The 40,561-nt window shown below is 62.7% G+C and carries 37 protein-coding genes; 19 read left to right on the forward strand and 18 right to left on the reverse strand.

Annotated features, from left to right (window positions below; genetic code table 11):
- From BLX42_RS20420 to BLX42_RS20435, 4 genes are all read left to right on the forward strand, one after another.
- Window positions 1–860: LysR family transcriptional regulator (locus BLX42_RS20420; RefSeq protein WP_161872495.1), on the forward strand; the 860-nt coding region annotated here is incomplete at its 5' end.
- Window positions 861–873: 13 nt separating this feature from the next.
- Complete coding sequence (locus tag BLX42_RS20425) at window positions 874–1,686, forward strand: alpha/beta fold hydrolase (protein WP_012315659.1); 813 nt, start codon at window positions 874–876, stop codon at window positions 1,684–1,686.
- Complete coding sequence (locus tag BLX42_RS20430; RefSeq protein WP_046788057.1) at window positions 1,680–2,237, forward strand: peptidylprolyl isomerase; 558 nt, start codon at window positions 1,680–1,682, stop codon at window positions 2,235–2,237. The genes BLX42_RS20425 and BLX42_RS20430 overlap by 7 nt, the downstream gene beginning before the upstream one ends.
- 63 nt (window positions 2,238–2,300) lie before the next feature.
- Window positions 2,301–4,133: an ABC transporter ATP-binding protein gene (locus BLX42_RS20435; protein ID WP_046788056.1), complete on the forward strand. Its 1,833-nt coding sequence runs from the start codon at window positions 2,301–2,303 to the stop codon at window positions 4,131–4,133.
- 13 nt (window positions 4,134–4,146) lie between these two features.
- Here the strand turns inward: BLX42_RS20435 and BLX42_RS20440 are convergent, their stop codons facing one another.
- Window positions 4,147–5,274, reverse strand: coding sequence for a GNAT family N-acetyltransferase (locus tag BLX42_RS20440; protein ID WP_046788090.1), 1,128 nt, complete (start codon window positions 5,272–5,274; stop codon window positions 4,147–4,149).
- A gap of 261 nt (window positions 5,275–5,535) precedes the next feature.
- Here BLX42_RS20440 and BLX42_RS20445 point away from each other — a divergent pair, with 261 nt between their 5' ends.
- Window positions 5,536–6,780, forward strand: a complete 1,245-nt coding sequence (locus tag BLX42_RS20445; protein WP_046788055.1) for a putative porin — start codon at window positions 5,536–5,538, stop codon at window positions 6,778–6,780.
- 122 nt (window positions 6,781–6,902) lie between these two features.
- Here the strand turns inward: BLX42_RS20445 and BLX42_RS20450 are convergent, their stop codons facing one another.
- Both BLX42_RS20450 and hrpA read right to left on the reverse strand, forming a co-directional pair.
- Window positions 6,903–8,024, reverse strand: a complete 1,122-nt coding sequence (locus BLX42_RS20450; protein WP_046788054.1) for a beta-ketoacyl-ACP synthase III — start codon at window positions 8,022–8,024, stop codon at window positions 6,903–6,905.
- Between the two features lie 145 nt (window positions 8,025–8,169).
- Complete coding sequence (hrpA, locus tag BLX42_RS20455; protein WP_046788053.1) at window positions 8,170–12,075, reverse strand: ATP-dependent RNA helicase HrpA; 3,906 nt, start codon at window positions 12,073–12,075, stop codon at window positions 8,170–8,172.
- Window positions 12,076–12,507: 432 nt separating this feature from the next.
- Between hrpA and BLX42_RS20460 the strand changes: the two genes are divergently transcribed.
- Window positions 12,508–13,872 carry a glutamine synthetase family protein gene (locus BLX42_RS20460; RefSeq protein WP_046788051.1) on the forward strand — a complete coding sequence of 455 codons (1,365 nt, stop codon included), beginning with the start codon at window positions 12,508–12,510 and terminating at the stop codon, window positions 13,870–13,872.
- 30 nt (window positions 13,873–13,902) lie between these two features.
- On the forward strand, window positions 13,903–15,210 hold the full coding sequence (locus BLX42_RS20465) for an FAD-binding oxidoreductase (protein WP_161872496.1): 1,308 nt from the start codon (window positions 13,903–13,905) through the stop codon (window positions 15,208–15,210).
- A 100-nt stretch (window positions 15,211–15,310) separates the two neighbouring features.
- Here BLX42_RS20465 and fadD1 read toward each other — a convergent pair whose 3' ends face one another.
- Both fadD1 and fadD2 read right to left on the reverse strand, forming a co-directional pair.
- Complete coding sequence (fadD1, locus tag BLX42_RS20470; protein ID WP_046788049.1) at window positions 15,311–17,008, reverse strand: long-chain-fatty-acid--CoA ligase FadD1; 1,698 nt, start codon at window positions 17,006–17,008, stop codon at window positions 15,311–15,313.
- 302 nt (window positions 17,009–17,310) lie between these two features.
- Complete coding sequence (gene fadD2, locus BLX42_RS20475; protein WP_046788048.1) at window positions 17,311–18,999, reverse strand: long-chain-fatty-acid--CoA ligase FadD2; 1,689 nt, start codon at window positions 18,997–18,999, stop codon at window positions 17,311–17,313.
- A gap of 209 nt (window positions 19,000–19,208) precedes the next feature.
- Here fadD2 and BLX42_RS20480 point away from each other — a divergent pair, with 209 nt between their 5' ends.
- Entirely contained in the window at window positions 19,209–20,153 is a 945-nt protein-coding gene (locus BLX42_RS20480) for an alpha/beta hydrolase (protein WP_115274125.1), read from the forward strand.
- Window positions 20,154–20,186: 33 nt separating this feature from the next.
- A complete protein-coding gene (locus tag BLX42_RS20485) occupies window positions 20,187–20,657 on the forward strand; it encodes a MaoC family dehydratase (RefSeq protein WP_012315672.1) in 471 nt (156 codons plus the stop codon).
- A gap of 41 nt (window positions 20,658–20,698) precedes the next feature.
- Here the strand turns inward: BLX42_RS20485 and BLX42_RS20490 are convergent, their stop codons facing one another.
- The 7 genes from BLX42_RS20490 to BLX42_RS20520 form a co-directional block, all read right to left on the reverse strand.
- Window positions 20,699–21,937 (reverse strand): RNA polymerase sigma factor, encoded by a 1,239-nt coding sequence (locus BLX42_RS20490; RefSeq protein ID WP_046788046.1) that lies wholly within the window; start codon window positions 21,935–21,937, stop codon window positions 20,699–20,701.
- The gene (locus tag BLX42_RS20495) at window positions 21,937–22,422 is read right to left on the reverse strand and encodes an SRPBCC family protein (RefSeq protein WP_115274123.1); all 486 of its coding nucleotides are present in this window, start codon (window positions 22,420–22,422) and stop codon (window positions 21,937–21,939) included. Before BLX42_RS20495 ends, BLX42_RS20490 begins: the two co-directional genes overlap by 1 nt.
- A gap of 21 nt (window positions 22,423–22,443) precedes the next feature.
- Window positions 22,444–22,788: a YciI family protein gene (locus BLX42_RS20500; RefSeq protein WP_039603659.1), complete on the reverse strand. Its 345-nt coding sequence runs from the start codon at window positions 22,786–22,788 to the stop codon at window positions 22,444–22,446.
- Window positions 22,789–22,832: 44 nt separating this feature from the next.
- On the reverse strand, window positions 22,833–23,258 hold the full coding sequence (locus BLX42_RS20505; RefSeq protein ID WP_039603658.1) for a nuclear transport factor 2 family protein: 426 nt from the start codon (window positions 23,256–23,258) through the stop codon (window positions 22,833–22,835).
- A gap of 125 nt (window positions 23,259–23,383) precedes the next feature.
- Window positions 23,384–24,028, reverse strand: coding sequence for a LysE family translocator (locus tag BLX42_RS20510; protein ID WP_046788043.1), 645 nt, complete (start codon window positions 24,026–24,028; stop codon window positions 23,384–23,386).
- 78 nt (window positions 24,029–24,106) lie between these two features.
- Complete coding sequence (locus tag BLX42_RS20515) at window positions 24,107–24,439, reverse strand: type II toxin-antitoxin system HicB family antitoxin (protein WP_039603657.1); 333 nt, start codon at window positions 24,437–24,439, stop codon at window positions 24,107–24,109.
- Between the two features lie 298 nt (window positions 24,440–24,737).
- The gene (locus BLX42_RS20520; RefSeq protein WP_161872497.1) at window positions 24,738–25,703 is read right to left on the reverse strand and encodes a threonine dehydratase; all 966 of its coding nucleotides are present in this window, start codon (window positions 25,701–25,703) and stop codon (window positions 24,738–24,740) included.
- A 75-nt stretch (window positions 25,704–25,778) separates the two neighbouring features.
- Between BLX42_RS20520 and BLX42_RS20525 the strand changes: the two genes are divergently transcribed.
- On the forward strand, window positions 25,779–27,140 hold the full coding sequence (locus tag BLX42_RS20525) for a PLP-dependent aminotransferase family protein (RefSeq protein WP_161872504.1): 1,362 nt from the start codon (window positions 25,779–25,781) through the stop codon (window positions 27,138–27,140).
- A 66-nt stretch (window positions 27,141–27,206) separates the two neighbouring features.
- On the opposite strand, the gene BLX42_RS20530 is transcribed toward BLX42_RS20525, so the two are convergent.
- Window positions 27,207–27,464: a DUF2790 domain-containing protein gene (locus tag BLX42_RS20530; protein WP_046788041.1), complete on the reverse strand. Its 258-nt coding sequence runs from the start codon at window positions 27,462–27,464 to the stop codon at window positions 27,207–27,209.
- Window positions 27,465–27,740: 276 nt separating this feature from the next.
- Here BLX42_RS20530 and BLX42_RS20535 point away from each other — a divergent pair, with 276 nt between their 5' ends.
- Window positions 27,741–28,190, forward strand: a complete 450-nt coding sequence (locus BLX42_RS20535; RefSeq protein WP_125924540.1) for a GNAT family N-acetyltransferase — start codon at window positions 27,741–27,743, stop codon at window positions 28,188–28,190.
- Here the strand turns inward: BLX42_RS20535 and def are convergent.
- The 3 genes from def to BLX42_RS20550 all read right to left on the reverse strand — a co-directional run bounded on the left by def (window position 28,145) and on the right by BLX42_RS20550 (window position 29,966).
- The gene (gene def, locus BLX42_RS20540; protein ID WP_012315683.1) at window positions 28,145–28,681 is read right to left on the reverse strand and encodes a peptide deformylase; all 537 of its coding nucleotides are present in this window, start codon (window positions 28,679–28,681) and stop codon (window positions 28,145–28,147) included. The two genes, BLX42_RS20535 and def, sit on opposite strands and share 46 nt — an antisense overlap.
- Entirely contained in the window at window positions 28,678–29,631 is a 954-nt protein-coding gene (locus tag BLX42_RS20545; RefSeq protein ID WP_161872498.1) for a YihY/virulence factor BrkB family protein, read from the reverse strand. Before BLX42_RS20545 ends, def begins: the two co-directional genes overlap by 4 nt.
- Before the next feature lie 155 nt (window positions 29,632–29,786).
- A complete protein-coding gene (locus BLX42_RS20550) occupies window positions 29,787–29,966 on the reverse strand; it encodes a CsbD family protein (RefSeq protein WP_046788039.1) in 180 nt (59 codons plus the stop codon).
- A gap of 245 nt (window positions 29,967–30,211) precedes the next feature.
- On the opposite strand from BLX42_RS20550, the gene BLX42_RS20555 reads away from it, so the two are divergent.
- Window positions 30,212–31,681, forward strand: coding sequence for a nitrous oxide reductase family maturation protein NosD (locus BLX42_RS20555; RefSeq protein ID WP_161872499.1), 1,470 nt, complete (start codon window positions 30,212–30,214; stop codon window positions 31,679–31,681).
- A 111-nt stretch (window positions 31,682–31,792) separates the two neighbouring features.
- The gene (locus tag BLX42_RS20560; protein ID WP_012315687.1) at window positions 31,793–32,173 is read left to right on the forward strand and encodes a hypothetical protein; all 381 of its coding nucleotides are present in this window, start codon (window positions 31,793–31,795) and stop codon (window positions 32,171–32,173) included.
- Window positions 32,174–32,175: 2 nt separating this feature from the next.
- Here the strand turns inward: BLX42_RS20560 and BLX42_RS20565 are convergent, their stop codons facing one another.
- Window positions 32,176–33,012 carry a S1 RNA-binding domain-containing protein gene (locus tag BLX42_RS20565; protein WP_012315688.1) on the reverse strand — a complete coding sequence of 279 codons (837 nt, stop codon included), beginning with the start codon at window positions 33,010–33,012 and terminating at the stop codon, window positions 32,176–32,178.
- Between the two features lie 132 nt (window positions 33,013–33,144).
- On the opposite strand from BLX42_RS20565, the gene BLX42_RS20570 reads away from it, so the two are divergent.
- Entirely contained in the window at window positions 33,145–34,005 is an 861-nt protein-coding gene (locus tag BLX42_RS20570; protein ID WP_161872500.1) for a DUF6279 family lipoprotein, read from the forward strand.
- Window positions 34,006–34,038: 33 nt separating this feature from the next.
- Here the strand turns inward: BLX42_RS20570 and aceK are convergent, their stop codons facing one another.
- On the reverse strand, window positions 34,039–35,748 hold the full coding sequence (gene aceK, locus BLX42_RS20575) for a bifunctional isocitrate dehydrogenase kinase/phosphatase (protein WP_161872501.1): 1,710 nt from the start codon (window positions 35,746–35,748) through the stop codon (window positions 34,039–34,041).
- Between the two features lie 149 nt (window positions 35,749–35,897).
- On the opposite strand from aceK, the gene BLX42_RS20580 reads away from it, so the two are divergent.
- From BLX42_RS20580 to BLX42_RS20600, 5 genes are all read left to right on the forward strand, one after another.
- Window positions 35,898–36,782, forward strand: a complete 885-nt coding sequence (locus BLX42_RS20580; protein WP_161872505.1) for a DMT family transporter — start codon at window positions 35,898–35,900, stop codon at window positions 36,780–36,782.
- A gap of 324 nt (window positions 36,783–37,106) precedes the next feature.
- Window positions 37,107–37,943: an ABC transporter ATP-binding protein gene (locus BLX42_RS20585; RefSeq protein WP_168216566.1), complete on the forward strand. Its 837-nt coding sequence runs from the start codon at window positions 37,107–37,109 to the stop codon at window positions 37,941–37,943.
- A 55-nt stretch (window positions 37,944–37,998) separates the two neighbouring features.
- The gene (locus BLX42_RS20590; RefSeq protein ID WP_256345795.1) at window positions 37,999–38,976 is read left to right on the forward strand and encodes an ABC transporter substrate-binding protein; all 978 of its coding nucleotides are present in this window, start codon (window positions 37,999–38,001) and stop codon (window positions 38,974–38,976) included.
- Between the two features lie 29 nt (window positions 38,977–39,005).
- Window positions 39,006–39,782 (forward strand): ABC transporter permease, encoded by a 777-nt coding sequence (locus BLX42_RS20595; RefSeq protein WP_115274114.1) that lies wholly within the window; start codon window positions 39,006–39,008, stop codon window positions 39,780–39,782.
- A complete protein-coding gene (locus BLX42_RS20600) occupies window positions 39,782–40,546 on the forward strand; it encodes an SDR family oxidoreductase (RefSeq protein ID WP_371316844.1) in 765 nt (254 codons plus the stop codon). The genes BLX42_RS20595 and BLX42_RS20600 overlap by 1 nt, the downstream gene beginning before the upstream one ends.
- Window positions 40,547–40,561 lie beyond the last annotated feature (15 nt).

Raw genomic sequence — 40,561 nt, forward strand, 5'->3', positions numbered from 1 at the left:
GGTTTGCCCAGGCAGCCGAAGCTCTGCACCGCTCGCAGTCATCGGTCAGTTACACGGTGGCGCGCATGCAAGAGCAGCTAGGCGTGCCACTGCTGCGCATCGATGGCCGCAAAGCCGTGCTGACCGAGGCGGGCAACGTGCTGCTGCGCCGCTCCCGGCACTTGGTCAAGCAGGCCAGCCAGCTTGAAGACCTGGCTCACCACATGGAGCAAGGCTGGGAAGCCGAGGTACGTGTAGTGGTCGATGCCGCCTACCCCAGTGCCCGCCTGGTACGTGCCCTGGCCGCGTTCATGCCGCAGAGCCGCGGTTGCCGGGTGCGCCTGCGCGAGGAAGTGCTGTCCGGCGTCGAGGAGGTGATGCATGAAGGTATCGCCGACCTTGCCATCAGCAGCTACAGCATTGGCGGCTATCTGGGCACCGAGCTAAGTGCCGTGGAGTTCGTGGCCGTCGCCCACCCCGAGCACAGCCTGCACCGCCTGGGCCGGGAGATCACGTTCCAGGACCTGGAAAGCCAGTTGCAAGTGGTGATCCGCGACTCCGGCCGCGCCCAACCCCGCGATGTCGGCTGGCTCGGCGCCGAACAGCGCTGGACCGTCGGCAGCCTGGGTACCGCCACGACCTTCGTCAGCAGCGGGCTGGGCTTTGCCTGGCTGCCGCGGCACATGATCGATCGCGAACTGCGCGAAGGCGTGCTCAAGCCGCTGCCACTGGACCAGGGTGGCAGCCGTCATCCACTGTTCTACCTTTATTCGAGCAAAGAGAAGACCTTGGGCCCGGCCACGCAGATTCTCATCGACCTGCTGCGCAATTTCGACACCGCGCCACTGGACGTGCCCTTCGCAGCCCCCCCGCAAGCCTGAGAGAACCGCGCCCATGGCCTATTTCGAACATGAAGGATGCTCGCTGCATTATCAGGAATACGGCCAGGGTGAACCCCTGGTACTGCTGCATGGCCTGGGCTCGAGCAGCCAGGATTGGGAGCTGCAGGTACCCGCTCTCAGCCGCCATTACCGGGTGATCCTCATGGACATCCGGGGCCACGGCCGCTCCGACAAGCCCAATGATGGCTACCAGATCGCCACATTCAGCGAAGACCTGCTGGCCCTGCTCGAACACCTGCAGACCGGCCCGGTGCACTTCGTGGGGCTGTCGATGGGCGGCATGGTCGGGTTTCAATTCGCCGTCGACCATCCGCAGTGGCTGCGCAGCCTGTGCATCGTCAACAGCGCCCCCGAGGTCAAGCGCCGCACGCGCAACGACTGGGTCTGGTGGGCCAAGCGCTGGGGCCTTGCGCGCATCCTCAGTGTCGAGACGGTCGGCAAGGGCCTGGCCCAGCGCCTGTTCCCCAAACCGGAGCAAGCCGACTTGCGCCAGAAGATGGCGCAACGCTGGGCGCGCAACGACAAACGCGCCTACCTCAAGAGTTTTGACGCCATCGTGGACTGGGGCGTGCAGGAACGCATCGGCCAGATACACTGTCCCACGCTGGTGGTCGCTGCCGACCACGATTACACCCCGGTACAACTCAAAGAGCGCTACGTTGCCCTGATGCCGCAGGCAAGGCTGGTAGTCATCGATGATTCCCGGCACGCTACACCCCTCGATCAACCCGAAGTCTTCAACCAGACTTTGCTGCAGTTCCTCGCAGCCGCTTCCACCTCTCAAGGATCTTTGAGCCCATGCTGAAAAAACTTCTGCTCACCGCCTGCTCGGTCGCCTTTGCCACCACCGTCATGGCCTCCGACAAGACCCCTCACGTAGTGCTCGACACCAGCTTCGGCCAGGTCGAAATCGAGCTCGATGCCGAGAAGGCGCCGGTCAGTACCAAGAACTTCCTCGAATACGTCGACAGCGGTTTCTACAACAACACCATTTTTCACCGTGTGATCCCAGGCTTCATGGTCCAGGGCGGTGGGTTCACCGAGCAGATGGTGCAAAAGCCGACGCGTGACCCGATCCGCAACGAAGCCGGCAACGGTCTGCAGAACACCCGCGGCACCCTGTCGATGGCACGCACCTCCGACCCGAACTCGGCCACCAGCCAGTTCTTCATCAACGTGGCCGACAACGACTTCCTGAACCCGGGCCGTGACCGTGGCTATGCAGTGTTCGGCAAAGTGACCAAGGGCATGGAGGTGGTCGACCAGATCGTCAACTCGCGCACTACCGTCAAGAAAGGCATGCGCGATGTGCCGGCCGATCCGGTGTTCATCAAGTCCGCCAAACGCATCGACTGACTGCAGGCTTCACAAGGACGTGAAACCGCCTGAGGGTCGGGTTGAACAGGAGTGTTGTCACCCATGCTGTACCGCCGTTTCGAGCAACTGATCGACATCTTCCGCGACGCGCCCAGCGAGTCGCCGCCCACCCAGGTGTGGCCCTTCTACCTCTATTACCTGCGCCAGGTGTGGCCGAGTTTTCTCGCCCTGCTGGTGGTCGGCCTGGTTGCCTCGCTGATCGAGGTGGCGATGTTCAGCTACCTGAGCCGCATCATCGACCTGGCCCAGGGCACGCCCAATGCCAATTTCTTCAGCGAGCACAGCAGCGAACTGATCTGGATGCTGGTGGTGGTCCTGCTGCTGCGGCCGATCTTCTTTGGCCTGCATGACCTGCTGGTGCACCAGACCATCAACCCGGGCATGACCAGCCTGATCCGCTGGCAGAACCACACCTATGTGCTCAAGCAGAGCCTCAACTTCTTCCAGAGCGATTTTGCCGGGCGTATCGCCCAGCGCATCATGCAGACTGGCAACTCGCTGCGCGACTCGGCCGTGCAGGCGGTGGACGCGTTGTGGCACGTGCTGATCTATGCGATCACCTCGCTGGTGCTGTTCGCCGAGGCCGACTGGCGCCTGATGCTGCCGTTACTGGTCTGGATTGCCAGCTATGTCGCCGCACTGTTTTATTTCGTGCCACGGGTCAAAGAGCGCTCGGTGATCTCCTCCGACGCCCGCTCCAGGCTGATGGGGCGCATCGTCGACGGCTACACCAACATCGCCACCCTCAAGCTGTTCGCCCACACCGACCACGAGCAGCAGTACGCCCGCGAAGCGATCCGCGAACAGACCGAAAAGACCCAGCTGGCGTCGCGGGTGATCACCAGCATGGACGTGGTCATCACCAGCCTCAACGGCTTGCTGGTAGTCGCCACCACCGGCCTGGCCCTGTGGCTGTGGAGCCAGTCGCTGATCACCGTCGGCGCCATCGCCCTGGCCACCGGGCTGGTGATCCGTATCGTCAACATGTCGGGCTGGATCATGTGGGTGGTCAACGGCATCTTCGAGAACATCGGCATGGTGCAGGACGGCCTGCAGACCATCGCCCAGCCGGTCACCGTCACCGACAAGCCCAAGGCAGCGCCGCTGAAAGTGACCCGTGGCGCGGTGCGTTTCGATAACGTCGACTTCCACTATGGCAAGGCCCGCAACGTCATCGACGGGCTGAACCTGGACATCCGCCCGGGCGAAAAGATCGGCCTGATCGGCCCCTCCGGCGCTGGTAAGTCGACCCTGGTCAACCTGCTGCTGCGCCTTTACGACGTGCAGGGCGGGCGTATCCTGATCGACGGGCAGGACATCGCCGAGGTGAGCCAGGCCAGCCTGCGGGCGCAGATCGGCATGATCACCCAGGACACCTCACTGCTGCATCGTTCGATCCGCGACAACCTGTTGTACGGCCGCCCGGATGCCAGCGAGCAAGCGCTGCACGAGGCGGTGCGCCGGGCCCGTGCCGACGAATTCATTCCTCAGTTGTCGGATGCCCAGGGCCGCACGGGCTTCGACGCGCATGTGGGCGAGCGCGGGGTCAAGCTGTCCGGTGGACAGCGCCAGCGCATCGCTATAGCCCGGGTGCTGCTCAAGAACGCGCCCATCCTGATCATGGACGAGGCCACGTCAGCACTGGACTCGGAGGTCGAAGCGGCGATCCAGGAAAGCCTGGAAACCCTCATGCAAGGCAAGACGGTGATCGCCATCGCCCACCGCCTCTCGACCATTGCGCGGATGGACCGCCTGGTGGTGCTGGACAAGGGGCATATAGTCGAAAGTGGCAGCCACAGTGAACTGCTGGCGCAACAAGGCTTGTATGCCAGGCTGTGGCATCACCAGACGGGCGGGTTCGTCGGGGTGGATTGAGGCCTGTCGGGTTTCAATCCCGGCGGTAAGGCAACATCCCCCGTGCCTCTTCGGCATAGCCCATAACCCCTGCCCGCTCCTGCTGCAGGAAATCGTCCACCGCCCGGCGCAGGCCTGGGTGAAGCAGATAATGCCAGGAGCGGGTCAGCACCGGCTCGAAGCCACGAATCAGCTTGTGCTCGCCCTGCGCCCCGGCATCGAAGCGCTGCAAGCCTTCGGCAATCGCAAAGTCCATGCCCTGGTAGAAACAGGTCTCGAAGTGCAGCCGGTCGAACTCATCCAGGCAGCCCCAGTACCTCCCAAACAGGCTGTCGCCACCCACAAGGCTCAGGGCCATGGCGACATCGCGACCGCCTTGACGCGCCATCACGACCCTTAGGGCCTCGGGCATGCGCTGCGCCAGCAAGCTGAAGAATTCGCGGGTCAGATAGGGCGTACGCCTGCGCACTGCGTAGGTATTGGCGTAGCAGAGGTAGACGAAATCCCACTGAGCCTCCTCAAGTTCATCGCCACGGTACCAACGAAAGTCGATGCCCTGCCCTGCGACCTGCTCACGTTCCTTGCGCATCTGTTTGCGCTTGCGCGAACTCAAGCTGTCGAGAAAGTCCTGAAAGTCGCGGTAGCCATGGTTGCGCCAGTGGAACTGACATCCCAGGCGCTCCATCCAGCCCGGCAGGCCGGCCATCTGTGCATCCAGGCCAGGGTCGGTGAAGTTGATGTGAGCCCCGGATAGCCCGCCTTTGCCCAGATACTCAGGCAATGCCTGGAGCATGAGCAGGCCATCGGCCGGGTCAACGCTGAGCAGGCGCGGCCCGCTGACCGGGCTGAACGGCACGGCGCCGAGCAGTTTGGGGTAATAGGCAATACCAGCACGCTCGCAGGCGTCGGCCCAGCCATGATCGAACACGTACTCGCCGTACGAATGCCACTTGCGGTACGCCGGCAACAGCGCACGCACTTGCCCGTCACGCTCCAGCACCAGGTGTTCCGCCGCCCAGCCGGTGGCTGGCGCGACACTGCCGCTGTCCTCCAGGGCGCTCAGGAACGCATGGCGCAGGAAGGGTTGGCCGGCAGGTACCAGGGCGTCCCAGGTCGCGGCAGGCAGGTCACGCAGATGGGCAAGGCTGTAGAGGCTGGTCACGATGTCGACTCGCGGAGTGAGGGCATCAGTATCAGGGAATACCGGCCTCTCACTCAAATGCCGAATGCCGGCCCGATCCTTTCATTCTCAATTACTTAACGGCAGTGCCACCAAATAGACATTATTCTGTCATTCGCCCCCGCAATACTTGCGCCTGTTTTCCGGAACCCTAGAACCTGTCTATTCAGGCCCTTTCCGAAGACATGCCAACATGGGGGTGGACGCTGAGCCTCCCCAATATTTTTCAGTAGGGAGAACCTTATGCGTCTTGTTTCTACACTTACCGGAGTGAGCCTCACCGGCATGATGCTGGCTCTGAGTACTCCGGCCAGTGCGGCTGTCGACGCCAAGCTGCTCGAAATGCTCCGCGCCAACGGCTCGATCAACCAGGCGCAGTACAACGAACTGCAAGGTGACCTGGCAAAAGAAACCAAGGAAAAGGCCGACCAGAAAGCTCAGTCAGAACGCATGAGCTCCTTCGAACAGAAAGTGGCTTGGGCCGCCAAGACCCAGGTCAAAGGCGATATCCGCCTGCGCTACGAGGACGTCAACGTCGACGACCCGAACAGCAGCAGCGGCAACCAGGACCGCCAGCGCGTTCGCGCCCGCGTCGGTTTCTACAGCGAGATCAACCCGCAAGTCGACGCAGGCATCCGCATCGCCACCGGCAGCAGCGCAGACCGCCGTTCGACCAACCAGAGTTTCGATAACTACTTCGACAAGAAATCGCTGTGGGTCGACCAGGCCTACCTCGACTGGCACCCGAGCGCAGTACCGAACCTGCACCTGATCGGCGGCAAGATGGCACAGCCTTGGGTGAGCATGGGTGACATCATCTGGGACGGCGACATCAACCCGGAAGGCGTTGCCGCCACCTACAAGACCGACCTCGGCGGCGCCGAAGTCTTCGCCAGCGCGGGCCAGTACACGCTCAAGGACAACGTGGACGGCGACGGCGTGCAGTACAAGCACGACGCCCAGGTCTACCACGGCCAGTTGGGCGCCAAGTTCGCCCCGGCCGATGTGCTCAAGCTCACCGTCGGCGCGAGCATCTATGGCTACGACAACGACAAGGAAGCGACCATCCTGCAGTCGTTCGGCAATACCACCAACGAGTTCAACCTGGTGGAAGGCTTCGGCCAGGTGGACTTCACCGGCCTCGCCATCCCGTTGTCGGCGTATGGCCAGTACGTGAAGAACACCGAAAGCACCGATGGCGAAGACCAGGCCTGGCTGGCTGGCCTGAAGACCAAAGTCGGCGCCTGGAGCCTGGATTACAACTACCGCGATGTTCAGCGCAACGCCGTGGTCAGCCTGTTCACCGACTCCGACTTCGGCAACGGTTACACCGGCTCGCGCGGCCACAAGTTCAAGGTCGGTTATGAAATCGACAAGAACTTCTCGCTGGGCGCCGCTTACTTGATGGCCAAGACCGACCTGTCGCAGTTGCCGAACAGCGATGCCGATGTCGACACGCTGCAGGTGGACCTGGAAGCCAAGTTCTAAGCTGCAACGCCTGAGCTTCACTCAAGGCGGGAAATGCCGACCCCATCCGGCATTTCCTGCCTTTTTTTGCCTTCGAGAAACGCACTGGCCCTGCCGCCGGCAAGCCGGCGCAGGGCTGACTGTCAGCGTTTACGCAGAATCACACTACCAATCGAGTAGCCCGCACCAAACGAGCTCAGCACGCCCAGCGAACCCTTGGCCAGGTCATCCTGGTACAGGTGGAAGGCAATCACCGACCCCGCCGAGCTGGTGTTGGCATAACGGTCGAGAATGACTGGTGCATCTTCCTCGGCCACTTCACGGCCCAACAGCTTCTTGACGATCAGCTGGTTCATGCTCAGGTTGGCCTGGTGCAGCCAGAAGCGCTTGACGTCGGAGGGCTGCAGATCGTTCTCGCCCAGGTGCTTGCCGATCAGCTCGGCGACCATCGGGCAGACTTCCTTGAATACCTTGCGGCCTTCCTGCACGAACAACTTGTCCCGCGTACCGACGCCCTCTTCCGCAGCACGGTTGAGGAAGCCGAAATTGTTGCGGATATTGTTGGAGAACGAGGTCTGCAACTTGGTACCGAGGATATCGAACTGGTGTGCCGAGGTGGCCTGGTCGGCACGCTCGACCAGCACGGCAGTGGCAGCGTCACCAAAAATGAAATGGCTGTCGCGGTCACGGAAGTTCAGGTGCCCGGTGCAGATTTCCGGGCTGACCACCAACAACGCACGGGCCTGGCCCAGTTGCACGCTGTTGGCTGCGGTCTGGATGCCGAAGGTGGCCGAGGAGCAAGCCACGTTCATGTCGAAGGCGAAGCCCTGGATGCCCAGCGCCTGTTGCACTTCGATGGCGATGGCCGGGTACGGGCGCTGCAGGTTGGAGCAGGCGACGATCACCCCGTCGACATCGGCAGGGGTGCGGCCTGCGCGCTCGAGTGCCTGACGGGCAGCGGCCACGCCCATCTCGCAAAGGATCGACTGCTCGTCGTTGGAACGCTCCGGCAGGCGCGGCTTCATGCGCTGCGGGTCGAGAATGCCGGCCTTGTCCATGACGAAGCGGCTCTTGATGCCCGAGGCCTTCTCGATGAAGGCGGCGTCGGAAAGCGGCGCAGCTTCGACCTCGCCGCGCTCGATGGCGGCAGCGTTGTCGCGGTTGAACTGTTGCGACCAGGTGTTGAAGGATTCCACCAGTTCTTCGTTGGAAATGCTCTGGGCCGGGGTATACAGGCCGGTGCCGCTGATCACGACGTTATGCACGATCGTTCCTCTGGTCAAAGGCCATCGCCACAGGGCGCTGGCTGGAGTAATAGCACTTTAGTACCAAGTTCAAGGCGCAGGCTGAACCCGCAAGGGGCCGCAATGCGGCCCCAAATTGCCTCAATATTGCCACAACTTGCGGGGTTTAGGCTTCCACCTGAGACCACTGTTTGCTGAGACGTTTGTCAGAAATCGGTACTTTCGTGCCCAATTGCTGGGCAAACAGCGACACCCGATATTCTTCCAGCAACCAGCGGTACAAGGTCAGCTGCTCGTCGCGCTTGCCTTCCTGGGCATGCTTGTCGGCACGGGCCTTGTACTGGGCCCAGAGGTTGGCCAGCTCGCCACTCCACACCCTGTCCTTCTGTACCTGGCTGCCAAGCTTCTCCAGGCGCAACTCCACCGCCCTGAGGTAGCGCGGCAGCTCCTTGAACCAGGCCGAAGGCGTCTCGCGCACGAAGCCCGGATACACCAGGTTGGCCAACTGCTGCTTGATGTCGTTCAGCGCCACCGCCTGGCTCAGGTCGATCTTGCCTTTGAAACGCTTCTGCAGGCCGTGCCACAGCTTGAGCACTTCCAGCGTCTGGCGGGCCAGGCGCTCGGCATGCTCGGCCCAGCTGCCGCGCTTGCGCTCGGCAAGCCCGGCCAATGCTGCGCCATCGCGCGGTAGCGTGGCCTCCCCTTCGAGGATGCAACTGTCGAGGCTGGCCAGCAGGATATCCTCCACCAGCGCCTCGACACGGCCCAGTTCGCGGTACAGCAAGCCCAGTTCGGTCAGCCCCGGGAGCTTGCCGCGCAGGAACTTGGCAGGCTCTGCCAACTGCTGCAGCAACAGGCGCTGCAAGGCACGGCGATGCTGGAACTCGGCTTCGGCCTGGGTCGAGAAACGCCCCTCGCGCACGCTGCCGCTCTCTTCCACCAATGCCGGGTACACCGTCATCGACAGCCCGGCGATCTTCTGCTGGGCGGTCTGTTTCACTTCACTGAAGGCCTTGGCCTGCACCGGCTGCGCGCCCTTGTCGTCGCGCGGCACCGCCAGCGCTGCCTGGCTGGCGGCGGCAAAGCGTGCGGTCAACTCGGCCAGGTCGCGGCCCTCGCCGAGGAACTTGCCTTGGCCATCGACCACCTCGATATTCATACGCAGATGCCCTTCGACCAGGCCTACCGACTCTGCCCAGGCCTCATCGGACACACGGGCACCGGTCATGCGCAACAGCTCCTGGCCCAAAGCCTGAGGCAAGGCACCCTGGCCGAACGTCATGCGTGCCAGCGACGCCTTGACGAAGTCCGGTACCGGCACGAAGTTCTTGCGCAGGGCCTTGGGCAGGTTGCGCACCAGCGCCACGCACTTGGCTTCGAGCAAGCCCGGCACCAGCCACTCCAGGCGCTCGCCCGGCAGGCTTGGCAACAGCGGCGCGGGCACCCTTACCGTCACGCCGTCACGTGGGTGGCCCGGTTCGAAGTGGTAGCTCAGCGGCAGGCGCAGCTCGCCGACCTGCAGGCTGTCCGGGTATTGCGCCGCAGTGACTTCGCTGGCCTCACGGGCCAACACGTCTTCCTCACGCATGATCAGCAGGCTGGCATCCTTCTGGCTGCCCATGCGGTACCAGCTGTCGAAGGTCGCGGTCTGGTGGATCTCCGCTGGCAGGCGCGCTTCATAGAAGGCGTAGAGGGTTTCTTCATCGGCAAGAATGTCGCGCCGGCGCGCCTTGGCTTCCAGCTCGTCGAGCTCTTCAAGCAGGCGCTTGTTGGCGGCCAGGCACTTGGCCCGCGACTGGATTTCGCCTCCAACCAGCCCTTCGCGTATGAACAGCTCACGCGAGGTAACCGGGTCGATCGGACCGTAATGCACTGGGCGGCGGCCGACCAGGATCAGCCCGTAGAGGGTGATCTGCTCGTAGGCCACCACCTGCCCGCGCTTCTTCTCCCAGTGCGGTTCGAAGTGGTTTTTCTTGACCAGGTGAGTCGCCAGCGGCTCGATCCAGTCGGGCTCGATCTTGGCCACCATGCGCGCATACAGCTTGGTGGTCTCCACCAGCTCGGCGGCCATGACCCACTGCGGGCGCTTGCGGCCAATGCCCGAGGACGGGTGCACCCAGAAGCGCCGCTGACGCGCGCCCTGGTAGTCGCCGTCTTCGGTCTTGTGGCCGATCTGGCTGAGCAGCCCGCTGAGGATGGCTTTGTGCATCTTCTGGTAGTCGGACGGGTCCTTGTTCACCGTCAGTTGCAGGTCACGGCAGATCAGCGCCAACTGACGATGGGCGTCACGCCATTCGCGAAGGCGCAAATAGTTGAGAAAATTCTTGCGACACCAGTTGCGTAGCGGGTTGGCCGTCAGCGCCTGGCGCTGCTCCTCAAAGCCTCGCCACAGGTTGACCAGTGCGGCAAAATCGGAATCCACATCCTTCCACTGCGCATGCGCCTGGTCAGCTGCCTGCTGACGCTCCGGCGGGCGCTCGCGCGGGTCCTGCACCGACAATGCACTGGTGACGATCAGCACTTCCTGCAGGCTGCCCTGACGGGCGCCTTCGAGCAGCATCCGGCCCAGCCGGGGATCGATCGGCAAGCGCGCCAGCTGACGGCCCAGGGGCGTCAGCTGGTTCTCGCGGTTGACCGCCGACAGCTCCTGCAGCAGGTTGAAACCGTCGCTGATGGCCTTGCCATCCGGCGGCTCGATGAACGGGAAGGCATCGATGGCGCCCAGACGCAGGTGCAGCATCTGCAGGATCACCGCCGCCAGGTTGGTGCGCAGGATCTCGGGGTCGGTGAAGGCTGGCCGGCCGTTGAAGTCTTCTTCGCTGTAAAGGCGTATGCAAATGCCCGGCTCGACACGGCCGCAACGGCCTTTACGCTGGTTGGCGCTGGCCTGGGATACCGCTTCGATCGGCAAGCGCTGGACCTTGGCCCGGTAGCTGTAGCGGCTGATGCGCGCGGTACCGGTGTCGATCACATAGCGGATGCCTGGCACGGTCAGCGAGGTTTCCGCCACGTTGGTGGCCAGCACCACTCGCCGGCCAGTGTGCGACTGGAAGATACGCTGCTGCTCGGCCGGAGACAGGCGCGCATACAGCGGCAGGATCTCGGTATGACGCAACTGGGCCTTGCGCAGGATCTCGGCGGCATCGCGAATCTCGCGCTCGCCCGGCAGGAACACCAGCACGTCGCCGGGGCCCTTGCCCTCGCTGCGCTCGTGGTGGGCGATCTCATCGAGGGTGGCGAGGATCGCCTGGTCGACGGTGAGGTCGTCCTCGACCTGGTTGCCTTCTTCGTCCTGTTCACTGGTCAGCGGGCGATACCAGGTGTCCACCGGGTAGGTACGGCCGGATACCTCGATGATCGGCGCACCATCGAAATGCTTGGAGAAGCGCTCCAGGTCGATGGTCGCCGAAGTGATGATCAGCTTCAGGTCCGGGCGGCGATGCAGCAGGGTCTTGAGGTAGCCGAGCAGGAAATCGATGTTAAGGCTGCGCTCGTGCGCCTCGTCGACGATGATCGTGTCGTAGCGCTCGAGGAAGCGGTCATGCTGGGTTTCGGCCAGCAAGATGCCGTCGGTCATCAGCTTGACCAAGGTGTTGGCGTCGCTCTGGTCCTCGAACCGCACCTGGTAACCGACCAGGGCGCCCAGCGGTGTACCCAGCTCTTCAGCCACACGGGCAGCAACGCTGCGCGCGGCAATCCGCCGGGGCTGGGTGTGGGCGATCAGGCCGTGGCTGCCGCGGCCCAGCTCCAGGCAGATCTTGGGTAGCTGGGTGGTCTTGCCCGAACCGGTCTCACCAGCAATCACCAGGACCTGGTTTTCGGCCAATGCCTTTTTGATCTCGTCGCGCTTGGCGGCAATCGGCAAGCTGTCGTCGTAGCGGATGCGCGGCACACTGTGCTGACGCGCGGTCACCTGGGCGCAAGACGCCTGGACCTTCTCCACCCACTGCGCGAGCTTGGCCTCGTCGGGGCGCTTGCGCAGCTCATGCAGTTGCCGGCGCAGGCGATGGCGGTCGGCGATCATGGCGTGGTCGAGGTTTTGCAGCAGTTTGTCGATGGCGTGGTCAGTCATGGGGCTTTTTAGTGATGCAGGTGAGCCTGCTTTTGCATGATCGGCATTCGAAGGATGCGCGATTGTCGCAGATTTACCGGCTTTTTGCTGTCTGTACCGGCCCCCGCCAATGTTTAGCCGTTACCAGAGTGAAGGTTGCCATTCACTGCTTTAATCAACGTGACGTCGCATGTGAGTATCCAATGCATGATCCCCGTCCAGCCCATCGCCCCGCCGCTTTCGCGCCCTTCGCTACCGAAGGCCCGCACCTGCGCCGGTGAAAATCCGCTGGTCCATGTGATCCTGGCCTTCTGGGCCCTCTGGCATTGCCGCCACGCCCGCCCACCGGACACTTCACTCGCGCATCTGACAAAGCCCGGCCACCTTTCGGCCGATTGACTCAGCCGGACCGCCGCCAAGCGGCGGTCCTGTATGCACACGAGCGAATCCCTCATGCACTTTGCCCCCGTTGAACACGCCCGACGTTTCCTTGCCGAAAACCCCGATATCGAGCTGTTCGAACTGTTCATCCTCGACGCCAACGGCGTGCCGCGCGGCAAGCTGCTGCACCGCGACGAGCTGCTGGCGGTTTACCAGAGCGGCCGCCCGCTGCCCAGTACCATCCTGGGCCTGACCCTCAATGGCGATGACGTGGAAAACTCCGGGCTGGTCTGGGACGTCGGCGACATCGACTGCCGCGCCTACCCCTTGGAGGGCAGCCTGGTACGCCTGCCATGGCGCCGCGTGCCGACCGCCGCCGTGCAAGTCAGCATGCACCCCAGCGAAGGCCTACCGGCCAGCGTCGCCGACCCGCGCCATGTGCTGTTGCGCACCATCGAAGCGCTCAAGGCCGACGGCTACCACCCGGTGATGGCGTGCGAACTGGAGTTTTTCTTGCTCGACCAGCAGCGTGATGCCCAGGGCCGGCCGCAACCGGCCCTGGACAACGATGGCGGCCGCCCGCGCAGCACCCAGGTCTATGGCCTGCGTGAACTGGAGCAGATAGAGCCGTTTCTCGCCGACCTTTACGCGGCCTGCAAAGCCCAGGGCATCCCGGCCCGCACGGCGATTTCGGAGTACGCCCCAGGCCAGGTGGAAATCACCCTGGAGCATGGCGATGCCTTGGAGGCGATGGACCAGGCCGTGCGCTACAAGCGCCTGGTCAAAGGCGTGGCGCACGCCCACGGCATGCAGGCGTGCTTCATGGCCAAACCCTTCGCGCAACTGGCCGGCACCGGCATGCACATGCACCTGAGCCTGGCCGACAGCGCCGGCAACAACCTGTTCGCCAGCGAAGACAAGGCCGGCACTCCCCTTCTGCGCCAAGCGGTTGCCGGCATGCTGCGCCACCTGCGCGACTCGCTGCTGCTGTTCTGCCCCAACGCCAACTCGTTCCGTCGCTTCCAGGCCAACAGCTATGCACCGCTGGCGCCAACCTGGGGTGTCGACAACCGCACGGTCAGCTTGCGCGTGCCCGGCGGGCCGGCCAACAGCCGCCATGTCGAACACCGCATCTGTGGCGCCGACGCCAACCCGTACCTGGCCGCTGCGGCGATTCTCGCTGCCAGCCACCGCGGCATCCGCGAACAACTCGACCCGGGCGCACCGGTCGAAGGCAACGGCTACGCCCAGGCCACCGAACACCTGCCCACCGACTGGCTGACCGCCCTCGACGCACTGGAGCGTTCGGCGTGGGCACGCGAAGCACTCGGCGCGGACTTCCTCGGGGTGTACCTGAAGGTCAAACGCGCCGAGTATCGCCAGTTCATGGCCGAAGTCAGCGAACAGGACTGGCGCTGGTACCTGCACCAGGCCTGAGCCTCACCCTATTCAGAATAAGGAACACCCATGAACGCAGCAGTGAACAACGGCCCGGCCCAGCGCGCGCCGTCCTACTACAGTGCCTCCCTCAACGACCACACGCAGTACCCGCAGCTCAAGGGCACCGTGCAGGTCGACGTAGCCATTATCGGCGGCGGTTTCACCGGCGTAGCCACCGCCGTGGAGCTGGCCGAGCGCGGCCTGAAAGTGGCGGTGGTGGAAACCAACCGCATCGGCTGGGGCGCCAGCGGCCGCAACGGCGGCCAGGTCACCGGCAGCCTCTCGGGCGACGAAGCCATGCGCACGCAGATGCGCGACCGCCTGGGCAGTGAAGTGGATGACTTCATCTGGCACCTGCGCTGGCGCGGGCACCAGATCATCGAGCAGCGGGTCGAGCGCTATGGCATCGACTGTGACCTCAAGCGCGGCCACCTGCATGCAGCGATGAAACCGTCACACCTCAACGAGCTGCGCGCCTTCGAGGCCGAAGCGCAGAGCCGCGGCATGGGTGATCAGGTGCACATGCTCGACCGCAACTCGGTTGCCGAACACCTGCAAAGCCCGTTGTACCTGGGCGCGCTGAAAAACCTGCGCAACCTGCACCTGCACCCGCTCAACCTGTGCCTGGGCGAGGCGCGTGCCGCCCATGCACTGGGCGCGCTGATCTTCGAGAACTCCGAGGTACTGGACATCGTGCACGGCCCGCGCCCTGCAGTGGTCACTGCCCAAGGCCGAATCGAAGCACGCCAGGTGATGCTGGCCGGCGACGTTTACCACAAACTGGAAAAGCGCCAGCTAAAGGGCAAGATCTTCCCCGCCATGGGTGGCATCGTCACCACCGCGCCGCTGGGCGAACTGGCCGAACAGATCAACCCCCAGGACCTGGCGGTGTACGACTGCCGTTTCGTGCTCGACTACTACCGCCTCACTGCCGACAAACGCCTGCTGTTCGGCGGCGGCGCCAACTATTCGGGCAAGGATTCCCGTGATATCGCAGGTGAACTGCGCCCGTGCATCGAGCGCACCTTCCCGGCCCTCAAAGGGGTGCCGATCGAGTTCCAGTGGAGCTGCGCGATGGGTATCGTGGTCAATCGCATACCGCAGCTGGGCAAGCTTTCGGACAACGTCTGGTATTGCCAGGGCTATTCGGGGCACGGCATCGCCACCAGCCACATCATGGGCGAAATCATGGCCGAGGCGCTGACTGGAACGCTGGAGAAGTTCGATACCTTTGCCGGGTGCAAGCACATCAAGGTGCCGATGGGGGACCTGCTGGGCAATCCGCTGTTGGCGGCAGGGATGTGGTACTACCAGATGCTGGAAAAACTGCGTTGATTGCGCTCCCCCTGTAGGAGCGGCCTCGTGTCGCGAAAGGGCCGCAAAGCGGCCCCAGATTTTCAGCGTGATGCGGATATTGCGGGGCAATGGGCAGCGATCAGGCGATCTTCTTCAAACCCTGCTTCTTCAGCTCTTCATCACGCAACTCGCGGCGCAGGATCTTGCCCACGTTGGTCGTTGGCAGCGCGTCGCGGAACTCGATGTAACGCGGCACCTTGTAGCCGGTGACGTTGGCACGCATGTGCTCCATCACCTGCTCCTTGGTGACGGTCATGCCCGGCTTGACCACGATGAACACCTTGATCAGTTCGCCCGACTTTTCATCCGGCACGCCGATCGCAGCGCACTGCAGCACACCCGGCAGGGCTGCCAGTACGTCCTCCAGCTCGTTGGGATACACGTTGAAGCCCGAGACCAGGATCATGTCCTTCTTGCGGTCAACGATGCGCATGTAGCCATCCGGCTGGATCAGGGCAATGTCCCCGGTCTTCAGCCAACCGTCACTGTCGAGGATCTCGGCGGTGGCATCTTCACGCTGCCAGTAGCCCTTCATCACCTGCGGCCCCTTGACGCACAGCTCGCCCACCTCGCCCAGCGGCAGTTCGGTGCCACTGTCATCGATGACCTTGCACAGGGTCGAGGGCACCGGGATACCGATGGTGCCGACCTGGTTGGCTTCGGCCGGATTGACCGCCGCAACCGGGCTGGTCTCGGTCATGCCATAGCCTTCGCAAATGGCGCAACCGGTGACGGCTTTCCAGCGCTCGGCCACGCTCAGTTGCAGCGCCATACCACCGGACAAGGTGATCTTCAACGCCGAGAAGTCCAGCGCACGGAACGCCTCGTTGTTGCACAGGGCAACGAACAGGGTGTTGAGGCCGACGAAGCCGCTGAATTTCCACTTGCCCAGCTCCTTGACCATTGCCGGCAAGTCACGCGGGTTGCTGATCAGCACGTTATGGTTGCCGATCAGCATCATCGCCATGCAATGGAAGGTAAAGGCATAGATGTGGTACAGCGGCAGCGGCGTGATGAGGATCTCGCAACCTTCATGCAGGTTCGAACCCATCAGCGCCCGACACTGCAGCATGTTGGCCACCAGGTTGCGGTGCGTCAGCATTGCGCCCTTGGCCACACCTGTGGTGCCGCCGGTGTACTGCAGCACGGCAACATCATTGGCTTGCGGGTTGGCCTCGGCCACCGGCTGGCCCTTGCCCAGCGCCAGGGTATCGTTGAAGCGCACGGCGTTCGGCAGGTTATAGGCCGGCACCATCTTCTTCACGTACTTGATCACGCTGTTGATCAGCAGGCGCTTGAGCGGTGGCAACAGGTCGGCCACTTCGGTGACGATAACGTGCCTGACCTGGGTCTTGGGCACCACTTTCTCGGCCAGGTGAGCCATGTTGGCCAGGCACACCAGCGCCTTGGCACCGGAGTCGTTGAACTGATGTTCCATCTCCCGTGCGGTATACAGCGGGTTGGTGTTGACCACGATCAGGCCGGCGCGCATGGCACCGAACACCGCTACCGGGTACTGCAGGACATTCGGCAGCTGTACGGCAATGCGATCACCCGGCTTGAGGTCGGTGTGCTGCTGCAGCCAGGCCGCAAAAGCGCCCGACAGGGCATACAACTCGCCGTAGGTGATGGTCTTGCCCAGGTTGCTAAAGGCCGGTTTGTCGGCAAAGCGTTGGCAGGATTGCTTGAGTACCGCCTGGATATTGGGGAATTCGTCAGGATTGATTTCCGCCGTAATCCCGGCTGGGTATTTATCCTTCCAAAAATGGTCGATCATGGAAGCCCACTCCTTCAGCAACAGCGAAGTTCGATTTACGCGTCGATGCGTTTATTATTGATATGAGATGGCGGTTCGTTGCAAACCGAATCATCTGAAAGCGGGCCGAGAGTAACAGCTTTGCAAAGGGTCGCCTAGAGGCCAAAACGGGCCTTACGGTCACAAAAATGACTCAATGAAGGATACAAGTCATTTTTAGAGTATTTGACTTAGAGCGCCAAGTTTCAAGCGGCAAGCTGCAAGCTAGAGCGGCGCACGCCCCCTCTTGCAGCTTGAAACTTGAAGTTTGAAGCTCGCCCCCCTTACGCGATGTCGCGCAGCTCGCGACGCAGGATCTTGCCCACCGGTGTCATCGGCAACGACTCGCGCAGCACGATGTGCTTGGGCACTTTGTAACCTGTGAAGTTGGCCTTGCAGTAGGCCTTGAGTTCATCAACGCTGAGCCCGCCCTCACGGGCCACCACGAACAGTTTGACGGCCTCGCCCGAACGCTCGTCAGGCACGCCGATGGCGGCGCAGTTGGCCACCTTCGGGTGGCCCATGATCACGTCTTCGATTTCGTTGGGGTACACGTTGAAGCCCGAGACGATGATCATGTCCTTCTTGCGGTCGACAATACGCGTGAAGCCGTCCGGGTCGATCACTGCAATGTCGCCGGTTTTCAGCCAGCCATCAGCATCCAGGGTCTGCGCCGTAGCCTCGGGTTGCTGCCAGTACCCCTTCATCACCTGCGGGCCCTTGATGCACAACTCGCCCCGCTCACCGAGCGGCAGTTCATTGCCCTCATCATCGATGACCTTGAACGCGGTGTCTGCCACCGGTATGCCCACGGTACCCAGGCGTGCCAGCTCGCCATAAGGGTTGGTGCTGGCCACTGGCGAAGTCTCTGTCAGGCCGTAGCCCTCGACAATGCGGCAGCCGGTCAGGCTCTCCCAACGTTCGGCGGTGGCCTTGACCAGTGCCGTACCGCCAGAGTTGGTCACCTTGAGCGCCGAGAAATCCAGCTGCCGGAAGCCCGGGTGATCCATCAGCGCCACGAACAGGGTGTTCAACCCCAACAGTGCGGTGAACCGCCACTTGCCCAGTTCCTTGATGAAGCCAGGGATATCGCGCGGGTTGGTGATCAACACGTTATGGTTGCCGGTGACCATCATGCACATGCAGTTCGCGGTAAAGGCATAGATGTGGTACAGCGGCAGCGGCGCGATCATCACCTCCTGGCCTTCCTTGATCAGCTTCTGCCCGTCCGGGCCATGCTGCGAAAAGCACGCCAGCACCTGCAGCATGTTGGCCACCAGGTTGCCGTGGGTGAGCATGGCGCCCTTGGCCAGGCCCGTGGTGCCGCCGGTGTACTGCAGCACGGCGATGTCGTCCAGGCTCAGCGTTACCGGCTTGTGGCTCAGCGCCGCGCCCTCGCGCAGTGCCTGCTTGAACGAGATAGCCTGGGGCAGATGATAGGCCGGGACCATTTTCTTGACCTTGTCGACCACGGTGTTGATCAACCACCCCTTGGCCATGGGCAACAGGTCGCCCATCTTCGCCTCGATCAGGTATTCGATGCCGGTATCGGGCAGCACCTCCTGGACCCGCTTGCCGAACATGTTCAGGTACACCAGGGCGCGGGCACCGGCGTCTTTGAACTGGTGGCGCATTTCACGCTCGGTGTACAGCGGGTTGGTGTTGACCACGATCAGCCCGGCGCGCAGGGCACCGAACACCGCAATGGGATACTGCAGCACGTTGGGCATCTGTACGGCGATGCGGTCACCCGGCACCAGGTCGGTATGCTGCTGCAGCCAGGCAGCAAAGGCCGCCGAAAGGCGGTCGAGTTCGCCATAGGTCAGGGTCTTGCCCAGGTTGCTGAACGCCGGGCGGTCGGCGAAGCGCTTGCAGGATCGCTCGAAAACTTCGACGACCGAGGTGTACGCATGGATATCGATGGTGGAAGGCACGCCCGCCGGGCGCTTGTCATTCCAGAAGTCGGCTTGCATTTATTATTGTTCCTCTGCCTGAACCCGCTCTTAGCCTGTAATCCCTTTGCCTGATGGCAAAAAGGCGTTCAACCGACGTTAGCAGGTAAGCCTGAGGTGGCATATATGCCAAGTGCCGCCATTAACATTGTGAATCTTATTTGTGCCCATCCTGCAATCCGGCCGCTTGCGCATACACTGTGCTCGTACCCCAGCGCAAAGGATCCGCCATGCCTTACGACGCCTTCTGGCTGCCGGCCAGCGAGCATTGCAGCCTGTACGTGCACCAATGGCTGCCGGCCACGCCGGTCAAGGCCGTGGTGCTGCTGGCGCACGGCATGGCCGAACATGCCGGGCGCTACCAGCGCCTGGGCCAGGCGCTGAGCGCTGCCGGCTATGCGCTGCTGGCTGCGGACCTGCGCGGCCACGGCCGTACCGCCGAACGGGGTAGCCTCGGCCTGTTCGCCCGGCAACATGGCTGGAATGCCGTGGTCAACGACCTGGCCCTGCTCACACAGCACATCGGCCAGCAGTTCCCCTGCACACCGCTGTTCCTGTTCGGCCACAGCATGGGCAGCTACATCGCCCAGGCTTACCTGATGCACCACAGTGGCAGCGTGCACGGGGCGATCCTCAGTGGCTCCAATTTCCAGCCGCCGGCGCTATACCGCATGGCGCGCCTGATCGCCCGGCTGGAGGCGTTGCGCCAAGGCCCGCAAGGCAAGAGTGCGCTGATCGAGTGGCTGTCGTTCGGCTCGTTCAACAAAGCCTTTAAACCCACCCGTACCGCCTTCGACTGGCTCAGCCGCGACCCTGAAGAGGTAAACAGGTACGTCAGCGACCCGCTGTGCGGTTTTCGCTGCAGCAACCAGTTGTGGCTAGACTTGCTGCATGGCCTGGCGCAGATCAGCCAGGCGAAGAACCTCGCGCAGATCGATCCGAACCTGCCGTTGCTGGTGATTGGCGGTGAATGTGATCCGGTGAGTGCCGGCAAGCGTCTCACCCATCTGGCCGACGCCCTGCGCGCGACCGGCAATCGACATGTACAACTGCGCGTCTACCCCAAGGCGCGGCACGAAGTGCTCAATGAACTCAATCGGGACGAGGTCACCGCCGATATCCTCGCGTGGCTGGAGCAGGCGCTGGCCCTTGGCCGCCCTGCCCGCAGTGAATGATAACGGCCTTGTCCGCCCATCAAGGAAGCGCCAATGACCCAGGTCACCAACACGCCTTACGAAGCTCTAGAAGTCGGCCAGAAGGCCAGTTACGAAAAGTCTGTGGAAGAACGCGACATCCAGCTGTTCGCCGCGATGTCCGGTGACCACAACCCGGTGCACCTGGATGCCGAATTCGCCGCCAAGAGCATGTTCCGTGAGCGCATTGCCCATGGCATGTTCAGCGGCGCGCTGATCAGCGCGGCAGTAGCCTGCACCCTGCCCGGCCCGGGCACCATCTACCTGGGCCAGAAGATGAGCTTCCAGAAGCCGGTAAAAATCGGCGACACCCTGACTGTGCGCCTGGAAATCCTCGAGAAGCTGCCCAAGTTCAAAGTGCGCATCGCCACCAACGTGTACAACCAGAACGATGAGCTGGTTGTAGAGGGCGAGGCAGAGATCCTGGCGCCGCGCAAGCAGCAGACGGTAGAGCTGGTATCGCCGCCCAATTTTGTCGCCAGCTGATGGCTTCAGGCAGTACCGGCGACAGGGCCGGTGCTGCCGGGTCATTCCAACGCCTGCAGCTTTCCCTCGATATGCCGCCGTTCCGGCGCCTGATGCGTCAACTCCAGCGCCTGCCGCCAGGCCGCACGAGCCTGTTCTGCCTGACCCAACTGGTAATGCAGCTCCGCCCTTGCCGCATGCGCCAGGTGATAGTCGCGCAACTCGCCAGTCGCCAGAATTGTTTCAATCTCCGCCAACCCCACCCGCGGCCCATCCCGCTTGGCCAATGCCACCGCTCGGTTGAGCGCCACCACTGCGGACGGCCAATGCCGCTGCAGCACATCGTAAAGGCCGACAATCTGCGCCCAGTCCGTTTCACTGGCGCTCGCAGCCTCCGCATGCACCGCTGCAATCGCCGCCTGCACCGTGTAGGCACCGAACGCCCGGCTGCGCAGCGCCAGCTGCACCAGCTCACAACCTTCGCTGATTTGCGCACCGTCCCACAGGCTGCGATCCTGCTGCTCGAGCAGCACCAGATTGCCTTGGGCATCGCTACGCGCGTGCTGGCGTGACGCCTGCAGCAACATCAGCGCCAGCAAACCGACCGCCTCCGGGTCCGGTAACAACTGCACCAGCAAGCGACCGAGGCGTATCGCTTCGTCACTCAACGCCTGTTGCACCAACGCCTCACCCGAAGACGCCGAATAGCCTTCGTTGAACACCAGGTAAATCACCCGCAACACGCTTTCCAGGCGCTCAGGCAATTCGTGCAGCTGCGGCACCTGGTAAGGAATGCGTGCGTCGCGGATCTTGGCCTTGGCGCGCACGATGCGTTGGGCAATGGTCGCCGGGCTCTGCAGGAAGGCACGGGCGATCTGCTCAGTGGTCAGGTCACAGACTTCGCGCAACGTCAAAGGCACCTGCGCATCGGCAGCCAGAGCCGGGTGGCAGCACGTGAAGATCAGCCGCAGGCGATCGTCGGCGAGCAACGCCTCATCACTGGGGTCTTGCCCCTGGCCCTCGATGAGCATGATCAGGTCAGCCTGCGAACGGTCGAAACGCGCACGCCGCCGCACCGCGTCAATGGCCTTGAAACGGCCGGTCGACACCAGCCATGCACGTGGGTTTTGGGGGATACCGTCACGCTGCCAGCGCTCGACGGCAATGAAGAAGGCATCATGCATGGCCTCCTCTGCCAGGTCGAAATCCCCCAGCAGGCGGATCAGCGTCGCCAGGATACGCCGCGAGTCCCGGCGGTAAACCCCCTCGATCTCGGCGCGTACCTGCACCAGCGTTGCCATCAGTCCGGCATCCGCTGGGTCACCACCTCCACCAGGCGGTCCAGGCTTTCTCCCCACCCCTGGTGAAAACCCATTTCTTCATGGGCCGTGCAGTCGGCAGCGCTCCAGTGCCAGGCGCGGGCGGTATAACGGGTCTTGCCGTGTTCCTCGTCAAAGGTCACCACTGCGGTCATGAAGGCCTTGGCCGACGGCACCCAGCCTGGCCCGAACGCATCGGTGAACACCAGCCGACGTGGCGCGGCGATCTCCAGGAACACACCCTGGGTGGGGTAATCGGTACCGTCGGGGGCGCGCATCAAGGTGCGAAACAGGCCACCGACCCAGAGCTGCATTTCACATTCCGGCGTGGTCATGCCATGCGGCCCCCACCACTGCATCAGCCACTGGGGTTCGGTCCAGGCACGGAACACCTTGGCGGGCGGGGCGTCGATCAGACGGCTGATGGCCAACTCGTGTTGCGCTTGCGCAGGTTGGGCAAGGCTCATTCTTGTTGTTCTCCGTTGCGGTCAGGGTTGCAGTTCGCGCACGGGCCTTACTTCAACGCTGCCGACCCGTGCGGCCGGGATGCCTTTGGCAATGTTCAATGCCTCGTTGAGATCGCGGGCATCGACCAGGTAAAAACCCGCAAGCTGCTCTTTGGTCTCGGCGAACGGGCCATCGGTCAGGCTCATGTGGCCACCGCGCATGCGTACCGTGGTGGCGGTCTGCACCGGTTTCAGCGCCTCGGCCGCGAGCATGCGCCCACAGCGCTGCAGCGACTCGGCGTAAGCCATGCATTCGGCATCTTCGGGGCTGTCGGGCAGGCTGTGCAGCAGCCCCTCGTCACAATAGACCAGGCACAGGTATTTCATGGTGATCTCCACGGCATTGGCAAAGTGCGTTTGGCGATAGCTGATCAGGGTTTGAGATCAAACAGCGCTTTCTGGGTTTCCACATCGAAAGGCGCCGACCAGTGCTCGTGGATGACCCGCCACTGGCCGGCGGTCTTGCGATAGCCCACGGTGACGCGCATGAAACCGCACTGGCTTTCGTCATCCGACGGGCCGCAGCGGTTGAGCCAATGGGCCAGGCCCAGCTCGCCATCGGCGTACACCGTGAGTTCGGCCAACTCGAACGTCATCGGGCCGGTGCAAAAACCCATGCACATTTCCCAATGTGCCTGGTACACGGCCTTGCCCTTGAACTGCAGTTCCTTGATCGCGTCGAAGGCGACGATGTCGTCGGCATAGGGGGCGGTGATACCTGGGATGTCACGATCGCGCACCGCTTGCATCCAGCGTTCGATCAGTTCACGGATTTCGCTTTCGGCCTGGGTATTCATGAGGGGCTCTCCGAAGTGCGGGTGGCGCCGGTACTCGGCGCCTTCAACACTGGTCGAACGAGAGAGCGGGAAATCGACAACAGGGAGGAAAAAGGCTGACAGGCGCGGCGGCACCCTGTAACTGCCTACACGCCCGGGCTGGCCAGTATGAATTCGCGATAGCCCGAAACGATCACGTACACCGCGAAATAGCAGAAAATCGCTGCCGAGAGCAGGTATGACCACGTCAGCAGACGGTCACCGAGCAAACGCCCACCATGGCTGGCGATGCCGCACAGGCTCAGGCACCAGACCAGCCCTGCAGCGAAAAAGCCGCCGAGAAACAACCCGGCCTCCAGCAGGCTACCGCCACCGGAACGGGAAATCAGCACGCCACCGACAGCGGCGAACCACAAAATGGCGGTGGGCGACGACATGGCCAGGAAGATACCGCGCATGAATTCGCGCCAGGCCGATTCCGCCACCACCTCGCTGCGCGCTTCCATATGCCCGCCGCGCCAGGCCGCCAGCAGCATCTTCAGCGCGAACCACACCAGCAGCGCCGAACCACCCAGCCACAAGGCCCAGCGCACGCTCTCGAACTGCAGCAACACGGTCATGCCGGCCAGCGCTGCGATCGCATACACCAGGTCACCGACACACGTGCCCAGGCCGAGCCAGAACCCTTGCAGGAAACCGCGCTGCATGGCCAGAGTGATCATAGCGATATTGGCCACACCGATATCAAGACACAGGGACAGGCTGAGGAGAAAACCGTTGGAGAAAGGCATTGAATACTCGATGACGGGTAAATGAGCGCCGTAGAGCCTGCCATGAGTGATTGCGGGATTGGAAGAACAAGTGTTCGATCAGGCCAGCGCCGCCTGTTCAAACACCTCGTCGGCCCACTGGTTCAGGCTTTTGCCTGCCGCACGGGCAGCAACGCTGGCAGCGGCATGGATTTCGGGCCGAATACGCAGCATGACCTTCCCCGATGCCGGCTTTTCGGGAGTGATGCCCTGTTCCGCGCAATCGGCCAGGTAGTCCTCCAACGCATGACGGAAGGCCTCATGCAGTTCCGGGACAGAACTTGCGTGGAAACTGATGATGTCGCGAATCCCCAGCACGCGGCCGACGAAAATATCATCACGCTCATCATATTCAATACGGGCGGCATAGCCCTTGTAGCGCATGCAACTCATCATTTCACTCCTGCCCGCAGCAAGAATTCGCGGGCCTCTTCAATCTGATACCGCCTGGCCTCCTTGCCTGGATGGGGACGATGGCACCTCCAGCACTGGCCGCCAAGCACCAGTTTGACCCGGGAGCCTTGCCGCTCCAGCACCTGCCCCCCGAGGTGCAGCACCAGCGTTTCAATCTCGGAAAAGGCTAGTGACGACGTGGTTGGCGTCCTCAGGATAGCGTCGAGAATTTTTCGGTATCGAGTATTCATGGAAAAATGCTATCAAAATAAGATAGCACTTATTCCAAGATATTCATTCAGGATCTTTCATTGCCCCCGAGAATCCGCGCATACCGCGCCCGGTCCACGTTCGCTCCGCTCAACACCACAGCCACGCGCTTGCCGGCCTGCTGTTCGCGCTCTTGCATCAACGCCGCCAGCGCTGCGGCACCTGCACCTTCGGCAGTGTTGTGCGTGGCCTCGTGGTAAACCCGCATGGCTTCGGCGACTTCACTGTCGGTGACCCGCACGATCCGCGCAGCATGCTCGCGCACCAGGGCAAAGGCTTGCGGATGGGGTACCCGGCAAGCCATGCCATCGGCGAAGGTTTCGGCAGTGGCAGTGGTGACGATATGGCCCTGCTCGAAGCTCTGGGCATAGGCATCGGCGGCGCTGGACACCACACCGACGATCTGGGTTTTCAAACCCAGCAGGTTACGCGCCTGGATCAGCCCGCAAATGCCTGACCCCATGCCGATCGGCACGTAAACGCAGTCCAGGTCACATACTGCCTCAAACAGCTCAAGGGCATAAGTGGCCACGCCCCGCACCAATTCCGGGTGGAACGAAGGCACCATGGCATACCCCAGCACCTCGGCCAGCCGCGCGGCTTCTTCACGGGCCACATCGAAATCCACACCGTGCTCGACCAACTCGGCCCCCAGTGCGCGCATGGCGGCGTTCTTCTCTGTGGAATTGCCCTCAGGGACTACGATGACCAACGCAATGCCTGCCTGCCGTGCCGCCAGGGCCATGCTTTGGCCGTGGTTGCCACGGGTTGCGGTGACCAGCCCGCGGGGTGGATTGCCGCCCGCCAGCAGCGAGCGCACATAGACCAGACCGCCCCGGACTTTGAAAGCCCCGGTGGGTGCGTGATTTTCGTGCTTCACCCACACCTCGCAGCCCAGCCGCTCAGCCAGCAACGGCCAGGCGTGCTGGGGCGTGGCAGGTACATGTTGGTGAACGAAATCGGCGGCTTCGCGCAGGGCGGCAAGGTCGAACATGGCGATCATCCCTTTCGGTAGGTGGTTGATCCGATCCTAAGCGCGGGGCATTGTATGGGTACAACCTTATATTGCATGGGTAGCAATTTCGTGTGGATCCCGCAGCTCGTCGAGGATGACCAACCCCGGTATCTGGCACTGGTCGACGCTATAGGCAACGCCATCGAGAGCGGCGTGCTCAAGGTCGGTGACCGCCTGCCGCCGCAACGGCGCCTGGCCTGGAAACTGGGCCTGAACCCCAGCACCACCCAACAGGCCTACCGTGAAGCCGCCGCTCGCCACCTGGTGGCGGGTGAAGTGGGCCGCGGTACCTATGTGCTGGCGGGGAGCAAGGAAGCGACCTTGTTTCGCCTCAAACACTGCGAAGGGCAAACGCCGCTGATCGACCTGTCGACCAATGTACCGGTTGCCGATCCGCACAATCATGATCTGCACGACAGCTTGCGCAGGCTGCTGGAAGGTCACGACCACGGCTTGCTCGACCATTACCTGGGCCCCGAACAGTTGCTGCTGGGGCGCATCCGCGGCGCCCACTGGCTGGGCAATCGCGGCCTGGCCCTGTCGGCTGACCAACTGTTGCTGTGCGGCGGAGCCCAGCAGGCGCTGGCCCTGGTGCTGCAGTCATTCTGCCAGGCGGGTGAGCCCGTCATGCTTGAAGCCCTGACCGCTCCGGGTATCAAGGCCGCCTGCCGGCAACTGCGTCTGCCCGTGCATGGCGTCGCACTGGACAACCAAGGCCTGCGGCCCGATGACCTGGACCGGGTAGCGCGCGCCAGCGGTGCCCGCGTGCTGGTGACCACACCCACCCTGCACAACCCCACGGGCGCCTGCATGGATGATGCTCGCCGCGAGGCAATCGCTGGGGTAGTCAAACGCCTGGGGCTGTTGGTGATCGAGGATGATGTGTATGGCGCACTCAGCGACCGGCCGCCGCTCTACCCGCTATTGGGCGATCAAGGGATCTACATCAGCAGCCTGTCCAAGACGGTGGCTGCAGGCTTGAGGTTGGGGTGGATCGTGGGCAGCGCGAAGTTGCTGTCACAGGTCGACCCGCATGCCCAGGCCAGCCACTGGCCGGTGTCGCCATTGGGCTTGCATGTCGCTTGCCAATGGATCGATGACGGTACCGCCGCCCGGCGGCTGGCCTGGCAGAAAGCAGAAATTTGCGAACGCTGGCGCCTGGCACGCAGGCTGCTGGCTGGTGGGCTGCACAACACAGGCCAGCCTTCACCGCACGCGTGGCTGGGCACGCCGCAGGGGGCTGAGGCGGTGGTAACGCAATGTCGGGAGCAAGGTGTGGAAGTCGTCCCGGCGAGTGTCTTCGCCATTGGCGCAAGTGAGGTGCAGGCCGTGCGCATCAGCCTGTCGGCGGCAGGCAGCCGGGCTGAACTGAAACGCGGCCTGGAGGTAATACGGCAGGTACTGTCTGCTCAATGAACCCAGGGTGACGAAAGCAGCCTCTTCGCTACTGCCCGGTGCGAAAAGGCCGCTAACGCAGGACCATCAACCCTGCTGGCAACCTTCGCCCATGGCGCGGTACTGAATGGTGTGCACCTGGCCCTGATGGTCTTCATAGGTCATGGTCGCAGGCACCACTTCGCAGACATTGGGGATGGTCGACAGGTTGATCACCCGTTTGATGTCAAGGTTCATGGAGTAGTCGTACTGCTGGGCCACAGGCTCGGTGGAGACGGCTTTGGCCTCATCGGCAAGGGCGAACGAGGACATACCGACCAATGCAAGAATCAGTAATGGTTTCATGGATGTTTGGCCTTTAAATCAATCAAGCTGATCGATTGACTTCATATGCCGTCAATGGCGCGGAGAAGTTGTCATCAACTGCGAAGATGACACGAAGTACCGATCCCGCTTTGTCGTACTGCCAGGGGGGATACGTGAAATTCTACTCCCGGCCTGGAATAGTTGAACCCCGAACTCGGACATTCACCCTTGCAGCTTTTGCAACAATCTGCGACAAAGCGAAACGGATTGATGGCCCGAAATCATTGGGCTAGAGCTGTTTGCCAGCGGAATACCATGACGCCACTCCTCTGCACCCCACTGACCGACCTTGAGCGGCGGCTGCTAGACCACTTCTATCGCCAGCAGGGCTCGCGCATGCGTGCAGCCAGCGAGGGTGAGTTGTGGGTGGCGCGCAGCGGCGAAATCGTTGCGGGCTTGAGCTTGAGCGCTGTTGCCGGTGGCCGGTGGCTCACCGGCCTGCTGGTAGCCCCAGAGTGGCGAAACCAGGGTGTGGCCGCGCGCCTGGTCAACGCAGCACTGGCCGAAGGTCGCGGCCCAACGTGGCTGTTCTGCCACCCGGACCTCGAAGCCTTTTACCAACGTCTGGGTTTCTCCCCGGCGAGCAGGTTGCCTGAAGCGCTGGGGTCACGCCTGGCCCGCTATCAACGCAGCAAACGCCTGATGGCGATGGTGCATGGTCAGTCGTCGCTGGCGTCCAGGCCAGGGAACAGTACCTCGGTGTAACCGAACTTGGCGAAATCCTGAATCCGCGAAGGATACAGCCGCCCGATCAGGTGGTCGCATTCATGCTGTACCACGCGTGCATGAAACCCGTCGGCAACCCGGTTGACCGGATTGCCCTGCGGGTCGATGCCCTCATAGCTGATGTGCTTGTAGCGAGGCACCACCCCGCGCAGGCCAGGCACAGACAAGCAGCCTTCCCACCCCTCCTCGATCTCGGTGGACAGCGGAGTGATCACCGGGTTGAGGAGAATGGTCTGTGGCACCGCCTCGGCATCGGGGTAACGCTCACTGCGCTCGAAACCGAAAATGACCAGTTGCAGGTCGATGCCGACCTGCGGTGCGGCCAGCCCCACGCCGCCGACATGGCGCATGGTTTCGAACATGTCGTCGATCAACTGCTGCAGTTCGGCGCTGCCGATCAGGTGTTCTGGCACCGGGGCTGCGACGCGCAGCAAGCGCTCGTCGCCCATCTTCAGGATGTCACGGATCATCGCGGGTTCGGCTCGGTAGGCTGGGGCTCGACGGGATGTTCATGGCCGAGCACGGTCAGGGTTTCCTTGGCTTTATCGCCCTCGAAATCCTTTTCGCCAGGGTCTTTGCCCTCAGCGGACATATGTTCGATCACAGCGTTCATCTCCGCGCCCAGCAACAATACGGCGGCAGAAATGTAGAAATACAACAGCAATACAATGATCGCACCGATACTGCCATACATGGCGTTGTAGTCGGCGAAAGTCTTCACATAGTAAGCGAATGCCAGCGAAGCGATGATCCAGACCACCACCGCCAGCACTGAGCCTGGAGTGATGAAGCGAAACTTCTGTTTCACGTCGGGCATCACGTAGTAGATCACCGCCACCGCCACCATCATCAGGATGATGATCGCCGGCCACCGCAAGATCGTCCACACCGTGACGATCACTTCCTGCATGCCGATCTGAGCCGCGATCCACTCCATCACCTGAGGCCCCAGCACCATCAACGCTGCCGCCGCCAGCAGCATACCGGCAATGCCGACGGTATAGACAATCGACAATGGTATGCGCTTCCACACCGGGCGCCCTTCGGGCACGTCATAGGCGGCATTCATGGCACTCATCATCAGCCGTACGCCTGCAGAGGCGGTCCACAACGCGATGACGATACCCACCGACAGCAGGCCACCTTTGGACTGCTGCAACTGATCGATGACGGGGTTGACCTGTTCCAACGCCTGGGGCGGCAATACCAGCTCCGATTGCATGCGCAGCCACGAGAAGAAATCCGGCAGGTGCAGAAAACCGATCAGTGCGATCAGGAACAGCAGGAACGGGAACAACGAAAACAGCATCTGGTAAGCAAGCGCAGAGGCGTAGGTGGACATCTCGTCGTCAAGGAATTCCTTGACGGTGCGCACCAGGATGCGGTGAAGGGGCAGGCCACCCAGGTCGGGAAAAATCATAGCGTCTCCTTTCGCCGCTTGATCAGTACATCAGGGAAGTCTAATAGACCACGCGACTGGTGTGCTGCTCCCTGCTGGACTTGAAGAAAAATTCGCCGTCTTGATCAACAGCCCCATCCCCGTCTGCTGGCGACGGGGCTGTAGTCATACCGTGATCAAGGCTTTTTCACAGCATCCTTGACGTCGCCCTTGACCTGCTGCCCTTCGCCCTTGATTTCCTGGGCCTTGCCTTCTGCGCGCAGCTTGTCATTGTCGGTGACTTTGCCAACACCTTGCTTGATGTTGCCCACTGCTTCGTTGGCCATACCTTTGACTTTGTCTTTAGTGCCGCTCATGGCAAATCTCCTGCAAATGGAGACACGTGATCCGTGTCGACAAAAGGTGGACCCAGCGGCCAGTTCAGGAGTTTCAAACATTTTTGCAATCTCAAGCCGAGCGGTAAATCTGCGGGCGAATACCGCACTGAATCGGCTACCTATGTCTGCGCAATGCCGGCCTGCTGCCCTAGAATCGCGGGCAAACGGCAGCCCTATAGAGGTTGCATGCTTATAAAAACAACAGCTTACGGAACCCTGCACCCATGCGTTTGATGCCCCTGCTGGCAGCCTTGCTGCCGCTGCTGCCCCTGCCCGCGATCGCTGGCGCACCGGCCACCGAAACCCTGCGGGTCGACCGCTACACCGACGACGGCCAGCCAGGCACCCTGCGCTGGGCGATCGAAACCAGCAACCAGAAGCCCGGCCACTACCGCATCGACATCGCCGCAGTCGGCCAAGCGCCATTTGTCATCCGGCCGACCCGCGCCCTGCCTGAAATCAAAGGCCCGGTGCAGATCACCGGCCTGCCTTGGGCGCGCGACGGCCAATACGTCGCCATCGACGGCGCCGGCTATATCAAGGACCAGGGAGTACGCACCTGCCCCGGCGCCCTGCCCGGCCAGTTCGGCACCAACGTGCGCACCACGACCAACCCCGGGCTGGTGCTGCGCGACACCCAGGGCGTGCACCTCAGTGGCCTGGAAGTACGCAACTTCTGCATCGGCATCCTGGTCAACCGCGCTAGCCACAACGTCATCGAAGACAACCGCATCGTCGCCAACAAGGGCGGTGCCGGTATCATGCTGACCGGCGATGACGGTGCCGGTAACCCCACGGCCACCACCACGGTCAACAACAAGGTGCTGCGCAACCAGCTGATCGACAATGGCGATGGCCTGGAGCTGACCCGCGGCGCGGCGTTCAACCTGGTGGCCGACAACCTGTTCCGTTCGACTGCAGCCAACCCGGAGCCGTCCCAGGGCATCGAGATTCTGCTGGGCAACGACAACAGCGTGGTACGCAACCGCTTCGAGAACTACTCCGACGGCCTGCAGATCAACTGGGGCAAGCGCAACTACCTGGGCGCCAATACCTTCAGCGGCAACTCGATCGGCGTCAGCGTCACCGGCCAAGGCAATATCCTCGACGGCAACCTGATCCACGGCAACCGCATCGGCGTGGCGCTGCGCCCGGAGCCGGAGGTCACCACCACGCGCCTGACCGGTAACCGGATCTGGGGCAACAGCCTGGATATCCGCCGCTGCGAAGCTGGCGGCTCTTGCGTACCGGATCAGCGCACGGGCGCCATCGTTTTTGGCGTGCCAGCCCAGGCCCATGCACTGTACGTAGGCTCTCGCGGGGTCGGTGCCGACCTGCCGAAAAAGGACCAGGCCGTGATCTGCGATGCCAAGGGCCAGCCCAAGCCCTGCCAGCCGCTGCCCAACCATAACCAGCAGGCACCACGGCTGTTGGCCCTGAACGACAATGTGCTGCGCGGCGAAGTGCAGGGGCCGGCATCGAGCCTGCTGCGGGTCGAGCTGTTCGGCAATGCCCAGGCACAAAGCACTGAGGCTGAGCAGTACCTGGGGGACGTGCTGGTAAACAGCGATGCCAAGGGGCAGGCGCAGTTTGCCCAGCGGCTGGAGAATGCCGATGGGCTGCGCAGCTTTACCGCCACCGTGACCACGGCCGATGGCGCGACCTCCGAGTTGAGCCAGCCACTTCGCCGCTAGGGTAGCTGGCCCCATCGCCGGCACGCCGACGACGGGGCCATCAAACCTTGCTCCGCTACCCGCCACCCCTCACAATGCAGCCCTTCATAGCGTCACACCGCAGGAACCTGCATGAAACTCGACAAACCCGCCGCCATCGCCCGGCGCAACGAAGCATTGGCCAAGCCGGTGCTCACCAGTGCCAACACGCTGTTCGCCATCCTCGACCCCAAACGCAACCTGTGGTGGTTCGAAGTACCGGTGGCGCTGCTGCGCAAGGGCCAGCCCGACTGGGTCAACCTGCTGCTGCACACCCCTGAAAGCGACGAACTGCAGCACCTGAAGGTCCCGACCAACTTCCTCAAGGCGCATCAGGAACAGATGGAAGTACGCAATGCCGGCAAGCGCCGCTCGACCATCAGCCTGGCGCTGAGCGCCGACCGTGATTCGCTGCTGCGCGACACCCGCCCGGGCGGTGAGCAGCTCGACTTCAGCACATTCGTGCAGGCCTGACCTCAGGCCCGCTCGATGCGATCGTCATGGATGACGATCCGGCCCTGTTTGAACAACGCGCCGATGGCCTTCTTGAAGTTGCCCTTGCTGACGTTGAACATGCGGCTGATCACCTCTGGGTCGCTCTTGTCGCACACCGGCAACACGCCCCCTTCGGCCTCCAGGCGCTGCATGATCTGCTCATGCAAGCCGTCCGCCAGCGCCTGGCCAACCGGTTGCAGGCTCAACGCGATCTTGCCGTCATGGCGCACTTCCTTGATGAAACCCTTCTCATGCATGCCCGAACGCATGAACTTGAAGATTTCATTCTTGTGGATCAGGCCCCAATGACGGTTGTTGATGATGGCCTTGAAACCCATCGGTGTCTCGCCCGCCACCAGCAGTTCGACCGGCTGACCGACCTGGTAATCGGCCGGGGTGCGGTCCAGATAGCGGTCCAGGCGTGAAGTGGCGGTGATGCGCCGGGTGCGCTTGTCGAGGTAGACATGCACCACGCAGTAGTCGCCGATCTTCAGCGGCCGCGCCTCTTCCGAGTACGGCATCAGCAGGTCCTTGGACAGGCCCCAGTCGAGGAAGATGCCCGCACCGTTGATGTCCTTGACCTTGAGGCTGGCGAATTCGCCAACCTGCACCTTGGGCTTCTCGGTGGTGGCGATCAGCTGGTCTTCGCTGTCCAGGTAGAGGAACACGTTGAGCCAGTCATCGACCTCGGTTTCGGCGTTCTTCGGGATGTAGCGCCCGGGCAGCAGGATCTCGCCGTCGGGGCCGCCGTCCAGGTAGAGGCCGAAGTCCACGTGTTTCACGATTTGCAAACTGTTGTAACGCCCAAGCAGAGCCATTTCCGATGTTCCTCAAGACAAGACGGCTATTCTACACCTGAAGCCAGCGCGCCGCCCGACCGCTGATTCGGCGGAACCGTCGTGGAGTACTCGCGTCTACCGTGTGGCCAGCCATCTGCAAGGGATCAGCACATGTTTCTACGCCTGTCCAAAGCCCTTATCATCGCCACGGCATTTGCGCTGGCACTGGTGGCCTGCAGCCGTATAGACCTGGCCTACCGCAACCTCGACCGGCTGGTCCCGTGGTCGCTGGACGACTACCTTGCCATGAACCGTGACCAGAGGTCGTTGCTCGACGAACGGCTCAAGCAGCACCTGGCCTGGCATTGCACGACCGAACTGCCCGGGTACCTCGACTGGCTCGACCGCGTACGCAGCATGGTCGCCGAGGGGCAAGTGACCGACCAGGCGCTGCAACAGCGCATGAACGAAGCCCGGCAGGCGATCGGTCGCGTTGCAGAAGCCATCACCCCGTCGGCCGCCGAGCTGCTGCGCGGCATGAGCGATGCCCAGGTCGCGCAGCTGGGCGAAGCTTTGCGTGAAGACATCAGTGAACGGCAAGAGAAATACGTCGATACACCCCTGCCCAAACAGGTCGCCCGCCGCGCCGAGCGCATGGAAAAACGCCTGACACCCTGGTTCGGCGAACTCACCGCAGCACAACGCCAGCGCGTACAAACCTGGGCACAGGCGCTGGGCGACCAGAACCGCCAGTGGATCGCCAACCGTGCGCACTGGCAACAACAGCTGATGATGGCCATGAACCAGCGCAGCGACGAAAGCTTCGAACCGCGCCTGGCGCAATTGCTGCAGCGCAAGGAAAGCCTGTGGACTGCGCAATACCGCGCTGCCTTCGAGAACAGCGAGCAACAGACACGCAGCCTGTTGATCGACCTGCTGCAACAGAGCAGCCCGGCCCAGCGGCAGTATCTTCAGGGGCGGCTGGCCAAGGTGCGTACCGACTTCAGTGAGCTCAAGTGCCTTAAGGGATAGGCAGGTCAATCGATGTCCGCCCGATAACCCGCCTCAGCGCCCTTTGCGCCGATACGGGAACACATCGATCACCTTGCCTTCGCGGATAGATGCCTGCAGCCCCTTCCAGTAATCCGCGTCATACAGCTCCCCATGCAACCTGCTGAATAAACGCCGCTGGCCCATATCGGCAAACAGAAACGGCGGGAACTCCTCCGGGAATACATCGTGCGGCCCGATCGAATACCACGGCTCCCCCGACATCTCGTCCTCCGGGTAGCGCGGCGGTGGGATATGGCGGAAATTCACCTCGGTCAGGTAGCTGATCTCGTCATAGTCGTAGAACACCACACGACCATGGCGGGTAACCCCGAAGTTCTTCAGCAGCATGTCGCCTGGAAAGATGTTCGCTGCGGCCAACTGCTTGATGGCCAGGCCATAATCCTCCAGCGCTTCGAGCACCTGGCCTTCGCTGGCCTGCTCCAGGTACAGATTGAGCGGGATCATGCGCCGTTCGGTCCAGCAATGGCGGACCAGCACCGTATCGCCTTCCACAGCTACGGTGGACGGCGCCACCTCCAGCAGCTCGGCCAGGCACTCAGGCTCGAACTTGGCCCGGGGGAAACGAAAGTCGGCGAACTCCTGGGTATCGGCCATTCGCCCAACCCGGTCGACACTCTTCACCAGGCGATACTTGTCGATCACCGTGGCACGGTCGACCGTCTTGGACGGCGAAAAGCGGTCCTTGATGATCTTGAATACGGTATTGAAGCCCGGCAGGGTGAACACACTCATGACCATGCCGCGCACACCGGGCGCCATGATGAAACGGTCGTCGGTACTGGCCAAGTGGTTGATCAGCGCGCGATAGAACTCCGACTTGCCGTGCTTGTAGAAGCCGATCGAAGTGTACAACTCGGCAATGTGCTTGCCTGGCAGTATGCGCTTGAGGAAATTGACGAACTCGGCCGGCACCGGCACGTCGACCATGAAATACGAACGGGTGAAGGAGAAGATGATCGAGACCTCGGCCTCATCGGTGATCAGCGCATCCGCCTCGATGCCATGGCCTTCGCGGTGCAGCAGCGGGATCACCAGGGGCCACTGCTCATCGCTGTTGTACAGCCGGCCCACCAGGTAAGCACCCTTGTTGCGGTACAGCACCGGCACGAACAACTCCACGGCCAGGGCCGGGTCCTTGCACACCCAGTCAGGCAGGCAGTCGCGCAGTTGCTCTTCAAGGCGTGACAGGTCGTGCTCAAGGTCACCATAGGCGAATGCATAGTCGCAGAAGATAGCCCGCAACAGGCCCTTGAGGCTGCCATCGGGCGTATAAGTGCGGGTCTGTGCAGCACGCTCATGGTTGCGAATCGAGGGCCGGGTGGTGTGGATGAACATGCAGCCGTCGTTGATCTGATCATGGCTGAACAGGCTGCAGAACAAGGAGTTGTACCAGGTCTCCGACAGCTCATCGTCCAGCCGCGGGTCGATCAGGCGTATATAGGCACTTTTCACCAAGGGCCACTGTTCGACCTCCAGCAGCACTTCCTCATCGAACCCGTCACGCAGCCAGCCGTTGACCTCACCGACCTTCTGCTCATAGAGGTTGATCCGCGCCGCCGCTGCCCGCTGGATGTCCTGCCAGCGCGCCTGCTCGAAGCGCTCGCGGGCGCCCAGGGTGATGCGGCGAAAGTGTTCGCGGTAGTCGTCGAAGCCATCGAGGATCATCCGGGCGATTTCGCCGGCCGGCCAGTGCTGGGTCATGCAGGACACCTCGGTGCGGGGTGAGATAGACAGCTTAGTCGCCCGCGCAACTTTGCGGAGCCTCGACCGGCTTACACCGCAAGAAAGGACAAGAACCGCCCGTGCGCCATCGCGTACACTCGCGCCCTGCCCTGTACCCGGAGACCACCGTGAGCCCCATCGCCCTGACCCGCCTGCTGACCCTTGCCGCCGTCTGGGGGGCGAGCTTTCTGTTCATGCGCATCATCGCCCCCGAGCTGGGCACCGTGCCTACCGCCTTCTTTCGCGTGTCCATCGCCTGCCTCGGCCTGGTCGCCATACTCGCCGCAGCCCGCGTACGCTGGAACTTCGAGGGCAAACTCGGCGCTTGCCTGGTCCTGGGCATGATCAACTCAGGCATCCCCGCCACCTTCTATTCGGTGGCAGCCCAGGTACTGCCGGCGGGGTATTCGGCGATTTTCAACGCCACCACGCCACTGATGGGGGTGCTGATCGGCGCACTGTTCTTCCGCGAGGCCATGACCCTGCCCAAATTGTGCGGCATCTTCCTTGGCCTGTTCGGTGTCGGCATTCTCAGTGGCGCAGGCCCGGTGGCACTGGACATGGCACTGCTGCAAGGCGCCCTGGCCTGCTTGGCGGCAACCACCTGCTATGGCTTCGCAGGCTTTCTGGCGCGGCGCTGGATCAGCGGCCTGGACAGCCGCCTCTCGGCGCTGGGCAGCATGCTCGGCGCCACGCTGATGATGACGCCACTGTTCGCCTGGAGTGCGCTGACCCAGCCGCCTGCCAGCTGGGGCGGCTGGCAGGTGTGGCTGTCGCTGCTGGGCCTGGGCCTTGTGTGCACGGCCTTCGCCTATATCCTGTACTTCCGCCTGCTGGCCGAGATTGGCCCGGTCAAAGCCAGTACCGTGACCTTCTTGATTCCGGTCTTCGGTGTGCTGTGGGGCGCGTGGTTGCTGGACGAATCGCTGTCGATGGGCCACCTGTATGGCGGCCTGCTGATCGCTGCCGCGCTGTGGCTTGTGCTCAAGCCCGCGCGCCGCGCTCAGGCCTGATACAGCACTCTGTAGGAGCCGGCTTGCCGGCGATGAATCCAACACCGTTTCACCAGTAAAACCACACACTTTGACGTTACCCCTAATGCCCGGCAATTACGCACGAAGCCAAATTCATGCGCGCTTGCTGGGCATTTTTGTGCCACATAGAAAACTACGTTTCATATATAAAACAAAGCAAGACGACTCATAACTTCGCAAACTCTTAATAACTAAGCACTTTCATATTTAATTCTGGAAATTACCCACCTGGCATTGTTCATGCACTAAACGGCGTATCACCTATAAAACAGACCAGAGACCGCGCCCATGGCTGTGAAAGAGATGTACGCAATCGCCCCGCAATGGCATGAACCGCAGCGCAACGAAGACCCGGCCCCCACGGAAATCGAATTCCGTCATGTCGGCAAGGCCTTCCCCGCCAAGGGCAAGACGGATGCCCCATTCGCCATCCGAGGCGTGAACTTCCAGATCCGTCGCGGCGAAGTGGTGTCGATCATCGGTCCTTCCGGCTGTGGCAAAAGCACCATCCTCAACATGGGCTCAGGCCTGTACCGGCCCACGGAAGGCGAAGTGCTGGTCGGCGGTGAAGCCGTCAACGGCCCGGTCCCCAAAGTTGCCTTCATGCTGCAGAAAGACCTGCTGATGCCATGGCGCAGCATCCGCCGCAACGTCGAGCTCGGCCTGGAAATCCAGGGAATGCCTGCCAGCCAGCGCAAGGTCATCGCCGAGGATCTGCTCAAGCGCTGCCACCTGCAAGGCTTCGCCGACCACTACCCGTTCCAGCTGTCAGGTGGCATGCGCCAGCGCGCTGCGCTCGCCCGCACCCTGGCGATCGACCCGCAGGTGCTGTTTCTCGACGAACCGTTCTCGGCCCTTGATGCGCAAACCAAGATGATCCTGCAACAGGACCTGGCGCAGATGCTGTTCGAGGAAAAGAAGACCGCCTTGTTCATCACCCACGACCTGGTCGAGGCCATTGCGCTGTCCGACCGCCTGCTGGTGATGAGCGCCCGCCCTGGCACGATCATCGAAGAAATCGAGATCGACCTGCCCTATCGCAACAACCCGCTGGAACGCCGAAAGCTGCCGGAAATCGGCCCGCTGGCCGGCCGCCTGATGGATCTGCTGAAGGTCGGCGAAGACCTCGACCTGCACTGACCGACGCCCCACTCACCACTCGGGAGTTAGCATGTTCACCACACACCTCAAGCGCATGGCTCATACCGCCCTGGCAACCCTGGCCCTGAGCCTGGCAGCCCATGCCCAGGCCGAGCCGATCAAGGTCACCTACCTGCTGCCTGCTCCACCCAGCCTGCCAGCGTTCGCGCCCTGGATCATCGCCAAGGAAAAAGGCTACTACCAGGCCCAGGACATGGACCTGACCTTCATCGCCGCCAAAGGCGGAGTCGACGTGGCCAAGCAGATCGGCGCGGGCAACGCCCTGGTTGGCGGCGCCATCGGTGACACGCCGATCATCGTGCGCCCCAACGGCATCCCGGTACGTGCAGTGGCGGTGCTCGGTGGCGGCGGGGTCACCATGATCGCTACCAACGCCAGCGAAAACATCCACTCGGTCAGCCAGCTCAAGGGCAAGACCCTGACAGTGATGTCCTACTCCGACACCACCTACTACGCCCTGCTCGCTTCGCTGCGCAAGGCTGGCCTGAGCAAGGACGATGTGGATATCCAGGCAGCCGGCCCCTCGGGCGTGTGGCAACTGTTCTCGGCCAGCAAGGCCCAGGCCATGGCCGGGGTGCCGGACTGGGTGGTCAACGCCGAAGACGCCGGGCTCAAGTACGCGCTGATCCCGCGCGAGCAGGTATTTGAAAGCATGGCCCAGGCGATCCTCGCTTCAGACGACGCCATCGAACATCACCCGCAGATCGTCCGCGGTGTGGTTCAGGCCACCCTGCGCGGCCTGCAGGACATCATCGATGACCCCAAGGCGGCCGCCGCCACCTTCGCCCGTGCAGTCCCGGCTTACGCCGGCAAAGAGGCCTCGCTGGAAAAGACCCTGCGCCTGTACGTGGAATACGTCTACGCCGGCCAGCCGGTACTCGGCCGCATCGACCCTGAGCGCCTGGACACCGTGCGCAAGTTCTACGTCAGCGAGGGCATCGTCAACCGCGAACCCAAGCTCGACGAGCTCTACAGCAACCAGTTCATCGAAACCCGTACCGCGGCCCAGTGACGGCCCGGCAATGACAAGGTAAGCACCCGATGAGAAATATCAATCCTTCTGTGGCCGGCAGCATCGCCCTGCTGGTCTTGTTCCTGGCGCTCTGGCAATGGGGCCCGGGACTGGTCGGCATGCCCGAGTTCGTCATGCCGCAACTGAGCCGGGTGGCTCAGGAAAGCGTGCTGATGTGGCACTCCGGCGGCCTGCTGGAACATACCCTGATCACTGCCTTCGAAATCATCGTCGGCTTCGCCCTTGGTGCTCTGCTGGGGGTGGCCATCGGCGTCTCGCTGGGGCTGTCGCCCTCGGCCGAAGCGATGCTTTCGCCTTACATCCTGGCGCTGCAGATCGCACCCAAGGTGGCCTTCGCCCCGCTGTTCGTGATGTGGCTGGGCTACACCATCTACCCGAAGATCCTCATCGCCATCCTGATCGTGTTCTTCCCGGTGATGATCAACGTGCTCTCGGCCATCCGCACCGTCGACCCGGACATGATCAACCTGGTGCGCACCATGAATGCCAGCCGCTGGCAGATCTTCCGCCTGGTGGAGTTCCCTTCGGCCATGGCCGCGCTGTTTTCCGGCCTGCGCATCGCCTCGACCCTGGCCGTCATCGGCGTCACCGTCGGCGAGCTGGTGGGCGGTAACCAGGGCCTGGGTTTTCTGCTGGTGGATGCCGAAGGCCAGGGCAACACCGCGGGCGTGTTCGTCGCCATCGTCATGCTCACGCTGATCGGCGTGCTCGCCTACGGCGCCGTGGTGTGGGCCGAAAAGCGCGTCCTGCACTACCTCCCCAAAGCCATGCTGAGTAGCCAATGATGAGCAGCTTCCACAACCTTCTCCAGGGCCGCCGCGTGCTGGTCACCGGTGGTGCCCGCGGGCTGGGCTATGCCTTTGCCCAGGCCATTGCCCAGGCCGGCGCCCGGGTGGTCATCGCCGATGTGCTCGCCGGGCGCGTGCAGCAGGCTGCCTGTGAGCTGAGCGGTATGGGCCTGGATGTCAGCGGCGTCAGCCTGGACCTTGCCAGCCCCGAGTCCATCGAGGCCTGCATCGAGCGCACGGTCAAGCGCCTGGGCGGCCTGGACGGCCTGGTCAACAACGCCTCGATCACCAACTCCGGCGGCAAGAGCTGCGAGGAACTGGACATCGAGACCTGGGACCAGGTCATGCAGGTGAATGTGCGCGGCACCTGGCTGATGACCCGCGCCGCCCTACCCGCATTGCGCGAAAGCGGCCGTGGTGCGGTCATCAACCTGGCCTCCGACACCCCGCTGTGGGGGGCGCCGAACCTGCTGGCCTATGTCGCCAGCAAAGGCGCGGTGATCGCCATGACCCGCAGCCTGGCCCGCGAGCTGGGCAACGCCAACATCACCGTCAACGCCATCGCCCCCGGCCTGGTGCTGGTCGAAGCCACCGCCTATGTGCCCGAGGCCCGCCACCGGCTGTACACCGAACAACGGGCCATCCAGCGCCCGCAACTGCCCGACGACGTCAGTGGCGCGGTGCTGTTCGCCCTGTCCGACCTGTCGCGCTTCATCACTGGACAAACCCTGCCGGTCAACGGCGGGTTCGTCATGCCCTGAGCAAAGGAGACCTCC

The sequence above is a fragment of the Pseudomonas sp. SG-MS2 genome (assembly GCF_009933855.1).
GTDB classification, from domain to species: Bacteria; Pseudomonadota; Gammaproteobacteria; order Pseudomonadales; family Pseudomonadaceae; genus Aquipseudomonas; species Aquipseudomonas putida_E.

What these genes read in the sequence shown, in the direction of transcription:
- BLX42_RS20515 (WP_039603657.1), bottom strand. Translation starts at nt 24,439, where the DNA reads ATGAGTTGCATGCGCTACAAGGGCTATGCCGCCCGTATTGAATATGAT.
- BLX42_RS20555 (WP_161872499.1), top strand. Translation starts at nt 30,212, where the DNA reads ATGCGTTTGATGCCCCTGCTGGCAGCCTTGCTGCCGCTGCTGCCCCTG.
- BLX42_RS20505 (WP_039603658.1), bottom strand. Translation starts at nt 23,258, where the DNA reads ATGAATACCCAGGCCGAAAGCGAAATCCGTGAACTGATCGAACGCTGG.
- aceK (WP_161872501.1), bottom strand. Translation starts at nt 35,748, where the DNA reads ATGACCCAGCACTGGCCGGCCGGCGAAATCGCCCGGATGATCCTCGAT.
- BLX42_RS20590 (WP_256345795.1), top strand. Translation starts at nt 37,999, where the DNA reads ATGGCTCATACCGCCCTGGCAACCCTGGCCCTGAGCCTGGCAGCCCAT.
- BLX42_RS20480 (WP_115274125.1), top strand. Translation starts at nt 19,209, where the DNA reads ATGCCTTACGACGCCTTCTGGCTGCCGGCCAGCGAGCATTGCAGCCTG.
- BLX42_RS20530 (WP_046788041.1), bottom strand. Translation starts at nt 27,464, where the DNA reads ATGAAACCATTACTGATTCTTGCATTGGTCGGTATGTCCTCGTTCGCC.
- BLX42_RS20445 (WP_046788055.1), top strand. Translation starts at nt 5,536, where the DNA reads ATGCGTCTTGTTTCTACACTTACCGGAGTGAGCCTCACCGGCATGATG.
- fadD2 (WP_046788048.1), bottom strand. Translation starts at nt 18,999, where the DNA reads ATGCAAGCCGACTTCTGGAATGACAAGCGCCCGGCGGGCGTGCCTTCC.
- BLX42_RS20425 (WP_012315659.1), top strand. Translation starts at nt 874, where the DNA reads ATGGCCTATTTCGAACATGAAGGATGCTCGCTGCATTATCAGGAATAC.
- BLX42_RS20490 (WP_046788046.1), bottom strand. Translation starts at nt 21,937, where the DNA reads ATGGCAACGCTGGTGCAGGTACGCGCCGAGATCGAGGGGGTTTACCGC.
- BLX42_RS20570 (WP_161872500.1), top strand. Translation starts at nt 33,145, where the DNA reads ATGTTTCTACGCCTGTCCAAAGCCCTTATCATCGCCACGGCATTTGCG.
- BLX42_RS20495 (WP_115274123.1), bottom strand. Translation starts at nt 22,422, where the DNA reads ATGAGCCTTGCCCAACCTGCGCAAGCGCAACACGAGTTGGCCATCAGC.
- BLX42_RS20430 (WP_046788057.1), top strand. Translation starts at nt 1,680, where the DNA reads ATGCTGAAAAAACTTCTGCTCACCGCCTGCTCGGTCGCCTTTGCCACC.
- BLX42_RS20585 (WP_168216566.1), top strand. Translation starts at nt 37,107, where the DNA reads ATGTACGCAATCGCCCCGCAATGGCATGAACCGCAGCGCAACGAAGAC.
- hrpA (WP_046788053.1), bottom strand. Translation starts at nt 12,075, where the DNA reads ATGACTGACCACGCCATCGACAAACTGCTGCAAAACCTCGACCACGCC.
- fadD1 (WP_046788049.1), bottom strand. Translation starts at nt 17,008, where the DNA reads ATGATCGACCATTTTTGGAAGGATAAATACCCAGCCGGGATTACGGCG.
- BLX42_RS20525 (WP_161872504.1), top strand. Translation starts at nt 25,779, where the DNA reads ATGGGTAGCAATTTCGTGTGGATCCCGCAGCTCGTCGAGGATGACCAA.
- BLX42_RS20460 (WP_046788051.1), top strand. Translation starts at nt 12,508, where the DNA reads ATGCACTTTGCCCCCGTTGAACACGCCCGACGTTTCCTTGCCGAAAAC.
- BLX42_RS20600 (WP_371316844.1), top strand. Translation starts at nt 39,782, where the DNA reads ATGAGCAGCTTCCACAACCTTCTCCAGGGCCGCCGCGTGCTGGTCACC.
- BLX42_RS20535 (WP_125924540.1), top strand. Translation starts at nt 27,741, where the DNA reads ATGACGCCACTCCTCTGCACCCCACTGACCGACCTTGAGCGGCGGCTG.
- BLX42_RS20595 (WP_115274114.1), top strand. Translation starts at nt 39,006, where the DNA reads ATGAGAAATATCAATCCTTCTGTGGCCGGCAGCATCGCCCTGCTGGTC.
- BLX42_RS20565 (WP_012315688.1), bottom strand. Translation starts at nt 33,012, where the DNA reads ATGGCTCTGCTTGGGCGTTACAACAGTTTGCAAATCGTGAAACACGTG.
- BLX42_RS20500 (WP_039603659.1), bottom strand. Translation starts at nt 22,788, where the DNA reads ATGAAATACCTGTGCCTGGTCTATTGTGACGAGGGGCTGCTGCACAGC.
- BLX42_RS20510 (WP_046788043.1), bottom strand. Translation starts at nt 24,028, where the DNA reads ATGCCTTTCTCCAACGGTTTTCTCCTCAGCCTGTCCCTGTGTCTTGAT.
- BLX42_RS20435 (WP_046788056.1), top strand. Translation starts at nt 2,301, where the DNA reads ATGCTGTACCGCCGTTTCGAGCAACTGATCGACATCTTCCGCGACGCG.
- BLX42_RS20550 (WP_046788039.1), bottom strand. Translation starts at nt 29,966, where the DNA reads ATGAGCGGCACTAAAGACAAAGTCAAAGGTATGGCCAACGAAGCAGTG.
- BLX42_RS20465 (WP_161872496.1), top strand. Translation starts at nt 13,903, where the DNA reads ATGAACGCAGCAGTGAACAACGGCCCGGCCCAGCGCGCGCCGTCCTAC.
- BLX42_RS20545 (WP_161872498.1), bottom strand. Translation starts at nt 29,631, where the DNA reads ATGATTTTTCCCGACCTGGGTGGCCTGCCCCTTCACCGCATCCTGGTG.
- BLX42_RS20520 (WP_161872497.1), bottom strand. Translation starts at nt 25,703, where the DNA reads ATGTTCGACCTTGCCGCCCTGCGCGAAGCCGCCGATTTCGTTCACCAA.
- def (WP_012315683.1), bottom strand. Translation starts at nt 28,681, where the DNA reads ATGATCCGTGACATCCTGAAGATGGGCGACGAGCGCTTGCTGCGCGTC.
- BLX42_RS20560 (WP_012315687.1), top strand. Translation starts at nt 31,793, where the DNA reads ATGAAACTCGACAAACCCGCCGCCATCGCCCGGCGCAACGAAGCATTG.
- BLX42_RS20485 (WP_012315672.1), top strand. Translation starts at nt 20,187, where the DNA reads ATGACCCAGGTCACCAACACGCCTTACGAAGCTCTAGAAGTCGGCCAG.